Annotated in this window: 53 protein-coding genes (1 of these 53 running past the window's edge); 21 read left to right on the top strand and 32 right to left on the bottom strand. The window is 72.2% G+C overall.

All coding sequences use genetic code 11. The annotated features are described in order from the left end of the window. Positions 1-739 carry the 3' portion of an aldo/keto reductase gene (locus AB0C03_RS12470; RefSeq protein ID WP_030337992.1) on the top strand. Its footprint begins 260 nt before the window's first position, so 739 of the gene's 999 nt are visible here — the last part of the coding sequence; its start codon lies beyond the left edge, outside the window; the stop codon is at positions 737-739. Positions 740-769: 30 nt separating this feature from the next. Here the strand turns inward: AB0C03_RS12470 and AB0C03_RS12475 are convergent, their stop codons facing one another. Further along, positions 770-1621 (bottom strand): NmrA family NAD(P)-binding protein, encoded by an 852-nt coding sequence (locus AB0C03_RS12475; protein ID WP_030337993.1) that lies wholly within the window; start codon positions 1619-1621, stop codon positions 770-772. A gap of 320 nt (positions 1622-1941) precedes the next feature. On the opposite strand from AB0C03_RS12475, the gene AB0C03_RS12480 reads away from it, so the two are divergent. Both AB0C03_RS12480 and AB0C03_RS12485 read left to right on the top strand, forming a co-directional pair. Continuing rightward, the gene (locus AB0C03_RS12480) at positions 1942-2847 is read left to right on the top strand and encodes a TIGR01777 family oxidoreductase (protein ID WP_030337994.1); all 906 of its coding nucleotides are present in this window, start codon (positions 1942-1944) and stop codon (positions 2845-2847) included. A 193-nt stretch (positions 2848-3040) separates the two neighbouring features. Beyond that, positions 3041-3955 carry an LLM class flavin-dependent oxidoreductase gene (locus AB0C03_RS12485; protein ID WP_030330064.1) on the top strand — a complete coding sequence of 305 codons (915 nt, stop codon included), beginning with the start codon at positions 3041-3043 and terminating at the stop codon, positions 3953-3955. 108 nt (positions 3956-4063) lie between these two features. Here the strand turns inward: AB0C03_RS12485 and AB0C03_RS12490 are convergent, their stop codons facing one another. Continuing rightward, positions 4064-5305, bottom strand: coding sequence for an extracellular catalytic domain type 1 short-chain-length polyhydroxyalkanoate depolymerase (locus AB0C03_RS12490; protein WP_030330066.1), 1242 nt, complete (start codon positions 5303-5305; stop codon positions 4064-4066). A gap of 218 nt (positions 5306-5523) precedes the next feature. Between AB0C03_RS12490 and AB0C03_RS12495 the strand changes: the two genes are divergently transcribed. The 3 genes from AB0C03_RS12495 to AB0C03_RS12505 all read left to right on the top strand — a co-directional run bounded on the left by AB0C03_RS12495 (position 5524) and on the right by AB0C03_RS12505 (position 8523). After that, entirely contained in the window at positions 5524-7356 is a 1833-nt protein-coding gene (locus tag AB0C03_RS12495; protein WP_210865456.1) for a DUF6311 domain-containing protein, read from the top strand. Between the two features lie 80 nt (positions 7357-7436). Next, a complete protein-coding gene (gene lipB / locus AB0C03_RS12500) occupies positions 7437-8078 on the top strand; it encodes a lipoyl(octanoyl) transferase LipB (protein WP_210865455.1) in 642 nt (213 codons plus the stop codon). A 52-nt stretch (positions 8079-8130) separates the two neighbouring features. Beyond that, on the top strand, positions 8131-8523 hold the full coding sequence (locus AB0C03_RS12505; protein ID WP_030330073.1) for a VOC family protein: 393 nt from the start codon (positions 8131-8133) through the stop codon (positions 8521-8523). A 45-nt stretch (positions 8524-8568) separates the two neighbouring features. On the opposite strand, the gene aspS is transcribed toward AB0C03_RS12505, so the two are convergent. Next, the gene (gene aspS, locus AB0C03_RS12510) at positions 8569-9855 is read right to left on the bottom strand and encodes an aspartate--tRNA(Asn) ligase (RefSeq protein ID WP_030330075.1); all 1287 of its coding nucleotides are present in this window, start codon (positions 9853-9855) and stop codon (positions 8569-8571) included. Between the two features lie 444 nt (positions 9856-10299). On the opposite strand from aspS, the gene lipA reads away from it, so the two are divergent. Next, complete coding sequence (lipA, locus tag AB0C03_RS12515) at positions 10300-11295, top strand: lipoyl synthase (protein ID WP_081883748.1); 996 nt, start codon at positions 10300-10302, stop codon at positions 11293-11295. A 53-nt stretch (positions 11296-11348) separates the two neighbouring features. Then, the gene (locus AB0C03_RS12520; protein ID WP_357636527.1) at positions 11349-13049 is read left to right on the top strand and encodes a hypothetical protein; all 1701 of its coding nucleotides are present in this window, start codon (positions 11349-11351) and stop codon (positions 13047-13049) included. A 14-nt stretch (positions 13050-13063) separates the two neighbouring features. Here the strand turns inward: AB0C03_RS12520 and AB0C03_RS12525 are convergent, their stop codons facing one another. Then, entirely contained in the window at positions 13064-16114 is a 3051-nt protein-coding gene (locus AB0C03_RS12525) for a helix-turn-helix transcriptional regulator (RefSeq protein WP_357636529.1), read from the bottom strand. Continuing rightward, entirely contained in the window at positions 16111-16281 is a 171-nt protein-coding gene (locus tag AB0C03_RS12530) for a hypothetical protein (protein ID WP_167337283.1), read from the bottom strand. The genes AB0C03_RS12525 and AB0C03_RS12530 overlap by 4 nt, the downstream gene beginning before the upstream one ends. A gap of 206 nt (positions 16282-16487) precedes the next feature. On the opposite strand from AB0C03_RS12530, the gene AB0C03_RS12535 reads away from it, so the two are divergent. After that, entirely contained in the window at positions 16488-17174 is a 687-nt protein-coding gene (locus tag AB0C03_RS12535) for a DUF4191 domain-containing protein (protein WP_030330083.1), read from the top strand. A 260-nt stretch (positions 17175-17434) separates the two neighbouring features. On the opposite strand, the gene AB0C03_RS12540 is transcribed toward AB0C03_RS12535, so the two are convergent. Next, positions 17435-17833, bottom strand: a complete 399-nt coding sequence (locus tag AB0C03_RS12540) for an RDD family protein (RefSeq protein WP_030330085.1) — start codon at positions 17831-17833, stop codon at positions 17435-17437. 263 nt (positions 17834-18096) lie between these two features. On the opposite strand from AB0C03_RS12540, the gene glnA (AB0C03_RS12545) reads away from it, so the two are divergent. Continuing rightward, positions 18097-19521, top strand: a complete 1425-nt coding sequence (gene glnA, locus AB0C03_RS12545; RefSeq protein ID WP_030330087.1) for a type I glutamate--ammonia ligase — start codon at positions 18097-18099, stop codon at positions 19519-19521. Between the two features lie 81 nt (positions 19522-19602). Here the strand turns inward: glnA (AB0C03_RS12545) and AB0C03_RS12550 are convergent, their stop codons facing one another. From AB0C03_RS12550 to AB0C03_RS12560, 3 genes are all read right to left on the bottom strand, one after another. Next, a complete protein-coding gene (locus AB0C03_RS12550; RefSeq protein ID WP_357636534.1) occupies positions 19603-20058 on the bottom strand; it encodes a tyrosine-type recombinase/integrase in 456 nt (151 codons plus the stop codon). Beyond that, positions 20024-20671, bottom strand: a complete 648-nt coding sequence (locus AB0C03_RS12555) for a hypothetical protein (protein ID WP_357636537.1) — start codon at positions 20669-20671, stop codon at positions 20024-20026. Before AB0C03_RS12555 ends, AB0C03_RS12550 begins: the two co-directional genes overlap by 35 nt. Positions 20672-21241: 570 nt before the next feature. Continuing rightward, positions 21242-21532: a barstar family protein gene (locus tag AB0C03_RS12560; protein WP_357636540.1), complete on the bottom strand. Its 291-nt coding sequence runs from the start codon at positions 21530-21532 to the stop codon at positions 21242-21244. A 547-nt stretch (positions 21533-22079) separates the two neighbouring features. Here AB0C03_RS12560 and AB0C03_RS12565 point away from each other — a divergent pair. Further along, positions 22080-22445, top strand: coding sequence for a PadR family transcriptional regulator (locus AB0C03_RS12565; protein ID WP_030330089.1), 366 nt, complete (start codon positions 22080-22082; stop codon positions 22443-22445). After that, on the top strand, positions 22442-23425 hold the full coding sequence (locus AB0C03_RS12570) for a hypothetical protein (RefSeq protein ID WP_357636543.1): 984 nt from the start codon (positions 22442-22444) through the stop codon (positions 23423-23425). The genes AB0C03_RS12565 and AB0C03_RS12570 overlap by 4 nt, the downstream gene beginning before the upstream one ends. 57 nt (positions 23426-23482) lie before the next feature. On the opposite strand, the gene mptB (AB0C03_RS12575) is transcribed toward AB0C03_RS12570, so the two are convergent. The 6 genes from mptB (AB0C03_RS12575) to AB0C03_RS12600 all read right to left on the bottom strand — a co-directional run bounded on the left by mptB (AB0C03_RS12575) (position 23483) and on the right by AB0C03_RS12600 (position 32498). After that, a complete protein-coding gene (mptB, locus tag AB0C03_RS12575) occupies positions 23483-24946 on the bottom strand; it encodes a polyprenol phosphomannose-dependent alpha 1,6 mannosyltransferase MptB (protein WP_357636546.1) in 1464 nt (487 codons plus the stop codon). A 14-nt stretch (positions 24947-24960) separates the two neighbouring features. After that, positions 24961-26361: a polyprenol phosphomannose-dependent alpha 1,6 mannosyltransferase MptB gene (gene mptB / locus AB0C03_RS12580; protein WP_357636549.1), complete on the bottom strand. Its 1401-nt coding sequence runs from the start codon at positions 26359-26361 to the stop codon at positions 24961-24963. Between the two features lie 48 nt (positions 26362-26409). Beyond that, positions 26410-28026 (bottom strand): hypothetical protein, encoded by a 1617-nt coding sequence (locus AB0C03_RS12585; RefSeq protein WP_357636552.1) that lies wholly within the window; start codon positions 28024-28026, stop codon positions 26410-26412. Continuing rightward, the gene (locus AB0C03_RS12590) at positions 28019-31066 is read right to left on the bottom strand and encodes a bifunctional [glutamine synthetase] adenylyltransferase/[glutamine synthetase]-adenylyl-L-tyrosine phosphorylase (protein WP_030330098.1); all 3048 of its coding nucleotides are present in this window, start codon (positions 31064-31066) and stop codon (positions 28019-28021) included. Before AB0C03_RS12590 ends, AB0C03_RS12585 begins: the two co-directional genes overlap by 8 nt. Further along, positions 31066-31833, bottom strand: a complete 768-nt coding sequence (locus tag AB0C03_RS12595; RefSeq protein WP_030330100.1) for a type 1 glutamine amidotransferase — start codon at positions 31831-31833, stop codon at positions 31066-31068. The genes AB0C03_RS12590 and AB0C03_RS12595 overlap by 1 nt, the downstream gene beginning before the upstream one ends. A 74-nt stretch (positions 31834-31907) precedes the next feature. Next, positions 31908-32498 (bottom strand): TetR/AcrR family transcriptional regulator, encoded by a 591-nt coding sequence (locus AB0C03_RS12600; RefSeq protein WP_030330102.1) that lies wholly within the window; start codon positions 32496-32498, stop codon positions 31908-31910. Between the two features lie 76 nt (positions 32499-32574). On the opposite strand from AB0C03_RS12600, the gene AB0C03_RS12605 reads away from it, so the two are divergent. After that, positions 32575-32991 (top strand): VOC family protein, encoded by a 417-nt coding sequence (locus AB0C03_RS12605; RefSeq protein ID WP_030330104.1) that lies wholly within the window; start codon positions 32575-32577, stop codon positions 32989-32991. 28 nt (positions 32992-33019) lie between these two features. Continuing rightward, entirely contained in the window at positions 33020-33982 is a 963-nt protein-coding gene (locus tag AB0C03_RS12610; protein ID WP_357636558.1) for a S66 peptidase family protein, read from the top strand. Positions 33983-34119: 137 nt separating this feature from the next. Here AB0C03_RS12610 and AB0C03_RS12615 read toward each other — a convergent pair whose 3' ends face one another. Beyond that, complete coding sequence (locus AB0C03_RS12615) at positions 34120-34998, bottom strand: Vgb family protein (RefSeq protein WP_357636561.1); 879 nt, start codon at positions 34996-34998, stop codon at positions 34120-34122. Between the two features lie 180 nt (positions 34999-35178). Between AB0C03_RS12615 and AB0C03_RS12620 the strand changes: the two genes are divergently transcribed. Continuing rightward, the gene (locus AB0C03_RS12620) at positions 35179-35655 is read left to right on the top strand and encodes a hypothetical protein (RefSeq protein WP_357636564.1); all 477 of its coding nucleotides are present in this window, start codon (positions 35179-35181) and stop codon (positions 35653-35655) included. A 575-nt stretch (positions 35656-36230) separates the two neighbouring features. On the opposite strand, the gene AB0C03_RS12625 is transcribed toward AB0C03_RS12620, so the two are convergent. The 4 genes from AB0C03_RS12625 to glnA (AB0C03_RS12640) all read right to left on the bottom strand — a co-directional run bounded on the left by AB0C03_RS12625 (position 36231) and on the right by glnA (AB0C03_RS12640) (position 39573). Then, on the bottom strand, positions 36231-36614 hold the full coding sequence (locus tag AB0C03_RS12625; RefSeq protein ID WP_357636567.1) for a VOC family protein: 384 nt from the start codon (positions 36612-36614) through the stop codon (positions 36231-36233). Positions 36615-36803: 189 nt separating this feature from the next. Further along, positions 36804-37496 (bottom strand): helix-turn-helix transcriptional regulator, encoded by a 693-nt coding sequence (locus tag AB0C03_RS12630; protein WP_030330114.1) that lies wholly within the window; start codon positions 37494-37496, stop codon positions 36804-36806. A 213-nt stretch (positions 37497-37709) separates the two neighbouring features. Beyond that, positions 37710-38135, bottom strand: coding sequence for a DUF350 domain-containing protein (locus tag AB0C03_RS12635; RefSeq protein ID WP_030330115.1), 426 nt, complete (start codon positions 38133-38135; stop codon positions 37710-37712). A gap of 88 nt (positions 38136-38223) precedes the next feature. After that, a complete protein-coding gene (glnA, locus tag AB0C03_RS12640) occupies positions 38224-39573 on the bottom strand; it encodes a type I glutamate--ammonia ligase (RefSeq protein ID WP_030330117.1) in 1350 nt (449 codons plus the stop codon). Positions 39574-39856: 283 nt separating this feature from the next. On the opposite strand from glnA (AB0C03_RS12640), the gene AB0C03_RS12645 reads away from it, so the two are divergent. Together AB0C03_RS12645 and panB are read left to right on the top strand one after the other, a co-directional pair. Further along, on the top strand, positions 39857-41614 hold the full coding sequence (locus AB0C03_RS12645) for an NAD+ synthase (protein ID WP_210862815.1): 1758 nt from the start codon (positions 39857-39859) through the stop codon (positions 41612-41614). A 196-nt stretch (positions 41615-41810) separates the two neighbouring features. Beyond that, complete coding sequence (panB, locus tag AB0C03_RS12650; protein ID WP_210865449.1) at positions 41811-42656, top strand: 3-methyl-2-oxobutanoate hydroxymethyltransferase; 846 nt, start codon at positions 41811-41813, stop codon at positions 42654-42656. A 52-nt stretch (positions 42657-42708) separates the two neighbouring features. On the opposite strand, the gene npdG is transcribed toward panB, so the two are convergent. From npdG to AB0C03_RS12670, 4 genes are all read right to left on the bottom strand, one after another. Continuing rightward, entirely contained in the window at positions 42709-43407 is a 699-nt protein-coding gene (gene npdG / locus AB0C03_RS12655; protein ID WP_030330123.1) for an NADPH-dependent F420 reductase, read from the bottom strand. A 101-nt stretch (positions 43408-43508) separates the two neighbouring features. After that, entirely contained in the window at positions 43509-44939 is a 1431-nt protein-coding gene (locus AB0C03_RS12660) for an RNB domain-containing ribonuclease (RefSeq protein WP_210865448.1), read from the bottom strand. Between the two features lie 80 nt (positions 44940-45019). Beyond that, positions 45020-45832, bottom strand: a complete 813-nt coding sequence (locus tag AB0C03_RS12665; RefSeq protein WP_081883751.1) for a hypothetical protein — start codon at positions 45830-45832, stop codon at positions 45020-45022. A gap of 83 nt (positions 45833-45915) precedes the next feature. Then, positions 45916-46119 (bottom strand): hypothetical protein, encoded by a 204-nt coding sequence (locus AB0C03_RS12670; protein WP_030330129.1) that lies wholly within the window; start codon positions 46117-46119, stop codon positions 45916-45918. A 176-nt stretch (positions 46120-46295) separates the two neighbouring features. Between AB0C03_RS12670 and AB0C03_RS12675 the strand changes: the two genes are divergently transcribed. Next, positions 46296-46793, top strand: a complete 498-nt coding sequence (locus tag AB0C03_RS12675; RefSeq protein WP_030330131.1) for an NUDIX hydrolase — start codon at positions 46296-46298, stop codon at positions 46791-46793. A 3-nt stretch (positions 46794-46796) separates the two neighbouring features. On the opposite strand, the gene AB0C03_RS12680 is transcribed toward AB0C03_RS12675, so the two are convergent. Genes AB0C03_RS12680 through AB0C03_RS12690 form a run of 3 tightly spaced genes read right to left on the bottom strand, consistent with a single transcriptional unit; the run spans position 46797 to position 49121 of the window. Then, entirely contained in the window at positions 46797-47753 is a 957-nt protein-coding gene (locus tag AB0C03_RS12680) for a hypothetical protein (protein ID WP_245233570.1), read from the bottom strand. Positions 47754-47784: 31 nt separating this feature from the next. Beyond that, the gene (locus AB0C03_RS12685) at positions 47785-48795 is read right to left on the bottom strand and encodes a hypothetical protein (RefSeq protein ID WP_209444513.1); all 1011 of its coding nucleotides are present in this window, start codon (positions 48793-48795) and stop codon (positions 47785-47787) included. Then, positions 48789-49121, bottom strand: coding sequence for a PadR family transcriptional regulator (locus AB0C03_RS12690; RefSeq protein WP_030330137.1), 333 nt, complete (start codon positions 49119-49121; stop codon positions 48789-48791). Before AB0C03_RS12690 ends, AB0C03_RS12685 begins: the two co-directional genes overlap by 7 nt. A 165-nt stretch (positions 49122-49286) precedes the next feature. Here AB0C03_RS12690 and AB0C03_RS12695 point away from each other — a divergent pair, with 165 nt between their 5' ends. Continuing rightward, positions 49287-49877 carry a GrpB family protein gene (locus tag AB0C03_RS12695; protein WP_081883752.1) on the top strand — a complete coding sequence of 197 codons (591 nt, stop codon included), beginning with the start codon at positions 49287-49289 and terminating at the stop codon, positions 49875-49877. Between the two features lie 142 nt (positions 49878-50019). On the opposite strand, the gene AB0C03_RS12700 is transcribed toward AB0C03_RS12695, so the two are convergent. Then, complete coding sequence (locus tag AB0C03_RS12700; protein ID WP_030330141.1) at positions 50020-50610, bottom strand: GNAT family N-acetyltransferase; 591 nt, start codon at positions 50608-50610, stop codon at positions 50020-50022. Between the two features lie 65 nt (positions 50611-50675). On the opposite strand from AB0C03_RS12700, the gene AB0C03_RS12705 reads away from it, so the two are divergent. Continuing rightward, positions 50676-51560 (top strand): transglutaminase domain-containing protein, encoded by an 885-nt coding sequence (locus tag AB0C03_RS12705; protein ID WP_030330143.1) that lies wholly within the window; start codon positions 50676-50678, stop codon positions 51558-51560. Here the strand turns inward: AB0C03_RS12705 and AB0C03_RS12710 are convergent. From AB0C03_RS12710 to AB0C03_RS12720, 3 genes are all read right to left on the bottom strand, one after another. After that, entirely contained in the window at positions 51547-52488 is a 942-nt protein-coding gene (locus tag AB0C03_RS12710; protein WP_051708256.1) for a redoxin domain-containing protein, read from the bottom strand. The genes AB0C03_RS12705 and AB0C03_RS12710 overlap by 14 nt on opposite strands. After that, positions 52489-53712 (bottom strand): epoxide hydrolase family protein, encoded by a 1224-nt coding sequence (locus AB0C03_RS12715; protein WP_030330146.1) that lies wholly within the window; start codon positions 53710-53712, stop codon positions 52489-52491. Between the two features lie 198 nt (positions 53713-53910). Beyond that, on the bottom strand, positions 53911-54690 hold the full coding sequence (locus tag AB0C03_RS12720; RefSeq protein ID WP_030330148.1) for an SDR family oxidoreductase: 780 nt from the start codon (positions 54688-54690) through the stop codon (positions 53911-53913). A gap of 141 nt (positions 54691-54831) precedes the next feature. Here AB0C03_RS12720 and AB0C03_RS12725 point away from each other — a divergent pair, with 141 nt between their 5' ends. Further along, a complete protein-coding gene (locus AB0C03_RS12725; RefSeq protein WP_030330150.1) occupies positions 54832-55452 on the top strand; it encodes a TetR/AcrR family transcriptional regulator in 621 nt (206 codons plus the stop codon). A 42-nt stretch (positions 55453-55494) separates the two neighbouring features. Here the strand turns inward: AB0C03_RS12725 and AB0C03_RS12730 are convergent, their stop codons facing one another. Then, a complete protein-coding gene (locus AB0C03_RS12730) occupies positions 55495-56343 on the bottom strand; it encodes an SDR family oxidoreductase (protein ID WP_030330152.1) in 849 nt (282 codons plus the stop codon). Positions 56344-56410 lie beyond the last annotated feature (67 nt).

The raw sequence follows: 56410 nt of genomic DNA on the forward strand, positions 1-56410 counted from the left end.
GGTGATCGCCACCAAGTTCGGCAACGTCAGCGAGGAGAGCACCCGGCGGGCGCTCGGCACCGACGCCAGCCCGGCCTTCGCGGTGCGCAGCCTGGACGACTCGCTGCGCCGGCTCGGCACCGACTACGTGGACCTCTACCAACTGCACCTCAACGACCTGCCGGTGCCCGCCGCGCTCGATCTGGTCGACACCCTGGAGGGCCTGGTCGACCAGGGCAAGATCCGGGCGTACGGCTGGAGCACCGACGACCCCGCCTCGGCGGAGGCGTTCGCGGCTGCCGGCCCGCACTGCGCCGCGATCCAGCACGACGAGTCGGTGCTGCGCGACAACGCGGCGGTGCTGGCGGTCTGCGACACACACGACCTGGCCAGCCTCAACCGTGGGCCGTTGGCGATGGGGCTGCTCACCGGATCGACCCGGGCGGTCGGGACGGACGACGTGCGCGGACGGGCACCGGAATGGCTGGAGTGGTTCACCGACGGCCGGCCGACGCCGCGCTGGGCGGCCCGGGTCGACGAGGTCCGCGCGGCGCTCACCGCCGACGGGCGCACCCTCGCGCAGGGCGCGCTCGGTTGGCTGCTGGCGCGCAGCCCCCGTACCGTGCCGATCCCCGGCCTACGCACGGTGGCCCAGGCCGACGAGAACCTGGCCACCCTGGAACTGGGCCCGCTGAGCTCCGAGTCGTACGCCGAGGTGGAGCGACTGCTCGCCGACCTGCGCCCGGCCCCCGCGGCCTGACCACCGGGCCGGTCCACGCCCCGGGTGCCGTCACCGGAAGTCGTCCGCGTGCTCGGCGGCCCACTGCCGGAACGTGCGCCCGGGGCGGCCGGTCACCTGCTCGACGTCCGGGGCGACCCAGGCGTTGCCGTCAACGTACCGGCCCATCTCCAGGAACCACTCGATGACCTCCGCGGGATAGGTGTCCTTCCAGTAGTCCCGGGCCTGCTCCGGGGTCAGCTCGTCGAACCGCACCGGACGGCCGATCGCCTCGCCGATCATCTGGACCGCGTCCCGGCGGCGGACCGGCTCCGGCCCGGTCGGCTGGTACACCCGGCCGGCGTGGCCGTCCTCGGTGAGCGCGGCCATGATGACCGCGGCGATGTCCGCCTCGTGGACCAGGGCGCTGTTCCAGTCACCGAAGGGCGCCCGAACCACCCCCTCGGCCCGGATGGTGTGCGCCCACTCCCTGGTGTTCGCCATGAACTCGCCGGGAAACACGTGTGTCCACTCCAGACCCGAGGTCTCGACCGCCCGGTGCAGCGGCCGGTGCGGTGCCTCCAGCGGGTCGTCGTCGGCCCGGCTCGGATCGTTGTGCCCGAGGTGGGTGACCCGACGGACGCCAGCCTTCCGGGCCAGCTCCAGGATCTCCGCGCCGGTGGTCAGCGGCCCGTACCCATCCATCGCGACCAGGTGCATACGCGTCACGCCGCGCAGCGCCGGTGCCAGCGTGTCGGGCCTGGCGAAGTCGCCGGCCACCACCTCCACCCCGCTGGGCAGCGCGGCGGCCGCCGGTGACGCCGGGTCGCGGGTCAGTGCGCGTACGTCGTGGCCGGCGGCCACCAGTTGCCGGACCAGGCTGCCTCCGACGGTCCCGGTCGCTCCGCTCACCAGGATCGGCATGGTTCCTCCTCAGGGATCGCCCGACGGTGGGCACGGTGAGCCGACCCCGCCTTTCGGGGGTGCTACCGGATGGCTCATGGTCAGCCATATCGATGCGGGAAGCAATCGCGAACACCACGTTCACGTTTGCTCTGACCTGCGGAAACGCGGCAATCACCGAATACGCGCGGTAGCCTTTTTCGGCCGCTGGGAGGCCCGTTGACCTGCGTACTCCGCGCCGTATGGCGGGTCCCGCAAATTTCCTCGCCGGTCCGTCCCACAGCCGGTGACGTCGGCCGCCCCGCGCATCCGTCGGCGGCGTTCTGGACGAAGATGGGGGTATGCGGATCCTTCTGGCCGGCGCGTCCGGCTTCCTCGGCACCCGGCTGGCCGACCGGCTCACCGCCGACGGGCACCAGATCACCCGGCTGGTCCGTCGGTCGCCGCGCGACTCGCAGCAGCGTCAGTGGGACCCCGCCGCCGGGCAGCTCGACCCGGCAGTCGTCGCCGAGGCCGACGCGGTCGTCAACCTGGCCGGGGCGGGCGTCGGCGACAAGCGCTGGAACGACGACTACCGCCGGTTGATCCGCACCAGCCGGGTGGACAGCACCACCACGCTGGCGACCACCATCGCCGGGCTGCCCACCGCGGACCGGCCCCGGGTGCTGCTCAACTCATCGGCCGTGGGCTGGTACGGCAACACCGGCGACCGGGCGGTCGAGGAGGACGCGCCGGCCGGCGAGGGCTTCCTGGCCGACGTCTGCCGGGTGTGGGAGGCCGCGACCCGGCCGGCCGAGGACGCCGGGGTACGCGTGGTGCGGCTGCGGACCGGCCTGCCACTGGACCGCGAGGGCGGGCTGCTCAAGCCGCAACTGCTGCCGTTCAAGCTGGGTATCGCCGGCCGGCTGGGCAGCGGTCGGCAGTGGCTGCCGTGGATCTCGATGGCCGACTGGCTGGACGCGACCCGCTTCCTGCTCGACCACGACGACATCGCCGGCCCGGTGAACGTGGTGGGGCCGAACCCGGTGACGAACGCCGAGTTCACCCGTGAACTGGCCCGGCAGCTGCACCGCCCGGCGATCATCCCGATCCCCGCGCTGGCGCTCAAGGTGGTCCTCGGCGGTTTCGCCCACGAGGCCCTCACCAGCACCCGCGTCCTGCCCGGCGTCCTAGCCCGAGCCGCCTACCCCTACCAGCACCCCACGCTCCCCCAAGCCCTAAAAGCAGCCCTAAACCCCACCCCCTAACCCCCACCCACCCACCCACCCACCACCATTGGCGTTGATCAAGAGGTTTGCGTCAGATTCCGGCTTCCGGATGACGCAAACCTCTTGATCAACAGGGGCGGGGGGGTGGGGCTTCGCCCGGCCCCACCCTGGGTGGTTCGGCCCTCGGCAGAAATCGGCGGTCAGGGGGCCGGCGTGGGCCGAAGCTGGACCGATGGCGACTTTCTCCCTCCAGGCCACCCCGACCGACGCGGCGAGCTGGGCCGAGCTGGCCCGCCGGGCCGAGACCGCCGGCTTCGACGCCCTGCTCGCCGCCGACCACCCTGGCGACGTGACGTCACCGTTCGTGGCGCTGGCCGCTGCCGCCCCGGTCACCTCGACGATCGGGCTCGGCTCGTACGTGTCAAACCTCGGCGTACGGGAACCGATGCTGCTCGCGGCCGACGTGGCCACCCTCGATCTGATCTCCGGTGGACGGGCCCGGCTCGGTGTCGGCGCCGGTCACACCCCGGCGGAGTGGCGCGCCGTGGGCCGGGAACGCCCCGACGTGGCCGGGCGGGTCCGTCGTTGCGTGGCCGTCGCCGAGGCGGTCCGCGCCCTGCTCGACGGCGCCCCGGTCACCGTCGACACGGCCGAGCTGACGATGCGCGAGGCGGTGCTGCGCGAACCCCGGCCGGTGCAGGAACGGATCCCGCTCACGATGGGTACGGCGAACTCGGCCCTGCTGCGGTGGGCCGGCGCGCACGCCGACGTGGTCGGGCTGACCGGGTTCGGACGTACCCTCGCCGACGGCCACCAGCATGAGGCTCGCTGGCGGACCAACCAGATCGAGGCGCAGCTGGCCTGCGTGGCCGACGGCGCAGCCGGCCGGGCCGACCCGCCGGCGCTGGAGGCGCTGGTGCAGACGGTGATGGTCACCGACGACGCGGAGGCTGCCGCCGCGGAACAGGCCCGGCGCAACGGCATGACCGTCGCCGAGCTGTTGACCACTCCGTTCGTGCTGATCGGCACGGTGGACGAGATCATCACGGCGGTCGCGGAGCATGAACGGCGCTGGGGGGTGACCCGGTTCGTGGTTCGCGAGGCCGCGCTGGAGCCTCTCGCGCCGGTCCTGGCCCGGCTGACCTGATCCCACGCTGACGCCCCCGTTGATCAAGAGGATTGCGTCAGATTCCGGCTTCCGGATGACGCAAACCTCTTGATCAACAGGGGCAGGGGTGGGGGTGGGGGTGGGGGGTCAGCAGCCGATCACCCAGTGGTTGGGGGCGGTTTGCTTGAGGGCGGTGGTGTAGAAGGTGTTGTAGAGGCCCATCCGCTGGTTGGAGCCGTTGGCGTAGGCGTAGCCGCCGGACTGGTACGCCCGACCGGCCGTCACGTGCGCGTAGTTGCTGGCCGTCACGCAGACCGGCGCGGTGGTCGGCGTGGGGGTCGGGGTAACGGTCGGGGTCGGCGTGGGGGTGGGGGTGGCCGTCGGGGTCGGGGTCGGGGTCGGGTTGGTGCCGCCACCGTTCAGACCGAAGAAGAGCGCGTCACGGTACGTCGAGCAGATGGTGTCCAGGAAGTACGCGGTGGCGGTGCCGCACTGTTCGGCTGCGGAGCCCGGGTCGACCGGGGTGCCGTGGCCCATCCCGGAGATCCGGTAGAGCCGCACGTCGTCGTTGCCGTACACCTCGAGGCTGGTGTTGCCGGGCAGCGACGAGGTGCTGGTCGGGGTCTGCGACACGCCCCGGACGTTGGTCCACTGGTCGCGGGACTCGGTGCCGTTGAGCGGGGTGACGGTGGTGTCCGAGGTGCCGTGCCAGATCGCCACCCGGGGGCGCGGGCCGGTGTAGCCGGAGTACGCGCCACGGACCAGGTCGCCCCAGGCGGCCGGGGTCTTGTCCGCACCCGGGTTCATGCAGCTGAACGCGTTGACCATGCTGGTGGCGCAGCGGTACGGGATACCCGCGATGATCGACCCGGCGGCGAAGACGTCCGGGTAGGTGGCGAGCATGACCGCGCTCATCGCCCCGCCCGCGGAGAGCCCGCTGACGTACACCCGGGAGCCGTTCACCCCGAAGTTCGCCTTGGCGTGGTCGACCATCTGCTTGATCGACAGCGCCTCGCCCTGGCCTCGGGTGGTGTCGCCCGCCTCGAAGAAGTTGAAGCAGGAGTTGGCGTTGTTGCCGGACGGCTGCTGGGCGACGATCAGGGCGAACTTCCACTGGTCGGCGTACTTCTGCCAGCCGGAGTTGGCGAAGTAGCCGGAGGCGTTCTGGACGCACCCGTGCAGCAGGACGACGGCCGGGGAGTTGGCCGGCAGGTTGTCCGGCCGGTAGGCGTACATGGCGAGGTTGCCGGGGTTGGAGCCGAAACCGGTGACCTGGGTGAGGGTTGCGGCCTGGGCGGGTGCGGCGATGGCGACCACGCCCGCGGCGGCGAGGGCGACCCCGGCGACCGCACCGAGCAGCCGGGTGAGGATGGACGAGGAGCGGCGCACGGCGGCCTCCTGAGGGGGCGGACTGTGAACTGGGTCACGGTCGAGTTGCCGAGACGTTACGACGGTGTGTCGCCGCCATGACATGGCGCACACTCACACATTCACGACGGACGCTGTGTACGCCGAACCATCGACGAGGCGGACCTAATCCGTCCCCAACGGTCCCGTCCTTGCAGGTCTGACCGGCCCGTCCAGGTCCGGTTGGTAACGTCCGCTGCGTGCCGTCCTCCCCGTCGCTGGCCACCGGGCCCGCACCCGCGTCACCGCCGCGCGCCGTCCGGAACCGCCGGGCCGACCTGATCGTCGTGCTGGTGGCGCTCGCGCTCGCCGTTTGGGTGACCAGTGGGCTGTGGCGGGACCCGAACGTGCGGACCATCACCGTCAACTCCAGTGACCAGGCGCTGTTCGAGTGGCTGCTCGCCTTCGGCGGGCACGCGGTCACCCACGGGGAGAACCCGCTCTTCACCTACCTGATCAACGTCCCGGACGGCGTGAACCTCGCGGTCAACACGACGGTCACCGTGTACGCGGTGGTCTTCGCCCCGCTCACGTACCTCATCGGGCCGCCGGCCACGTTCCTGGTGATCCTCACCCTGAACCTGCTCGCCACGGCGTTGGCCTGGTACTGGCTGCTGTCGCGGCACCTGGTCCGCAGCCACCTGGCCGCCGGGGTGGGCGCGCTGTTCATCGCCTACTCCCCCGGCATGGTGTCGCACGCCAACGCGCACCTGAACTGGACCGCCGGTTGGCTGGTGCCGCTGCTGATCTGGCGGCTGTTCGCGCTGCGCCGCCCGGGGCACTGGCTCCGCGACGGGGTGATCCTCGGCGTGCTGGTCGCGGTGGCCTTCTCGATCGCCGCCGAAGGGCTCTTCTTCACCGCGCTGGCGCTGGGCGTGTTCGTCGCCATCTGGGCGCTGCACCCGGCCAACCGGGCCGAGGCGCGCGCCGCACTGCCCAATTTCCTGCGCGGGCTCGGGGTGACCGCGGTGGTCGCCGGGGTGCTGTTGTCGTACCCGCTGTGGTTGCACTTCGCCGGGCCACAACGGTTCCACGGCACCGGCTTCGACCCGGTGATCCACTCCGAGGACATCGCGGCGTTCGCCGCCTTCCCGCGCCGCTCGCTGGCCGGCGAGGTCGGGTTGGGCACCTCGCTGGCACCCAACCCGACCGAGGAGAACTCGTTCTTCGGCATCCCGCTGCTGGTGCTCACAGTGGTCTGCTTCATCGCGCTCTGGCGTCGGGCCGACGCGCACCGCCGGGCCACCCTCTGGGCGTTGGGCGTCGTCGCCCTGATCTTCACGGTGCTCTCCTTCGGTCCGGTCGCCAAGGTCGACGGCCGACGCACCGACCTCCCCATGCCGTTCGACCTGCTCGGACAACTGCCGGTGGTGAATGCCGCGCTACCGGCCCGGCTGGCGCTGGTGGTCGCGCCGGTGGTGGGGCTGTTGCTGGCGTACACGATCGACCAGTTGCGCGCCGCTCCACTGCGGCACCGCTCCACGGAGCTGGCCTGGCTGGTCGGTTTCGTGGTGGCCCTGGCGCCGCTGCTGCCCACCCCGCTGCTGACCGACGAGCGGGAGCCGATCCCGGAGTTCATCACCTCCGGCACCTGGCGGGAGTACGTGTCACCCGACGGGGTGCTGACCCCGCTGCCGCTGACCGTGGACATCTACCCGGACGGCCAGCGGTGGCAGGCGTACGCGTTGTCGCACCGGCAGGGCGAGTTCGCCATTCCGGGAGGCTTCTTCCTCGGCCCCGGTGGGCCGGACGGCCGGGGCCGGATCGGTCCGGTGCCGCGCACCCTGAGCGCCCTGATGGACCAGGCCGGCCGGACCGGGCTGGTTCCCATCATCACCGACGGGTCGATCCGGGAGGTCCAGTCGGACCTGCGGCACTGGCGCATCGAGACGGTGGTGCTCGCCGACCAGGTGCACGGCGCGAAGTTCGAGGTGGACGAGGAGGCTCTGCGGCGTACCGCCACCGCCCTGTTCGGCGAACCGCAGCGGGTCGACGACGTCTGGCTCTGGCGGATCCCACCGGCTGACCGGTAGCCCCCGACCCCCTTGGTGATCTTCGCCGGTGAGGCGGCTCACCAGGGAAGATCACCCATGGCGGGACTAGGCTTGATGCCGTGACAACGACTACCCCCGGCCTGACGGCCGTTCGTGCCGGCCTGCTCGACTACCAGGCCGCCTGGGACGAGCAGCGACGCCTGCACGAGTCGGTGGTGGCTGGCGAGCGCGGCGACACCGTGCTGCTGCTGGAGCACCCCAGCGTCTACACCGCCGGCAAGCGCACCGAACCGTGGGACCGGCCGATGGACGGCACTCCGGTCGTCGACGTGGACCGCGGCGGCAAGATCACCTGGCATGGGCCGGGGCAGCTCGTCGGTTACCCGATCCTGCGCCTGCCCGACCCGGTGGACGTGGTGGCCTACGTGCGCCGGACCGAAGAGCTGCTCATCGACGTGTGCGCCGAGTTCGGGCTGAGCGCCGGCCGGGTCGAGGGGCGCAGCGGGGTCTGGGTGCCCGCCGACGACCGGGGGCCGGCCCGCAAGGTGGCCGCCATCGGCATCCGGGTGGCCCGGGGCGTCACCCTGCACGGCTTCTCGATCAACTGTGACTGCGACCTGACGTACTTCGACCGCATCGTGCCGTGCGGCATCCGGGACGCCGGCGTCACCTCGCTCACCGCCGAGCTGGGCCGCCCGATCGGCGTCGCCGACGTGCTCCCGGTGGTCGAGCGTCGGCTCTCCACCCTCGTCACGCTCTGAGCAGGCCCGGCCGCGCGCCGGGGTGACCGAGGGTCGGCCTATCCTCGGGCCAATGCAGATCGACCTCGTCACCGTTGTCGTCACCGAGTACGACCCCGCCATCGCCTTCTTCACCGGGGCACTCGGCTTCGAGTTGGCCGAGGACTCCCCGTCGCTGACCAACGACGGGCGACCGAAGCGCTGGGTGGTGGTCCGCCCGCCGGGCGGCGGCACCGGGTTGCTGCTGGCCCGCGCCGACGGCGAGCGGCAGGAGGCCGCGGTGGGCGACCAGACCCACGGCCGGGTCGGGTTCTTCCTCCAGGTCGACGACTTCGACGCCACGTACCGCCGGATGGTCGAGATGCACGTCGAGTTCGTCAAGCCGCCGCGCACCGAGCCGTACGGCAAGGTCGCTGTCTTCCGCGACATCGCCGGCAACCTCTGGGACCTGCTCGGCCCCGCCTGAGCCCCGCTGCCGGCCCACCCGATCGGATGGGCCGGCAGGGCAGCCCTACGGAGTCAGGCGGTGCAGGTCACGCGGGAACGCGGTGACCTCCCGGATGTTGGCCGCGCCGACCAGCCGGGCCACGAACCGTTCCAGGCCGATGGCGAAGCCGCCGTGCGGCGGCATGCCGTGCCGGAACGCGTCCAGATAGCCGGCGTACGGCTCGACCGGCTCACCCCGGGCCGCCAACGCCGCCAGGTAGTCGGCGTGCCGGTGCAGCCGCTGCCCGCCGGTGACCAGTTCCAGACCCCGAAAGAGCAGGTCAAAACCGTTCGAGTACGCGGGCCGCTCCGGGTCCGGGTGGGTGTAGAAGGGCCGCTTCGCCATCGGGTAGCCGGTGACGTAGAGGAAGTCCGACCCGTGTTCGCGGCGGGCCCACTCGCCCAGCGCCCGTTCGTGGGCGGGCGCGAGGTCCGGCTCGTCGGCGGGCGCGCCGGCGATCGCCAACGCCTCGGTGAAGTGCACCGCCGGGATCTCCGCCGGCACCTGCGGCGCGGTGACGCCGAGCGTCGCCAGGGCCCCGCCGGCCCGCTCGTCCACCGCGCCCAGCATGCCGGCCAGTGTGTCGCGCAGCACCCGCATCACGTCGGAGTGGTCGGCAACGAAGCCCAGCTCCGCGTCGAGCGACGTGTACTGCGCGAGGTGCCGGACGGTGTCGTGCGGCTCGGCCCGGAAGACCGGCCCCACCTCGTAGACACGTTCGAAGACGCCGACCATGAGCTGCTTGTAGAACTGCGGCGACTGGGCCAGGTACGCGGGCCGGCCGAACCAGTCCAGCGCGAACACGTTCGCGCCGCTCTCGGTGCTGGAGCTGACCACCTTCGGCGTGTGGATCTCCACGAAGTCGCGGGCGTCGAGCGCGGTCCGGAACCCGGCCACCGCGGCCGCCGAGATCCGCAGCGCGGCCGAGCGGGTGGGGTGCCGCAGCGCGGTGGGCGCGTGGTCCAGCTGGGTGGGCAGGCTCGCGGTGAGCGCCGGCCGGTACAGGTCGAACGGTGGCGGCGCGGCGGGCGGCCCCAGCGGACGTACCGTCGGGTCGGTCAGCTCGACCCCGGCGGGCGCGGTGCCGTTCGCGGTGGCCGTGGCGGTGACCTCGACAACCGTCTCCTCGGTGAGTTTCTCCAGTTCGGCGCGGACGGCCGGGTCGGTGACGACCACCTGGGCCAGGCCGGCGGCGTCCCGCACGATCAGGAAGGCCACCGACTTGAGCAGTCGGCGGCGGTGCACCCAGCCGGCGATCCGCACTGTCGTGCCGATGCTGGCGGGCAGGTGATGGGACAGGGTTCGTTGCATGGCGCGCTGCTCCTCGGTCGATCGCGACGCCGTCGCCGCCCGGGGGAAGCGATGCGTCGCATCAGCCCCAGGCAGGTGTGGGCGAGCGGGAACCTCGCGGTGCCACCACACCTTCACCCCCGCCGAAGCGGAGGCCTCGTTCGTCGCCTGATGACCGGGGCCAGCCGGGCGGGCTCTACTAGGCGTTTCGCCGTTCTGCCCGCAGCTCGGGAGGGTCTTCGCGCCCCGGCGCCAGACCGCCTCTCAGCACCGGCGGCTCTCTGCACTGGCGGGTCGGGACGCTACTTGGCTCCGTCATCGCTGTTGGCGGTGACCGTAGCAGCCGAATCCCGCTCGTGTGACGCACATTTTCGACACCCCGGTGTCCGGCGTCACAAGGTTTGGGGCGTGACGCCGGTCGCCTGACGCACATAGACACCTGCCGTCGGGCGTAGGCTCGTTTTCGTGACGATCGAGCACTCCGCGCCGACGACCGGCCAGGCAGCGCGCACCGCAACGGCGGCCCCCGAGGGGCGGCGCCTGCTGCGGATCGAGGCGCGCAACGCCGAGACGCCGATCGAGCGCAAACCGCCATGGATCAAGGTCAAGGCCAAGATGGGCCCGGAGTACACCCAGCTGCGCGGGCTCGTCTCGCGCGAGGGGCTGCACACCGTCTGCCAGGAGGCCGGCTGCCCCAACATCTACGAGTGTTGGGAAGACCGGGAGGCCACCTTCCTCATCGGTGGTGACCAGTGCACCCGGCGCTGCGACTTCTGCCAGATCGACACCGGAAAGCCGGCCGAGTTCGACGCCGACGAGCCGCGCCGGGTCGCCGAGTCGGTGGTCTCGATGGGGCTGCGCTACGCCACCATCACCGGTGTCGCCCGCGACGACCTGCCCGACGGCGGCGCGTGGCTGTACGCCGAGACCGTCCGGCAGATCCACGCCCTGCAGCCGGGTTGCGGCGTCGAGCTGCTGATCCCCGACTTCAACGCCGTCCCCGAGCAGTTGGCCGAGGTTTTCGGCTCCCGCCCGGAGGTGTTGGCGCACAACGTGGAGACCGTGCCGCGCATCTTCAAGCGCATCCGCCCGGCGTTCCGCTACGACCGTTCGCTGGACGTGATCCGGCAGGCCCGCGCCGACGGCCTGGTCACCAAGAGCAACCTCATCCTGGGCATGGGCGAGGAGCGGGCCGAGGTCTCGCAGGCGCTGCGCGACCTGCACGAGGCCGGCTGCGAGCTGATCACCATCACCCAGTACCTGCGCCCCTCCCCCCGCCACCACCCGGTGACCCGCTGGGTCAAGCCGGAGGAGTTCGTGGAGCTGCGGGAGGAGGCCGAGGAGATCGGCTTCGCCGGGGTGATGAGCGGGCCGCTGGTGCGTTCGTCGTACCGGGCCGGCCGGCTGTACCAGCAGGCCATCGACGCCCGCGCCGCCGCCTCGGTCGTCACCGTCAGCTGACTCCGCCGGCAACGCCGCGCGGCCGTTCGACGTCCGGGTGTCATGATCCTGTGATGACCGTCGGCGTACGCGAGCAGCCGCGCGGCGCGGGCGCGCCCCGCCCGCGTCCCGGCGCACGTGCCCGCCTGGTCGGTTGGCTCACCGGGTTGGCAGTGCTCGCCGGCGTGGGTTACCGGCTCTGGCTGCTGCGGCAGGCCGCGCCGCCGACGAACAGCGACGAGGCCACCATGGGGCTGGCCGCGCTGCACATCGCCCGGGGCGAGGGTTTCCCGATCTGGTTCTACGGCCAGCAGTACATGGGCACGCTGGAGGCGTACCTGGCCGCGCCGGTGTTCGCCGTGGCCGGTGGGCCGTCGCTGCTCGGGCTGCGGTTGCCCACGCTGGCCCTGTACGCGCTGTTCCTGCTGCTGGCCTGGCGGTTGACGCTGCGGCTGACCGGGGACCGGTGGTTCGGGCTGCTGATGGTCGTGCTGCTGGCCCTCGGCTCCGACCGGATCGTCAAGAACCAGCTGATCGCCGGCGGCGGCTACCCCGAGATGAACGTGGCCGCGGCGGCGCTGGCCCTGCTCGCCGTGGACCTGGCCACCGACCGCCCCGGGCCGTCGGCCGACACCGGGCGACCTGACGGCCCGTCCGCCGGGCGACAGGGCTGGCGGCTGGCGCGCTGGGCCACCTGGGGGTTCCTGGCCGGTCTGATGCTCTGGGTCGACCCGCTCGTGCTGCCGTACGTCGCGGCGACCGGGGCGGTCCTCGTCGCGTTCCGCCGCCGGGAACTGTGGGGTGCCGCCGGGGCGCTGCTCGGGGTGGCGGCCGTGCTGGGGGCGGCCCCGCTGCTGCTGCACAGCCTGCTGACCGGGCGCAACCCGCTGCACGCCGTGCTCGTGGCCAGCGGCGCGAACGCCAGCGCGGGCTGGGCGGACCGGCTGCACGGCGGTCTGGTGCTCGGCCCGCCGCTGGGCATGGGCTTCTGCGCTCCCGGCCAGTGCGCCACCTGGCAGCTGTGGTGGGCACTCGTCCTGCCGCTGCTGCTGGCCGTCGCCGCCGGCACCGCCTGGCGGGTCCTGCGCACCCCCGACACTGGCCCTGCCGAGGTCGGCCCCGGCGCGGTGTCGCCCCGGGTGGCGGCGGCGGTCCGGCTGGCGCTCGTGCTGGCCGCGCTGGCCACCCTCGGCGCGTACACCGTCAGCAGCGCCGCCGGGCTCACGCCGGTGGAGAGTTCCCGCTACCTGTCCTGCCTGCTCGTCTCCCTGCCGGCGCTGCTCTGGCCGGTGTGGACGGTGGCCCGGCGTGGGCTGCGACCGGCGGCGACCGGCCGGCACGGCGTCCGGTCGACGGTGGCCCGCTCGGTCGCGGTGCTGCTGCTCGCCACCACCGTGGGTACCGCCGCTCACGCCACCTGGCGGGCGACGCAGACCGTCGGGGCGACCCGGGCCGCCGAAGCCCGGCACGCCGAGTTGGTGAGCACCCTGCGTCAGCTCGGCGTACGGCACGTGCGCGCCGGTTACTGGACCTGCAACCGGCTCACCTTCGCCACCGCGGAGCGGGTGGTCTGCGCGGTCGTCGACGACAGCCTCCGCCCCGGGTTCGACCGCTACCCCGCGTACCGGCGGGAGGTGGACAGCGCGACGGCGCCGGCCTGGGTCGCGCCGGCCGGCTCGCCGCTGGCCGGGGTGCTCGACGAGCGGCAGCGGGTCGCGCCGGGCAGCCTCGACCTGGTCACGATCGAGGGCTGGCGCATCTACCTGCCGCGCTGATCCCGCAGCCGCTGTCAGCGCGGCGCGGCGGCCTCGGTGAGCAGGCCCAGGCGGTGGGCCAGGGCGGCGGCCTCCACCCGATTGGACACGCCCAGCTTCGCGATGATCCGGGAGACGTGCACGCTTGCCGTCTTCGGCGAGATGAACAACCGCTCGGCGATCCGGCTGTTGCTGTGCCCCTCGGCGACCAACCGCAGCACCTCCCGCTCCCGGGCGGTCAGCAGGTCCGCGCCGGCCCCGCCCCCGGCCGCACCGCGCAGGCCGACCCGCCGCGCCAGGGTGGTTGCCGCCTCGACCAGCGGCGCCGCGCCCAACCGCCGGCCGATCTCGGTGGCCTCGGTGACCGCAGCCGCCGTCTCGTCGCGTTCCCCGGCGGCGGCGGTCACCTCGGCCAGCGCGAGCAGTGCCCGGCCCAGCGGGTACGGCTGCCCGTCGGCCCGCCACGCGTCGACCGCCGCGCGCCACGCCGGCAGCGCCTGGTCGCCGACCGCGAGCAGCGCGCCGACCTGGGCGGCGTGCGCCCGGGCCGCCGGGTGCCGCGCCGGCAGGTCGGCGGCGAGCGTCGCCACGGCGGCGGCCAGCTCCCGGTCACCCACCCGGGCCGCGGTACGCGCGGCGGCGCTGAGCACCGGCCAACCCTCGCGGGGCAGCTGCGGCAGGCTCTCGTCGGTCACCGCGACGCGGGCCGCCCGGACCGCCTCGACCTTGTCGTCAGCGGCCAGCGCCGCCTCGATCGCCAGCTCGTGCAGGGGCAGCCGGTGGTTCGGCCACAGGTACGGCCGGTTGAGGAAGGTGAGCGCCCGGTCGACCAGTTCGTCGGCGCCCGGATGGGCGCGGGCCAGCCGCAGCCCGGCGCCCAGCTGGAGCCAGTGCAGCCCGGTCACACCTGACAGGTCGATCCGGGCGGCCTCCGCGCAGACCGCCTCGGCCTCGTCCCACCGGCCCAGCGCGATGAGCGCCTCGGCCCGGTTGGAGAGCAGGTACGCCCCGGTGGAGCGGCTGATCCCCACCCGACGCGCCTCGGTCGCCCCGGCCTCGGCGGCCTGCGCGGACTCGGCGTAGCGGCCCAACTCGCAGAGCATGTCCGACTCGAAGACCATGGCGAGCACCAGGGTGGGCGCGTCGCCGGCGGCACGGGCTGCGGCCGCCGCCTGGCTCAGCTCGGCCAGCCCTCCGGTGAGGTCCCGCTCGCCGTGGCAGAGCAGCGCGATCCGCGTCGACAGCAGGGCCACCTGCTCGCCGAGCGCCTCGGCGTCGGCGGCGGCCTCGGCTGCCACCCGGGCCGCCTTCTTCGGGTCGATCTTGACCAGGTGGGTGGCGATGTCGGCCAGCAGCCGAACCCGCTCCACGCCGGGCGGGCCACCGGCCGCCAGCCGGTACGCCTCGTCCAGCTCCCGGCTGCCGTCGCTCTTGCCGAGCAGGGCCATCAGTCGACCGCGCTGGTCCAGCAGGCGGGCGGCGCGCAGCGGCGCGGCGTCGGCGTCCACCTCGGCCAGTCCCGCCCGGGTCAGGGTGATGGCCCGACTGAAGTCGCCGGCGGTGACCGCCGCGTCCAGGGTCTGCTCCAGCAGCGCCAGGTGATCCATGCCGAGCAGGTCGGCGGCGTCCGGCACCAGCTCCCACAACTCCAGCGCCCGCTCCAGCAGTCGGCGCTGCTCGGCGTACGCGTACCGGTCGGCGGCGGCGCACGCGGCGGCTCGGGCGGCGACGAGGGCACGCGGGTGGTCGTGCGCGGCGTACCAGTGGTGGGCGATCTCGGCCGGGGCCCGGCCGGCGGCGACCAGGTGCGGCTGGGCCTCGATGGCGGCGGCGAAGCGGGCGTGCAGCCGGGCGTGCTCACCGGGCAGCAACTCGTCGTGCACGGCCTCGCGGACCAGCGCGTGGCGGAACTCGTAGTCACCGTCCGGGTCGGCCACCACCAGTTGGGCGGCGACGGCGGCGCGCAGCGCGTCCTCCAACTCGGCCTCGGGCAGCCCGGCGACCTCGGCGAGCAGGTCGTGGGCGAACCGGGTGCCGCCGGCGGCGGCGATCCGCAACACCCGCTGGGCCGGCTCGGGAAGCCGGTCCACCCGGGCCAGCAGCAGGTCACGCAGCGTCTCGGGGAGCGCCGCGCAGCCGATCGGGTCACCGGCGACGGCCAGTTCCTCGATGAAGAAGGGGTTGCCCTGGGTACGGTCGTGGACGTCGTCGACGGCACGGGCCAGCGGTTCGGCGCCGAGCAGGTCGGCGAGGATCGCGGCGGTGCCGTCGCGGTCCAGGCGGCCCAGCTCGACCCGCTCCACACCCCGGGCCCGGTCCAGCTCGGCGAGGAACGGCCGCAGCGGGTGCCCGCGCTGCAACTCGTCGGTGCGGTAGGTGCAGACCAGCAACAGCCGGCCCGGCCTCGCCGCCCGGACGAGGAACCCGATGAGGTCGCGGGTGGAGCGGTCGGCCCAGTGCAGGTCCTCGATGATCAGGACCAGCGGGCGAGCGTCGGCCAGCCGCTGGAACAACTCGGCGACCAGGTCGAACAGGTAGCCGCGCGGGGCGTCGCTGAGTGCGGCGGCACGCGGTGCGGCCAGCGCCACTGAGGTGCGGCCCAGCTCCGGCAGGAGCGGGGCGAACTCCGCCTCGTAGCCGGCGAAGACCTCGGGGCCGTCGGCGCGCAGCACCGCGCGCAACGCGGCGGCGAACGGGGCGAACGGCAGACCCGCCTCGCCCAGCTCCAGGCACTGGCCGACGAGGACCCGGGCCGCGCCGTCGGTGGCCCAGCCGGCGAACTCCTCCAGCAGCCGGGTCTTGCCCACGCCGGCCTCGCCGCCGACCAGCACCGTGGTCGGCTCCCCGGCCCGCGCCCGGCCCAGCGCGTGGCGCAGGGCCGCGGTCTCGCGGTGACGCCCGACGAGGACGGAACTGGCGGCGCGCACTGTCACGTGTTCGAGCATGCCATGGCGGGCGACCGGGCCGACCCCGCCGATCGGCCGGTGGCCGGGCGGCGGGGTCGGATCGGGTCGAGCGGGCACCCCATCAGGTGCCGTGAACGTGGCGGCCGCGGTGGAGGTGGCCGCCGCGCTGGGCGCGGTCACCGGCGGGCGTCGTCGGTGCGACCGGCCTGCCTGCGCCGGCCCAACCACCCTCGGCTTACCGGACGTGACAGCGACCGGGCGAGCCGGTCGGCGGCCGCGTCGGCGCGCAGCTCGGCGGCGTGGGTACGGTGCAGGGTGAGCAGGAAATCGCTGTCGTTGCCGAACATCTCGGGCTCCTTCGGGCGTCGTCGTCTTCTGCTGACGACTCTCCGCGCGAAGGCCCCACCCGGGCATGGGCACGGCGCCTCATCTTCCCCGCCCACAGCCTCCTTACCCGGCCCGTCCGGGCGCGTACGGCGACGTAAGGTACTCAGCTGCCCGGGCACCCGGACGCGGATCAACCGGGCCGGCGGCGACCACTAGACTCTGCGGCATGGCAAAGCCCCAGGAGAAGGTCTCGTTCGGCCAGCGGCTGAAGCAGATCGGGATGGTGTTCCAGTTCACCGCCAAGCAGGACCGGTGGTTCGCGCCGTTGGTCGCCGCGGCGGTGCTGATCCCGCTCGCGCTCACCGTGGTCGCGGTCATCCTCTGGGGCTGGATCTGGCTGCCGCTGGGCATCCTGTTCATCCTGCTCGCGGTGCTGATCGTGCTCAACCTGCGGTCCAACAAGGCGATGATGAACGCCGCCGAGGGGCAACCCGGCGCGGCGGCGCAGATCATGGAGAACATGCGCGGCGACTGGCGGGTGACCCCGGCGGTCAGCTCGACCACCCAGATGGACATGGTCCACCTGGTGATCGGCCGTCCGGGCGTGATCCTGCTGGCCGAGGGCAACCCGCAGCGGGTGCGCGGCCTGCTCGGCCAGGAGAAGCGGCGGCTGTCCAAGGTGATCGGCTCCGCTCCCCTGCACGACTACGTGATCGGGCAGGAGGAGGGCGAGCTGCCGATCCGCAAGCTCCGCACGACGCTGCTGCGCCTGCCCCGCGCCCTCTCCGGCAAGGACGTCAACTCGCTGGACAAGCGACTCAAGGCGCTCACCGCCCGGCCGCAGATGCCCAAGGGCGCGATCCCGAAGAACATGCGGCCGCCAGGCGCCTTCCGCCAGTCGCGGGGCCGCTGACCCCTCAGTCGTACGCGCAAAGAGCCGGACCCGTACGGGTCCGGCTCTTTCGTCGTACACCCGCATCGCGCCCGCCCCGACGCGCCACCCACCCTTGCCGTCCCCATGCTCGATCTTGATCGTCAACCCACACCGCCTCGTCGATCATGGAATTGTGGTGGGTGACAAAGTGCCCGTACAGCACCAAGCCAGGCACCACAACTCCATGATCGACCGAGTTCGGCGGCGCGGGGGGGTGGGTGGGGGGTGGGTCGGTTGGGTCAGCCGCGGGGAGCGTCGACGATGACCGAGTCGGCGAGGCGGTCGTGCAGGCCCCGGCGGTGCTCGTCCATGATCAGCGCGGGGACGACCAGGGCCAGCAGCAGGCCCCGGATCAGCCCCCGGAGCACGCCGATCCGGCCGCCGTCGTGCCAGTTCACGCAGCGGATCTTGGTGATGTACATACCTGGCGTCTGGGCGAACAGGCCGAGGAAGATGCCGTACACCAGGACCAGTACCAGCACCGGGGCCCAGCCGTCGCGTACCGGGTCGGCGAAGAGGTTGGACGCCAGCAGGCAGAGCACCCAGTCGATGATCAGCGCCCCGAACCGCCGGCCGAGGCTCGGCGCGGTGAAGGTGGGGTCGGTGGCCGGCGCTGCCGGGAGGTGCGGATTGGTCACAGCGCTCAAGGGTATCCGCGCCGGTATGAGGGTCTGCCGGGTGCCGCCGCCACTGTGTGCCGATTCCGGCCAAAGGCATCAGATGTCACTACACTGGCACAGTCGGTACGGCGTTCCTGGCGGGCCGCAGGCGTGGACACGGGCGTCGCTGACCCTCCGCGAGGGACGTAACACGGCAGAAACAACGGAGACACGGCCGGGCAACCCCCCGGCCCTAGCGTCGCCAGAAGCCTAGCCACCCCGTGGACGTGCCAGGAGGATGTGTGTTCGCCAATCCCGAGGAACTGCTGCGATACCTCAAGAACGAGGACGTGAAGTTCGTCGACGTTCGTTTCTGTGACCTGCCCGGCGTGATGCAGCACTTCAACCTGCCGGTCGAGTCCGTCAACGACGACCTCTTCACCGACGGCCTCGCGTTCGACGGTTCGTCGATCCGCGGTTTCCAGGCGATCCACGAGTCGGACATGCTCCTGCTCCCGGATGTCGCCACCGCGTTCATCGACCCGTTCCGCGCGCAGAAGACGCTCGCGCTCAACTTCTTCATTCACGACCCGTTCACCCGCGAGGCCTACAGCCGCGACCCGCGCAACGTCGCGAAGAAGGCCGAGGCGTACCTGGCGGCGAGCGGCATCGCCGACACCGCGTACTTCGGCGCGGAGGCGGAGTTCTACATCTTCGACTCGATCCGCCACGAGACCTCGGCGCACCAGTCGTTCTACTACATCGACTCGGTCGAGGGCGCGTGGAACACCGGCCGCGAGGAGCCGGGCGGCAACCGCGGCTACAAGACCGCGTACAAGGGCGGCTACTTCCCGGTGCCGCCGGTCGACCACTACGCCGACCTGCGGGACTCGATCGTGCGCCGGCTGGTCGACACCGGTTTCACCGTGGAGCGTTCGCACCACGAGGTGGGCACCGCCGGTCAGTCCGAGATCAACTACAAGTTCTCGACGCTGCTGCACGCCGCCGACCAGCTCCAGCTCTTCAAGTACATCGTGAAGAACGAGGCGTGGGCCAACGGCAAGACCGCGACGTTCATGCCCAAGCCGCTCTTCGGTGACAACGGCTCCGGCATGCACACCCACCAGAGCCTCTGGCTCAACGGTGAGCCGCTGTTCTACGACGAGACCGGCTACGCGGGTCTGTCCGACATGGCCCGCTGGTACATCGGCGGTCTGCTGCACCACGCGCCGTCGCTGCTGGCCTTCACCAACCCGACGGTCAACTCGTACCGTCGCCTGGTGCCGGGCTTCGAGGCGCCGGTCAACCTGGTCTACTCGCAGCGCAACCGGTCCGCCTGCACCCGCATCCCGGTGACCGGCAGCAACCCGAAGGCCAAGCGCGTCGAGTTCCGCGTTCCGGACCCGTCGGCCAACGTCTACCTGGCCTTCTCGGCCATGATGATGGCCGGCCTCGACGGCATCAAGAGCAAGATCGAGCCGCCGACGCCGATCGACAAGGACCTCTACGACCTCCCGCCGGAGGAGTGGGGCGACGTCAAGCAGGTGCCGGGCTCGCTGCCGGCAGTGCTCGACTCGCTGGAGGCCGACCACGACTACCTGCTCGACGGTGGCGTCTTCACCCCCGACCTGATCTCCACCTGGGTCGACTGGAAGCGCGCCAACGAGGTCGACCCGGTGCGCCTGCGCCCGACCCCGCACGAGTTCGCCATGTACTACGACTGCTGAGCCTGCTCAAGGCTCTGAACTGCACCAACAGGATCGATACTGATCTTGGGTACAGGTTGGGTACAACCTCACGGACGGCGGTCATGCCCGGCTCACAGCCGGCGTGGTCGCCGTTTCGTGTTGGCCGAGCGCACCGTCGATGAGCAGCCGGGTCCGGTCGAGCACGTCCGGCCACTCGTGGACGTAGGTGTTGAGCGTGATGGTCGGCGTGCTGTGCCCCAACGCGAGCTGCACCGTCTTCACCGACGCGCCCGCGTGGATCAGCACCGTCGCGTAGTAGTGCCGTAGTCCGTGAATCCCCCACCGCGCCGGCAGGCCGACCGCTTCCCGCGCGCTCGCCCACGCCCGCGAGAAGGTCGCCGCGTTGACGGGCTCGCCGCCGACACCCTTGAACAGCAGGCGTGCGGCCCGGCGGACCGGCCGGCGACGGTCCGTGTCGTCGTCGACCTCGACCGCGTCGCACCCGTCGGCCAGGTGCTGACGCGTTACTAGTTGGGAGGATTCACGAAGGGGTAGCGCCGGAAGCCCAGCGTCCAATCTCCTTTACCGTCGGCAGGCCATCAAGGTGGCCAAACTGAACGCGGTATGTGGTTCCATGTACGTCTCGTAAAACGATTGTCCAAGCGCCCAGCTCGGTGTCGTGGCTGTGCCCAATCGGAGTCAGTTCGTCATCGCTCTTGGGTAGGGGATCAAGTCCATCAAAGTCTCGGGCATAGTGGCTGACGACCGTCCATCTAGCTAGGTCCTCGGCCTCTGTCCGGCTAAGCGTCTTGCGACTCTCATACTCGGGCATCCCTCGTTTGCTGGCGCGGCTCGCGAGGAGCTTCAGAAAGGCCATCACCGCAGCACCGATCAGGGCTTCGCCGCCGGAGTCGGCGACGAAAAGAGCGAGCCGGACCACTTCACCGCTGTCCGCACCCCAGCTGGTACGACCGCGTTCCTCCCGCACTTGGTACGGCAGCTCGGCAGCCTGCGCGATCTCCTCAGCCTCACGTCGAAGATTCGCTAGTTCAGCCTCGGGGACGAGGAACTGTCCGACCCATGCCTGTGAGGGCGCGGCACCAGGCCAGTCCTTCAGGCCGATGCACACCATCACCTCCGCCGTTGGTCGATCGGGCAGGAGAAGGCTCCCTAGTTCGTCCGTGGTCACTCCTCAAGTCACTCCGCGCCTCAACGTAAGGCATGAGTGCACCTACAGGTGCGCTCAGATCTCCTCAGCGGGCAGAGTCGCCAGACCCGTCCAGCCTCCCCGGACGCTGGTAGCCGTTGTGGTGCCCGGCGCAGGGGTGGCCTACTGAGCTTTAAGGAGGGCCCGGGTTCGGGGCGGAGCCCCGAGGAATTCGGACCTGGTCGCCCCCCTCAATCGCCCTGCCAGCCCGGCTGATGCCGGCCGGAGGCCGGCAGCAACGCGGAGTCTGGCCGGTGCGGCCCGCTTTGGGGGATGCCTTGATCTGGAAAGGCCCGCTTCAGCACCGCGCGGCCCCTCGCCTCCCTGTCGATTCAGTCCATCCGATCACGTGGTTCTGCCCGGATTCTCGCCGTGAGAACTTTCCATACGTCTTCAAGGCGGCCCTGCGGGCCGCTGCGCGCCGCTCGGGGCACGCCGCGCCTTGCCGCTTCGCTACCGGCGCGGCGACCCCGGCTGCGCGCGACCACCGGCGGACACGCCGAAGCCCCGGAGCTCCATCGCTGGAGTTCCGAGGCATGAAGTCGCTGGCTGCTATCGAAGCTCGTAGGTGAACCGGTCGCTCCAGCCGAACCGTTCGTCCTGCTCGACGACGCGGTCCAGCACCTCACAGATGCGGTCGAACTGCGCCGCGCCGAGCTGACGTCGGCTGACACTCGCGTCGTGCCAGACGAGCTGCACCGGTCGTTCGATGTCGGTGGAGAGCCGATCCCAGAGGGCATCCAGGTTGCGTCCGTAGTAGGGGCCGAAGTCGAGCTGGCTCTCCAAGATTCGGTGGAAGTCCTGTTCCGACCGCACATCCGCCCCACGAACGTCGACTAGCATCCCGCCCCCATCGCCTTCGCAATGTGCCTCATTATCGGGGCAACGACACTCGCCGAGCGGTGCTCCCATGCGTGCTGCGGTCGGGTTCCTGCCGTGAATGCCTCCGGCGGGTAGGGCCTCCGGCCCTACGACCCGGGGATGGCCTCCGGCGACCGGGGCTACTCGCCCCGGACCCTCGGCGACTCTGGGATGCCCCGGCCCGGACCGGGTACCCGTCGCACACCGGAGGCCACCAGACCGCGCCGACCTGGTCCACCTCGGAACCGCTCGCACACACCACCACCCCAAGATCGTTAGGTACACGAGGGATACAGATGCCGCCTGGAAACACTGGACAACGATGGAAGTTGATATACGACGTCCGCCCTGCTCAACGGCTCGATCGACGCCACTCCCCCAGGTCAGCCACCATGCGCGGTTAGTTCGCCATGTACTACGACTGCTGAGCAGTCACCGCACCACCGGCCGGGCCGGCTCCGCGTCAGCGGGGCCGGCCCGGCCCGTTTCGACCCCCCCGCTATGCCTTCGCGTCCGATATATTGCGACGGTGGACACACCGCTACGCGAACCCACCTTCCTGATCCTCACCGCGCTCGCCGCCGAGCCGATGCACGGCTACGGGCTGATCCACGAGGTCGCCGCCCTCTCCGACAACCGCGTGTCGCTTCGCCCCGGGACGCTCTACGGGGCCCTCGACCGGCTCGTCGACGCCGGCCTCGTCGAGGTCGACCGGGAGGAGGTGGTGGACGGTCGGCTGCGTCGCTACTACCGCCTCTCCCCCGGCGGCGAGACCACGTTGAGCGCCGAGACCGAGCGGCTGCGTCGCAACGTCGAAGCCGCAACCACCCAACTCTCCAAGCGGGCTCGCGCCGCCCGCCCCGTCACCCCGCGTACGGTCGGAGGGCTGGCGTGAACGACCTGGAACGGCGTTACCTCCGGCTGTTGCGCGCGTACCCCGCCGAGTACCGGCGCGCCCGCGGCGCCGAAATCGTCGGCACCTACCTCGACCTGGCCGCCAGTGACCAACGCTGGCCCACACCGGCGGACGCCGCGGACCTGGTGCGCGGCGGCCTCCGCCAGCGGCTGCGGGCCGCGGGCGTCACCGGTCTGGTTGCCGGGGTACGCCTCGCGGCGCTGCTGTCCCTCGTCACCGCTAGCGCTCTCGCTGGTGTGTGGGGTGTGGCAGAGCAACATCCGCCGCCCGCGGAGTGGGGAGTCCCGCACGTCGGCCCCTTCGTCTCGCTCGGTGTCGTCGCGTGGGCGGCATGGTTGCTGGTGGCGGTGGTGACGGCCGTCGCGCCGAGTCGGGTCGCCCGGCTGGCCACCACCGTCGCGCTCCTGCTCACTCTGGCGCTGCCGCCGGTGGCCGCTGTGCTCGACGCCCCCCGACCACCGCTGTTCGTGCTTCTGCCGCAGGTGGTCCTGGGCCTGCTCGGGCTCGCCCTGCCCGACCGACTTCCGACGGCGATCCGGCTCACGCCACTGCTGTCCGCACTGTTGACGCTGGTGGCGACGGAGTTGCTGGTCGGCTTGGACGCAGTCGACAGCTACTACGGCATCACCATGACGATCTTCCTGCCCTCCGTCGGCGGACTGCTGCTTGTCGTCGGGGCGCTGCTGGCGACGGGTTTGGCTGCGGGCGGGGACACCCGCGGCGGCTGGGCGCTCGTCACACTGCTCACCCCCGCCGGCTTCCTGACGGTGCCCGGCCTGGCTGACAGCCTCAACTCGGCACACGGTGGTGTCACCTTCACGGACCTGGCCGCGAGCGCGGTCGCCGTCGCGGTCGTCGGTCCGGCCGTACTGCTCCTGACAGTCCTCGTTCGCGCCCGCCGGCCTGCCACCACCCCGACCCCGAGCCGACAGTGCCCCACCTGTGGAACGCGGGCCTGACCGCTCATGATCGTGCTCGATCCTGGATGTAGTGGCATCCGACGCTGCCCGACACCACTACATCCGGGATCGAGCGCGATCTTCGCGGGGGCGCTGGAGGGTGATTGCCAGCGCGGTCAGGAGCAGGGCGGTCATCGCCACCGCGCCGGGGGCCTTGGTGAACCGGGCCAGATTGGTGCCGTCGGGCAGGGTGAGGAAGGCCGCCGCCGAGGCCGGCAGCACGAACCATGTCGTCCGCCCGGCGGTGAGTGCGAGCAGCGCCAGGGGCCAGGTCGCGTACCAGGGGTGGAAGACCGGGGACAGCACGACGGTGGCGACCAGCGCCAGCGCCGCGCCGCGCAGCGCCACCCCGGGGCCGCTCCCCTCGACCTGCGCCACCCGTGGGACGTCGTCGGCACCGCGCAGCGCCCGCCAGGCCCGCCACCACAGCACTGCCAGCACCCCGGCGAGCAGCAGCAGGGCGACAGCGCGGAGCACCGGCACCGCCTGCGGGTCCCGGCCGACCAGCGCGCCGGCGTAGTCAACGACGAAGCCGACGGCGGTGGGTGGTGACGTCCACTGCTCGGAGTCGCCGCTGTGCGTCAGCCCGCCCACCCAGCCGAACCCGAGACCGGACGCCGCCGAGGTGACCAGCACCGCGCCGACGAGCCCTCCGGCCAGCCAGCCGCCGTCGCGCAACAGCGCCCGCCAGGTGTACCGGCCGCGCACCCCGGCCAACACGGCGAACGGCACCACCACCACGGCGGTGGCCTTCGCCGTGACCGCCAGGCCGAGCAGCGCCCCGGCCAGCAGCAGCGCCGCCGGCCTACCCGGTCGCCGGATCGCCATCAGCAGCCCGCTGAGCAGCAGACCCAGCATCACCGCGTCGTTGTGCGCCCCGGCCACCAGGTGCACCCCGACCAACGGCCCGGCCAGCGCAAGCCAGGCGGCCCGCCGGATCGGCACCCCGGCGGCGCGGGCCAGACCGGGCAGGCAGTACGCAGCCAGCAGAACGCCCGCCACGGCGATGACCCGCAGTGTCACGACCGTGCCGGTCAACCCGCCACCGACACCCACCGCGAGCGCGGCGAGCAGGACGAAGACCGGCCCGTACGGTGCCGGGGTGTCCCGCCAGATCGGGGCGACAGTGTCCAGCCAGGGGCAGCCGGCCGCCGCCACCCCCACCGCGTACGGGTCGACGCCGTGCGCGTACGTCCAGCCCTGGCAGGCGTACGAGTAGACGTCCCGGCTGCCCAGCGGTGGCGCGACGAGCAGCGGCAGCGCCCACAGTCCGGCGGTGACGTACGCCCATCGGGTCGACGGGGCACCGTCGCGCAGCGACCACCACGCGCCGACCAGCAGCACGGTGCCGACCAGCCAGCAGGTCAGCGTGGCGGGGCCGTCCGGGGCACGCCAGATCGACGCGGGTGTGACGCCCAGCGGGGCGTCGGGCAGCGCTCCGCCGAGGTGTGCGGCCACGGCGAGCAGAACGGCGCCGAGCAGGCCGGCGTACCGGGAGAGAGCGGCACCGGGAGCGGTCACCGGCGCACCTTCCCTCAGTCGGCGGCGACCGGCTGACGGGCCGCCCGAGCCGACCGTACCAACCGGACGACCACCACGATCACCAACAGCGTCATCAGCGGCGCCCCGACCGTCTTGGTGTACCGGGGCAGCCCGGTGCCGTCCGGAAGGATCAGGAACGAGGCGACCAGGGCGACCACGACGAACCATCCGGTCCGCCGGGCGGTGGCGGCCAGCACGAACAACGGCCACGTCCAGTACCAGGGGTGCACCACCGGCGAGAGCGCGACCGTCACGGCGAGCGCGAGGCCGGCGTAGAACAGCGGGTCACGGGTGCGGGAACGCCACCAGAGCCAGACGAGCAGGACGGCCAGCACCACCACGGCGATCGCGCGGGTCGCCGGCAACGCGTCGATGTGAGCGCCGAACGGCACCGCGAGATAGTTGATGGTCTGCCCGATGGCGGTGGGTGGGGAGGTCCAGGCGATGGCGGCGCCGCCCTGGGAGAGTCCGCCGATCCAGCCGAAGTCCAGCCCACCGACGACTGTCACGCCGACCACTGTAGCGACCGCGCCGCCGACCACCCAGCCGCCGTCGCGGATCAGCGTCCGGATCCGGAACGGCCCGGCGGTGGCCGCCAGCGCGGCGAACGGCACCACCACCACGGCGGTGACCTTGATCGCCACGGCGACACCGAGGAGCAACCCGCCGACCAGCAGCAGCCCGCGTCGGCCCGGGTGGGAGGCCACCACGGCCAGCCCACCGACCAGTGCGGCGAGCATCAGCACGTCGTTGTGGGGGCCACCGATCAGGTGCGTCGCGACCAGCGGGCAGCCCAGCGCCAACCACACCGCCCGGCCGGCCGGAACCCCGGCTCGGCGGGCCAGCACCGGCAGCGCCCACGCGGTCAGCGCCACGCCGACCAGCGACAGGGCCCGGAACAGCACGATGCTGGCGGTCAGCGAACCGGTGACCTCGACCACCGCGCCCGCGATGAGCACGAACAGCGGCCCGTACGGCGCCGGGGTGTCCCGCCAGATGACCGAAACCGTGTCCAGCCAGGGGCAGGGCAGTGCGGACACACCCTGCTCGTACGGGCTGATGCCGGCGGCGAAGCTGGCGCCCTGGCACGCGTACGCGTAGACGTCCCGGCTGCCGAAGGGGGGTGCGACGAGCAGCGGCAGCAGCCACAGGCCCACGGTGACCAGCGCCCAACGGGTCGACGGCACGCCGTCACGCAGCGCCCACCAGGCGTACGCCAGCAGGCCGGTGCCGACTGCCCAGGCGGCGAGAATCAGCGGGCCGTTGGGGCCCTGCCAGATGCTGACCGGGGTGCTGCGCAGCGGGCCGCTGGGGAACGCTCCCCCGAGGAACGCGGACAGCGCGATCAGCGTCGAGCCGGCCAGGCCGGTCCAGCGCGCGAGGTGGGAAGGCACGCCCGACATGCTGCCAGCACTCCGGTCGGGCAGCGACGGCAGGCACCGTCAGCAGTGCTGGGCCGGGGCCAGGCTGCTGGAGATCGTGTAGTCGCCGGCCGAGCGGACCCGTACCTCGGTGAACCCGTCCGCGCCCTGTCGCACGCAGCCGTCCGGGCCGTCCAGCGACAGCCAGCGGGACCAGCGCACCCGCACCGGCACGTCGCCGGGCGCGGCGGTCAGCCGCACCGAGCCCCGGTCGGCGGCGACGAGCTGGCCGGGTGCGCCGACCAGCGGCGTCGGGTCGGCGACCGCGTACAGCCGCCAGGTCGGATCACGCCAGACCTCCCGCAGGTACGGCAGGCCGGCGCGGATCAACGCGGCCTCGTCGCGGCCCCACCGGTCGGCCGGGGCGTCCGGTGCGATCGCCACGTACGTCACCGCCTCGCCGTGGAGCCACCGCTGGTAGGTCTGCGCGTTCAGGGTGCCGTCGTAGAACAGCGCGTTGCGGTCACTGTCGACCTGGCGTTCCCAGCCCCGGGCCAACGGCACTGTCGGTGGCAGGTACGCGGACTCCCAGTGGTCGCGCAGTGGCACCACCTCGACCCGTCCGGCGGGCTGGAGACGTTGCAGTTCCTCGACGAGCGGGCGGTGGAACGCCGGGGCGCTCTCCGGGGCACCGGCCCGGGTGACGTCGCTCGTCATCACCGGCGACTGCCACCACACCGTCGCGGCGAGCAGCCCGGCCAGCCACGGCGTCGGCAGCGGCGCGTACCCGGCCAGCACGGGCAGCGCGAAGAGCATCGGCAGCCGCAGCGCGTTGGAACCGATCGGGCTGGGCACGTAGTACGCCCCGATCAGGAGCAGCACGGTGAGCACCGCGCCGATGCGCAGCACCCGGCGGCGGCGCGGCAGCAGGACCGCCACCAGCACGGCGAGGGCGACGTTGATCCGCATCGACTCGGCCGAGTACGGCTGGGTGCCGCCGTTGCCGAACAGGACCGCGATCGGCGCCACGGTGACGATCGGCGCCAGGGCCAGGACGAGTCCCTCGGCCAGTGGAGCCTCGGCCCGCCATCCACCCGCCAGCGCCCGCCCCGGCCCGTCGCCGCGCCGCACTGCCGCCAGCAGCAGCGCGGCCCCGGCCAGCCCGGTGAACAGGCCGGCGACCGGGCTCGCCGCCGTCGCCACCGCGGCGCAGGCGGCGGCGAGGGCCAACCGGACCGGACGCGGCGGGCGTTCGGTGCTGATCGCGCAGAGCGCCAGCAGGCCGAACGTCAGCCCGACGGCGAAGGTGACCCGCCCGCTCGCCAGGTTGCCGACCAGGACCACGGCACCGAGGACGCCGGCCAACAGCGGGCGTCGGGCCCGGTTGCGGGCGAACAGCCAGGCCAGCGCGAACGCGCCGAGCACGGCGGCGACCGCCCCCAGTGGACGCACCCCGACCAACGCGCCCAACCGGGCGGTGAACAGGCTGTAGCCGTACTGGTTGACGCCGCCGTACCAACCGAGGTCGAGGGGCGTCGCACCGTACCGGTCGGCGAAGTCGGCGCGGGCCACCTGCGCCGCGAGGTCGGTGCCCATCCGGGGCGCGAGCAGGAACGCGACGGCGAGCAGCACCGCCACCCCGGTCGCCGCCACCCAGCCGGTGCGCCGCCCGAGCGGGCGTGGCGACACCTCAGGCATCGAGGACCCGTTCGGCCGCGGCGCGGGAGCGACGGCCGGTGCGCAGGTACTCGTCGAGGAACTCCCCCGGGTCGTCGCGGCCGAGCAGCCGGGCCACCCCGGCCAACTCCACCCCGTGCCGGGGCAGTTGGTCGCCGGCCCGGCCCCGGACCAGCATCAACGCGTTGCGGACCTGGGCGGCCAGGGTCCAACCGGCGGCCATCTCCGCGGCGTCGGCCGGGTCGATCAGGCCGGCCCGCTCGGCCGCCGCGAGGACGTCGAGGGTACGCGTGCCGCGCAGCGCCGGGTTCGCGCCGGCGTGCCGGAGCTGGACGAGTTGCACCGCCCACTCCACGTCGGCGAGCCCACCGCGACCCAGCTTGGTGTGGGTGGCCGGGTCGGCACCCCGGGGCAGCCGTTCGGTCTCCACCCGGGCCTTGATCCGCCGGATCTCGACGACCTGCTCGCGGGTCAGCCCGTCGGCCGGGTACCGCACCGGCTCGATCATCGCCTCGAACTCGGCGCCCAGGCCCGCGTCGCCGCAGACGAACCGGGCGCGCAGCAGCGCCTGCGCCTCCCACACCCGCGACCAGCGGGCGTAGTACGCCGCGTACGCGGCGAGGCTGCGGACCAGCGGACCCTGCCGACCCTCCGGGCGCAGGTCGGCGTCGACCCCCAGCGGCGGGTCGGGGGCGGGCACGCCGAGCAGTCGACGAAGTTCCTCGGCGATCGCGTGCGCGGCGGCGCTGGCGGCGCTCTCGCCGACCCCGGCGGGCGGGTCGTAGACGAAGAGCACGTCGGCGTCGGAGAGGTAGTTCGACTCGTACCCGCCGAGCCGGCCCATGCCGATCACCGCGAACCGCAACCCTTCCGGCGCGGGTTGGCTGGCCTGGGCGGCCCGCAGCGCGGCGGCCAGGGTGGCGTCGGTGACGTCCGCGAGCGCCGTACCGACCTGGGTGATGTCGGACAGGCCGGGAGCCGGCCGGTTCGCGCCGTCCGGTCGGGTGGGTGTGGGTGCGAGCGAACCCGCCCGGCAGAGCACGTCGGCGCAGGCCACCCGGACCAGTTCCCGACGGCGCAGCGCGCGCACCGCGCTGGTCGCCTCCACCGGGTCGGCGTGCCGGGCCGCCGCCGCCAGGAACCCCTCCCGCAGCACCTCCGGCGGGCGCGGGGCCAGCTCGTTCTCCTCGGCCAACAGCCGCAGCGCCTCCGGATCACGGGCCAGCAGGTCGGCCACGTACCGGGACAGGGCGAGGACCCGGGCGAGCCGGCGGGCGACCGGGCCCCCGTCGCGCAACAGCCGCAAATACCAGGGGGTGCTGCCCAGCTTGTCGGAGACCTTGCGGTAGTTGAGCAGCCCCCGGTCCGGCTCCGGCGCGTCGGCGAACTCGCTGAGCAGCACCGGCAACAGCGTGCGCTGGATGGCGGCTGTGCGGCTCACCCCTCCGGTGAGCGCCTGGAGGTGACGCAGCGCCCCGGCCGGGTCGGCGAAGCCGAGGATCTCCAGGCGGTTGCGGGCCGCCTCCGGGGTAAGTCGCAACCCGTCGGCCGGCACCCGGGCCACCGACTCCAGCAGCGGCCGGTACAGCAGTTTGGCGTGCAGTCGGCGTACCTCGGTGGCGTGGGTGACCCACTCGGCCCGGAAGCTCTCCACCGCGCTGCGCCCCGGCGCGGCCGTGAAACCCAGCGCGGCGGCGAGCCAGCGCAACGCGCCCGGCTCGGCGGGCACCGTGTGCGTACGACGTAGCCCTTGGAGTTGCAGTCGGTGCTCGACGCTGCGCAGGAAACGGTAGCCGCGCAGCAGGGCCTCGCCGTCGGCCCGACCGACGTAGCCGCCGGCGACCAAGGCGCGCAACGCCGGGATGGTGCCCGGCTCGCGGAGCGTCTCGTCGCCGCGACCGTGCACGAGTTGCAGCAACTGGACGGCGAACTCGATGTCGCGCAGCCCGCCGGGACCGCGCTTGATCTCGCGTTCCAGCTCCTTCGGCGGGATGTTGTCGATGATCCGGCGACGCATGGCGCGGACGTCCTCGACCGCCTCGGGTCGTTCGGCGGCCCGCCAGACCAGCGGCGCGAGCTGGTCGATCCACTCCTGGGCCAGCGGCAGGTCACCGGCGGCCGGGCGGGCCTTCAGCAGCGCCTGGAACTCCCAGGTGCGTGCCCACCGCCGGTAGTAGGCCAGGTGGCTGGCGAGGGTCCGCACCAGCGGGCCCCGGCTGCCCTCGGGGCGCAGCGCGGCGTCGACCGGCCAGGCGACCAGCCCACAGATGGAGATCAACCGGGTCGCCACCTGGGTCGCGGCGGACAGGTCGGCGTCCTCGGCGGCGACGAAGATGACGTCCACGTCGGAGACGTAGTTCAGCTCGCCGCCGCCGCACTTGCCCATCGCCACGACCGCCAGCCGGGGCCGCTCGGTGCCGTCGGCCAGCTCGGCGACAGCGATCTCGTACGCCGCTGACAGCGTCGCGTCGGCCAGCGCGGAGAGCGCGGCCATCGTCTGCTCCAGGCCGCGACCGCCGGTGAGGTCGGCCGCCGCGATTCGCAACAACGCCAGGCGGTACGCGGTCCGCAGCGCCGCCACCGGGTGGCCGCCGTCGGCCGGCTCCAGCCGCCCCTCGGCGATCGGGGCGAGCCCATCCGGGGCGGTCCGCAGCGCCTGGTAGTGCTCGGGGTGGGCCACCAGGTGGTCGCCGAGCGCCGACGAGGCACCGAGCACCGCCACCAGCCGCCGCCGCAGCCCGGGGTCGTTGTGCAGGTCCGCGAGCAGCGGCGACTCGACACCGCCATCGGTGGCGCGGCTCCCGGCGGTGCCGTCGGCGCTGCGGCTCTCCGCTTCCACGATGCGGTGCAGCTGCCGCAGCGCCAGGTCCGGGTCGGCGGCCCGGGACAGCGCGGCGAGCAACTCCGCGGCGGCCTCGTCGACCGGCTCCTGCTCGGCCGGCTGCCACAGCCGCAGCCCCTGCGGGCCGAGCAGGTCCGCGGCGCGCGCGCCGCCGTCGCCCTCGGCGGTGCCGAAGCCGTACCGGGCGAGCCGGCCCGGTGCCCTGGTCGGCCGGCTCATCAGTGCCCGAGCAGCGGCAGGCCGCGCCGCGTCGTGCTGTCGTCCAACTCGCCGAGGGCCAGCGCGGCGAACCGGGCGGCGAACGGTTGCCAGACCTCCTCGATGTCGGCCAGCACCGAGGCGCAGGCCGCTACCACCAGCTCCGGGTCGTAGCCCAGCTCGGCGAGTTGGGTCGAGTCGGTGGCCCAGTCGGCGATCATCGCGGCGTCGCACTCGATGTGGAACTGCAACCCCCACGCCCGGTCACCGAGGCGGAACGCCTGATGCGGGTAGCGGGTGGACGCGGCCAGCAGGGTGGCACCCCGGGGCAGCTCGGTGATCTCGTCGGAGTGCCACTGGAGCACGTCCGGGATCAACGGCACGTACCGGAACAGCGGATCGTTCTCGGCGGCGTCGCGCCGGCCGACCACGCCGGGACCGATCTCCGGCCCGGACGGGCTGCGCTCCACCAGGCCGGCGTGCGCGGTGGCGAGCAGCTGCGCGCCCAGGCAGACCGCCAGGGTCGGCACCCGGTACCGGACCGCCTTGCGCAGCAGGCCCTCCACTGCGGGAAACCACTGTGCGCCGGGCGAGCCGTCCGGCAACGGGTACGCCTGTTGGTCGCCGCCGAGCACCACCAGCGCCGCGTACCCCTCCAGGTCGGCGGGGAGCTCGTCGCCGGCGTGCGGGCGAACCACCCACAGCTCCAGCCCAGCCTCGGTCAGCCACTCACCCAGCCGGCGCGCGTCGTCCGTCGGGTCGTTCTCGATCACCAGCGCGGTTGCCACCCGTCGAGGCTAGCCGGTACGCCGCACGGCGCCACGCCCCGGCACAGGGTGGCGGTGAGCGGGCCCGCTACGGCTCAGCTGACCCGCAGCGCGTCGATCAATCGGGACAGCGCCGCCTGGGTGGCGGCCAGGTCGGCCGGGTCTGTCGATCCGGCCAGCCAGAGCGCCGCCTCGTTCATCGCGCCGGAGAGCAGGTGGGACAGTGGCGCCACCGGCTGCGGGGCAATCATGCCCGCCGCGATGAGGTCGGCGAGCGCGTCGGCCAGGTGGCGACCCGAGGCGGCCTCGTCCAGGGCCCGCCACTCGTGCCAGCCGAGCACGGCGGGCCCGTCGATCAGCATGATCCGCTGGAATTCGGGATCGGCGCTGGCCGTGAGGAACGCCTGGCAGCCGGCGGTGAGGCGGGACCATGGGTCCGGTTGGGCATCGGCGATGGCGGCGACCCGGTCCCCCACCTCCTGCTGCACCTGGGTCAGCACCGCCTGGAACAGCTCGACCTTGCTCGCGAAGTGGTGGTAGAGCGCACCCTTGGTGACCCCGGCCGCGCTCACGATCTCGGCGAGACCGACCGCCTGATAGCCACGGGTGGCGAAGAGCTGCCGACTCTGCAGCAACAGGGACCGCCGGGTCTGGTCCCGCCGCTCCTCGCGCACTCCCTGGCCCATCATGCCTCCCAATTGACATACCAACGGTATGCGAAATACGGTAGTTGACATACCGACGGTACGCGAAGGAGTCCCAGTGAATCTCACCAGCTTCTACCCGGTCATCTGCACGACCCGGCTGGCCGAGTGCCACGACTTCTACCGGCACTTCCTGGGATTCGAGACGACCTTCGAGGCCAACTGGTACGTGAGCCTGCGCCGCCCCGGCCCTCCGGCGTACGAACTGGCACTGCTCGACCACCGGCATCCGACAGTCCCGGCGGCCTACCGGAAGCCGGTGCGGGGGCTGCTGCTGAACCTCGAGGTCACCGACGTCGACGCGGAGTGGGAAAGGCTTGTCGTCCACGGCGGGCTCCACCCGGAACTGACGCTGCGCGACGAGGACTTCGGGCAACGGCACTTCATCCTCGCCGACCCCGCGGGCGTGCTGATCGACGTGATCACACCCATCCCGCCGGCACCGGACTGGGCCGAGCGGTACACCGACAATTGAGTCACCAGCGAGGCTAAGCTGTGCCGCTGTGCCCGTAAGCCCTGCCGCTGTGCCCAACCACCACGAGGTAACCGCCGCCGTACGCCCGCCCGTGCTGCGCCCGGGTGACACGGTGCTGCTGGTGTCGCCGTCCGGGCCGACCTCGCCGGAGCGGGTGGCCCGGGGCATGGAGCTGCTCACCGGCTGGGGCCTTCGCCCGGTGCCGGCACCGAACGCGTACGCCCGCCACGGCTACCTCGCCGGCACCGACGACCTGCGCGCCGCCGACCTGAACGCGGCCTTCGCCGACCCGCAGGTGCGCGGAGTGATCTGCACCCGCGGCGGTTACGGCGCCCAACGGATCGTGGACGCCATCGACATGGACGTCGTCCGCCGTGACCCGAAGGTGGTGGCCGGCTTCTCGGACATCACCGCGTTGCAGTTCGCGCTGTGGCGGGGCGCCCGCCTCGCCGGCGTGCACGGCCCGGGGGCGGCCTGGCGCGACGAGCGGACGCCGCTGCGCTCCGCCGAGTCCCTGCACGCGGCGCTGATGACGACCGAACCGGTGTCGATCACCGCGGTCCCCACCGAGGAGACCTTCGGCGTACGCGTCCCGGGTCGCGCCACCGGCACCCTGCTCGGCGGCAACCTGTGCATGATCGCCGCGTCGATCGGCACCCCGGACCTGCCCGACCTGACCGGTGCGGTGCTGTTGATCGAGGACGTGCAGGAACCCCCGTACAAGGTCGACCGGATGCTCACCCACCTGCGCCGGGCCGGCGCACTGGACGGGCTGGCCGGGGTGGCGGTCGGGCAGTTCACCGACTGCGGCGACGGCTGGGACACCACGATCGTCGACGTCCTCTCCGAACGCCTCGGGGACCTGGGCGTACCGGTCCTCGGCGGCCTTCCGATCGGCCACGGACCCAACCAACTCACCGTCCCAGTAGGCACCCAGGCCACCCTCGACACCACCACCGCAACCCTCACCACAACCCCCGCGGTCCAATAACCCCCGGCCCCCTTCCCCCTCCCCCGCCTCGGCACCGTTGATCATGAAGTTGTTGTCACTTCCACGGCGTGTCGCGGCAATAACTTCATGATCACCGCAGGGCCGGGGTGAGGGGGCGGCGGTGGGGGTGGGATGGGTTAGGGGGTTAAGTGGGCTATTGCTCCTGTTTCCAGGGCTGACCAGATGCCCTTCGGGGTGCGGGTGATGCCGTGGGGTTCGGAGTTGGGGGTGAGTAGCGGGTAGCTCTCGATCCGCCCGGTGGGATCGAGGTGACCGATCCGGTTGGCGCCCCACTCGGTGAACCACGCGCCGCCGTCCGCGTCGGCCACTATCGCGTGCGGACGGGCCGCCCGGTCCGGCAAAGGGACCTCGACGATCTCGCCATCCGGGTCGATCCGGCCGAGTTGGCCGGCCGCGATCTCCACGAACCAGATGGTGCCGTCGTCGCCGCAGGTGATGCCGACCGGCCCGGCGTTCACTGTGGGTAGCGGATACAGCGTCACGGTGCCGTCGAGGTCGATCCGGCCGACCGCGTTCGCCTGGTTGAGGGTGAACCACAGCGCCCGGTCCGCGCCGGCAGTGATCATCGAAGCGAACCCGCCGGTCACCGGCAGCGGGAACGCGTTGTGGGTGCCGTCGGTCTCCACCCGGCCGATCGTGTCGGAGGTCATCCCGGTGTACCAGAGCGCGCCATCGGGTCCGGCCGCGATGCCGCACGGCCCGGTGCCGTCGGGCAGGGCGATGGTGCGCTGCTCGCCGTCGACGGTGATCCGGCCGATCCGGTCGTCGCCCGAGCGGGTGAACCAGAGCGCCCCGTCCGGCCCGGTCGTGATGATCAGCGGGCGGCTGCCCGCCGGCTCCAGCGGGTAGGTCCGGACCGCGCCGTCGGGCGAGAACCGGGCGATCCCGCCGGCCTGGGCCAGCGTCAGCCACAACGCGCCGTCCGGGCCAGGCGTGATGCCGTACGGCCCAGAATCCGGCCCGGTGAGTGGAATCTCCCGAATTTCGACGGTCATGTCGCGTCCTTCCGTCGGTGATCGTCCACCCTGACCCTCAGCCAGCGACGACACAACCGATTTCGGCTACCGCCGGCCAGGATTGTCAGCTCGCTGACAGGGTCGCCATGGCTTCCGCCCAGGCTGCCCGGTCACTGTCGGTCACGACAGCGCACGTAGACCGAACCTCTGGAGGACAGCATGTCCCGCACCATCCGTAGGAAGCACCTGCTGGCCGGCCTGGCCACCGCCGGCGTCCTCGGCGTCGGGATCGCGGCCCCGACGATCGCGTTCGCCGCCGACGCGCCCACGCCGGCTCCGAGCAGCAGCACCGCCCCGGCTCCGGGTGCCAAGGCCGACCGGCAGGGTGAGTTCGCCGAGGCCCTCGCCAAGGAACTGGGCGTGCCCACCGACAAGGTGACCGCCGCCCTGGAGAAGATCCGCGAGCAGCACCGGCCGGCCGACCGGCCCCAGCGGCCGTCCGCCGAGGACCGGCAGGCCGCGCTCAAGCAGCGCCTGGAGCAGGCGGTCAAGGACGGCAAGCTCACCCAGGAGCAGGCCGACGCCATCACCAAGGCCGTCGAGGCCGGCGTCTTCCCCGGCCCGGGCGGCCACCGTGGCCCGGGCGGCCCGCACGGTCCCGGTGGCCAGCACGGCGACGGTACGCCCGGCAAGTGATCCGACGGTCCGGCCCCGGCAGGCACTGACCGACCGGGGCCGGCCTTCGTACACCACCGGCGACCCCGGCACGCGCCGACCCGGCCCGGGCCGGCCTCGGCAGACCACCGGCGACCCCGGCACGCGCCGACCCGGCCCGGGCCGGCCTTGGCACACCACCGGCGACCCCGGCACGCGCCGACCTGGCCCGGGCCGGCCTTCGTACACCACGCGCGACCCCGGCACGCGCCGACCCGGCCCGGGCCGGCCTCGGCAGACCACCGGCGACCCCGGTCCGTCTGCCGGAACGGACCCCACCCGACCCGTTGCGGCTTGATCCACTCGGTTTTCGTGAAGTCGGGGCATCCGAGTGCGTCGGATACCCCGACTTCCTGAAAACGGAGTTGATCACCGGCTCCGGCTCAGCCACGCCACGCCACGCCAGGCCAGAGCAGGACCGGCCAGGCCAGGCCAGGCCGGAGCAGGGCCGGCCGAAGCAGGGCAGGCCGGAGCAGGGCCGGGCGAAGCAGGGCAGGCCGGAGCAGGGCCGGCCGAAGCAGGGCCGGCCGAAGCAGGGCCGGCCCTGGAACGGGTGGTCAGCTCTGCTGGGGCGGGGGCGAGAACACGCCTACGCGATTGCCGGTCGGGTCGAGCAGGTGGGCCGACGTGAGACCGCTCGGCGCCGTACGCGCCGGCACCAGCACCCGACCGCCGGCCGCTTCGGCCCGCTTGCAGGTCTCCTCGACGTCGGCGACCTCGGCGTAGAACACCGCGTAGTTCGGCGAACTCCCGTCGGTCGCGCGGATCGCCCCGCTGATCCCGGTGTCGCCACTGGCTCCGGTCACCCGGTAGGACGCGCCGTTGGCCGGCCCCTGCTCCTCGAAGGTCCAGCCGAACAGCTCTCCGTAGAACTTCTCCGCGGCCTCGGGCCGGTCGGCGCCGAATTCGAACCAGGTGATGGGCGTGGTGGACCTGGACATCTGTTGCCTCCAGAAATTTCCGGGCCGGCCGTTCGGCCGCCGTCCCCAGCAGTCTCGAGGCCGTTCGCGACAGCGTCCTGTCGGTGTTTCCGGATCATCCGGCCGAGTTGTCGTCGACGCGGCCCACCCCGGCCGGGTGGTCGTCGACGCGGCCCACCCCGGCCTGGTGGTCGTCGACGTCGATCCGTTTCAGACCAGGCTCAGCGGGCGGAGCCGTTCGTGCGGGATGTCGAGATCGGTCAGGTGCAGCTCCCGGGCCACCACGTCGGGCAGCGCCCGGACCGTCCGGATCCGGTCGGTGCGGAAGCAGCGCAGCTCGTCGCGCAGCCGGCACCAGGCCACCAGGTACCAGTGCCGGGAGTTGCCGAGGTAGCCGAGTGGCTCGACGTCACGGGTCGAGTCTGCGCCGGCGCGGTCGGCGTACCGGATGCGCAGCACCCGCCGCGCGGTGACCGCCTCGGCGACGGTGGCCGGGACGGGCGTGGCCGGCCCGTCGCCGATCAGGTGCACCCGGCCGGCGAGGCGGTGTGCCTCGGCGGCGTCGGCGGCCGGCAGCACCGCCACCAGCTTGCGCAGCGCGGTGCCGGCCGGCCCGGCGAACGGCGAGTCGGCGAGCCGGTGCAGCGCCACCGCCATCGCCACCGCCTCGGCGGCGGTCAGGTTGACCGGCGGCAGGGTGCGGGCGCGGTCCAGGACGTAGCCGCCGGTGCGCCCGGGCTCGGCCCAGATCGGCACCCCGGCCTCCTGCAACGCGCCGAGATCCCGTTCGATGGTCCGGCTGCTCACCTCGAAGCGGGCGGCCAGCCAGCGGGCGCTGCGCGGGCGTGGTGACACCGCCCGCAGCTCCTCGACCAGCGCGTACAGGCGATCCGTGCGGTTCATGCCCGGCACGCTACGGCCGGGGTACGACGCCCTCCGGCGACCGCCCGGTGACGTGCGCGCCTCGACCGTCGGAGATCTTGGACAGTTTCCGTCAGCGACTGACGGAAACTGTCCAAGATCTCCATGCGCGAAGACGCGCGCCCGAAGACGCGCGCCCGAAGACGCGCGCCCGCAGACGCACGGCCTCACGCGCACGGCCACACGCGCACGACCTCAGGCGATGCAGGCGCAGACGATCAGCGCAGCCCCGAAGTGGGTGGCGGCGCTGACCCGGGCGGCCGGGTGCGGCTCCGGGGAGCAGATGACCTCGCCGAGCTTGCCGGGGGTGAGCAGGTCCAGCACCACGAAGGCCAACGCCATGATCGCCAACCCGACCAGCCCGAAGAGCAACGTGGAGGCGAGCCCCTTGCCGAAGTCGCTGTAGCTGGTCAGGATCGCGGTGAAGACGATCCCGGCGATGCCGAGCTGGTTGGCGGCGAGCAGCAACCCCGCGTTGGCGTTGCGCTCGACCCAGATCAGGTCCCGTAGCCGGCCCGGGGTGAGCAGGTCGACGAGCCCGAACCCGGCGGCCATCAGCCCGACGCCGACGATCCCGAACACGACGCTCTGCCAGGCACCGCTGAGCAGATCCTCCAGCACCGACTTGCCTCCCGACTCTCCGCCCGGAGGGGTACCGGCGCGGTGATCGAGACGATAGCGGCAGCGCGCAATCGCGTCAGCCCCGCGCCTACAGCGCCAGGTAGCGCTGCCGCTCGTACGGGGTGACCTCGCGGCGGTACTGCTCCCACTCGGCCCGCTTGTTGCGCAGGAAGAAGTCGAAGACGTGCTCGCCGAGCACCTCCGCCACCAGTTCGGAGCCGGCCATCACGTCGATCGCCTCGGCGAGGTTCTCCGGCAGCGCCTCGTAGCCCATGGCGCGCCGTTCCGCGCTGGTCAGTGACCAGACGTCGTCCTCGGCGCCCGGCGGCAGCTCGTACCCCTCCTCGATGCCCTTGAGGCCGGCGCCGAGCAGCACCGCGAAGGCGAGGTACGGGTTGGTGGCCGAGTCCAGTGAGCGGACCTCGACCCGGGCCGAGTTGGGCTTGCCGTACGCGGGAACCCGGACCAGCGCGGACCGGTTGAGGTGCCCCCAGCAGACGTACGCCGGGCTCTCGGTGATCCGGTCGGGCAGGTGCTGCGGGAAGAGCCGCTTGTACGAGTTGACCCACTGGTTGGTGACGGCCGTGTACTCCCGGGCGTGCACCAGCAGGCCGGCGATGAACGACTTCGCCACCTTGGACAGCTTCATCGGGTCGCCGCTGTCGTGGAAGGCGTTGCGCTCCCCCTCGAACAGCGACAGGTGGGTGTGCATGCCGCTGCCCGGCTGGTCGGTGAACGGCTTCGGCATGAAGCTGGCCTGCACACCGGTGGAGAGCGCGACCTCCTTGACCACGTGCCGGAAGGTCATGATGTTGTCGGCGGTGGTCAGCGCGTCGGCGTAGCGCAGGTCGATCTCCTGCTGGCCGGGCGCGACCTCGTGGTGGCTGAACTCCACCGAGATGCCGATCCGTTCCAGCGCCAGCACGCCCTGGCGGCGGAAGTCCCGGGCCACGGCGTGGGTGGTGTGCTCGAAGTAGCCGCCGGTGTCGACCGGGGTGGGCACCGAGCCGTCCTGGGGGCCGTTCTCCAGCAGGAAGAACTCGATCTCGGGGTGGGTGTAGAAGGTGAAGCCCTTCTCGGCCGCCTTGGACAGGGCGCGGCGCAGCACGTGCCGGGGGTCCGCCCAGGACGGACTGCCGTCGGGCAGCAGGATGTCGCAGAACATCCGGGCGCTCTCGCCGCTGACCCCGCCCTCGAAGGGGAAGACCTGGAAGGTGGTCGGGTCGGGCATGGCCACCATGTCCGATTCGAAGACCCGGGCGAAGCCCTCGATCGCCGAGCCGTCGAAGCCGATGCCTTCCTCGAAGGCCGCCTCCAGCTCGGCGGGCGCCACCGAAACGCTCTTGAGCGTGCCCAGAACGTCGGTGAACCACAGCCGGACGAACCGGATGTCCCGCTCTTCCAGCGTCCGGAGGACGAACTCCTGCTGACGGTCCACTTCCCCAACCCCTCGCGACACTGTTTTGTCCGCCTTGGCCGGGCTGCGCCCGACCTGATCGCCCAGTCTTCCCGGGCCTGGTTACGCAGACGTTACGCGAACTGCCGCCGCCCGTCCCCTCGTGTCCCGCCCGGCGAGCGGGGGCCCCGGCCGGACCCGCGAGGTCCGCCGCCGGCCGGGCCGGGCTCCTGCCGTCGCGGCCCGGCCGGCCCGTGGCGGCAGGTGGCGGCAATCTCGTCCGAGGGTACGGATTGTCGCCACGAGGCTGGGGCAAGATGAAGGCATGCCCACCCTGCGTCTCGCCCTGTCCCAGGTCAACCCGACCGTCGGAGACATCGCCGGAAACGCCGACCTGGTCCGCAGCTGGACCCGCCAGGCCGCCGATGCCGGTGCCCAACTGGTGCTCTTCCCGGAGATGATGCTCACCGGTTACCCGGTCGAGGACCTGGTCTTCCGGCGGTCCTTCGTCGCCGCGTCCCGGGCGGCCGTCGAGCGGCTGGCCGCCGACCTGGCCGCCGACGGTCTCGGCGAGTTGCCGGTGGTGGTCGGCTACCTGGACGCCGACGGGCCGCCGCAGGTCAGCGGGGACGCCGAGGCGGGCCGGGGTGCCCGTAACGCCGCGGCGCTGCTGCACCGGGGCGTGGTGGCCGCCCGCTACTTCAAGCACCACCTGCCCAACTACGGGGTCTTCGACGAGGACCGGTACTTCGTCTCCGGTGACGAGCTGACCGTGGTGCGGATCGGCGGTGTGGACGTCGCGCTGACCATCTGCGAGGACCTGTGGCAGGCCGGCGGTCCGTTCGCCGCCGCCCGGCGGGCCGGCGTCGGGCTGGTCGTCAACATCAACGGCTCGCCGTACGAGCTGAACAAGGACGACATCCGGTTGCCGCTGGTCCGCCGCCGGGCCGCCGAGGCGGGTGCCGCCATCGCGTACGTCAACATGACCGGCGGCCAGGACGAGCTGGTCTTCGAGGGCGACTCGATGATCGTCACCGCGGACGGTGAGCTGCTGACCCGGGCCCCGCAGTTCGTCGAGCACCTGCTCGTACACGATGTCGAGCTGCCGGCCGCCGGCACCGCGCCGACCACCGAGACGGTGGCGGACGGCATGCGGATCGTGCACAGCATCCTGGACGGCGTTCCGCCCCTGCCGGCCGGCCCGGCCGTCACCGGCGGGCTGATCGAGCCGGTGGCCGACGAGGCCGAGGTGTGGCAGGCGCTGGTGCTGGGCCTGCGCGACTACGTCAACAAGAACCGGTTCCCCTCGGTGGTGCTCGGCCTCTCCGGCGGCATCGACTCGGCGGTGGTGGCCGCCCTCGCCGTCGACGCGCTCGGGCCGGACCGGGTGGTCGGGGTGTCGCTGCCCAGCCAGCACTCCTCGGAGCACTCCCGGGAGGACGCCGCCGACCTGGCCAAGCGCACCGGCCTGGACTACCGCGTCGAGCCGATCCAGCCGATGGTCGACGGTTTCCTGGCCAACCTGTCGCTGTCCGGGGTGGCAGTGGAGAACCTGCAGGCCCGGGTCCGTGGCGTGATCCTGATGGCGCTGTCGAACCAGGAGGGCCACCTGGTGCTGACCACCGGCAACAAGAGCGAGCTGGCGGTCGGCTACTCCACCCTGTACGGCGACTCGGTGGGCGGCTTCAACCCGGTCAAGGACGTCTGGAAGACGCTGATCTGGCGGCTGGCCAAGTGGCGGAACATGGACGCGGCGCGGCGCGGTGAGACCGCACCGATTCCGGAGAACTCGATCGGGAAGCCGCCCAGCGCCGAGCTGAGCCCGGGCCAGCTCGACAGCGACAGCCTGCCCGACTACGACGTCCTGGACCCGATCCTGATCGGTTACGTCGACGGCGACCTCGGCCGTGACGGGCTGGTCGAGTCGGGTCACGACCCGGCGATCGTGGACAAGGTGCTGCGGCTGGTGGATACCGCCGAGTACAAGCGACGGCAGTCGGCGCCAGGCACGAAGATCTCCATGAAGGCGTTCGGTCGGGACCGCCGTCTGCCGATCACGAACCGGTGGCGCGAGCACGGCTGAGCCGTACCCCTGGGGGTGCCGGGTCGGTGACGCGGCCCGGCGCCGCCGCACGGTGACCTGGCGGTCACGTCGCCGCCTTCTCGCCCCGGCCGGAGTGACATCTTGCACTGGGCCCTGCCGTCAGCCCGTCGCGCGGTGCGACGATCGCGACGGAACCCGGGGACCGCGCAGGCGGCCTCGAGGAAGGGAGACAGAGATGGTGGAGTCCACTCCGAACGAGGTGACCGCGTTGTACGGCGGCCCGGCCACCCGACGGGTCCGCACCCGCGACCTGATGGCCGCCAAGGAGCGCGGCGAACGGTGGCCGATGCTCACCTCGTACGACCAGTACACGGCGTCGATCTTCGATCAGGCGGGAGTCCCGGTACTGCTGGTCGGCGACTCGGCAGCGAACAACGTGTTCGGCTACGAGACGACCCTGCCGATCACCGTCGACGAGCTGCTCCCGTTGGTACGGGCGGTGGTGCGGGCGACCCGGCAGGCGCTGATCGTCGGTGACCTGCCGTTCGGCTCGTACGAGGAGGGCCCGGCCCAGGCGCTGCGGACCGCCGTCCGGTTCATGAAGGAGGGTGGCTGCCACGCGGTGAAGTTGGAGGGTGGCCGCCGTAACGCCGCGCAGATCGCCGCGATCGTCGGGGCCGGCATTCCGGTGATGGCGCACATCGGTTTCACCCCGCAGAGCGAGCACACCCTGGGCGGCTACCGGGTGCAGGGCCGGGGCGACACCGCCGACGAGGTGCTGGCCGACGCGCGGGCGGTGGCGGAGGCGGGCGCGTTCGCTGTGGTGCTGGAGATGGTGCCCGGCGAGGTGGCCAAGCGGATCACCCACGAGCTGCCGATTCCCACAGTGGGCATCGGTGCGGGCCCGGACACCGACGCGCAGGTGCTGGTCTGGCAGGACATGGCCGGGCTGCGGACCGGCAAGGCCCCCCGGTTCGTCAAGCGGTACGCGGACCTGGCCGGCGCGCTCACCGACGCCACCCGCCGGTTCGCCGACGAGGTCCGCGGCGGCGAGTTCCCCGCCGCCGAGCACACCTTCTAGCCAGCGGTGTCGGGGTGTCCCCCGCACGGGTGGGACACCCCGACACCGAGGCTCAGAGGTCGGTGACGCGGATGCCGGCGTGGGCCTTGTAGCGCTTGTTGATGGCGATCAGGTTGGCGGTGAACGCCTCGATCTGGTGGGCGTTGCGCAACCGGCCAGCGTAGATGCCCCGCATGCCGGGGATCCGGGCGGCGAGCGCGCCGACGATGTCGACCAGCTCACGGTCCTCGGTGCAGATCAGCACGTCCAGATCGATCCGGTCGACCTCGGGGTCGGCGAGCAGCGGTGCGCTGACGTGGTTGAACGCGGCGCAGACCCGGGAGTTGGGCAGCAGCGCGGCGGCCTGCTGCACGGCGCTGCCCTCGTCGACCGTCAACGCGTACGGGCCCTGCTTGTCGAAGCCGAGCGGGTTGACGCAGTCGACGACGATCCGGCCGGCGAGCGGCTCGGCGAGGGCGGCGACGGTGGCGGCGTGCCCGTCCCACGGCACCGCGATGATCACCACGTCGCTGCGTCGGGCCACCTCGTCGTTGGCGGCACCGGTGACGCTGCCGCTGGCCGGCACCCCGGGCAGGGCGGCGATCTCGGCCGCGGACTCGGCGGCCCGCTCGGCCGACCTCGATCCGATCAGCACCGTCTGACCGGCCCGCGCGAACCGGTAGGCGAGGCCCCGCCCCTGGTCGCCGGTGCCACCGATGATGCCGACCGTCAGCCCGGACACGTCGGGCAGCGTGCTCGCGTCGTATGCCATGGCCTCATCCTCGCAAACCGCCCGGTGGGTCAGCAGCGCCGAGCGTTGTGAGAATCCCCGCTGCCCCGGACTCCCCCGGCGCTCACGAACACCGGCAGCGCTCAGGCCAGCTCGAACAGGACGCTCCGGGCCGCCGGGTCGGCGGTGACCAGCCGGACCCGCACGCGTTCGCCGAGCGGCAGTTGGCCGAGGCAGCGGGCGCGTACGGGCGGGGCGTCCAGCGCGACGGTGCCACCGGGCGGGCGGGGCCGGGACTTGCCGTTGGGCGGGGCGTCGACGTCGAGGACGGCCGCGTCGAAGGTTTCGCCGACCCGGTGTTCCAGCACCGCCGCCTCGGCCAGCTCGACGGCGCCACGAGCGGCCGACGAGGCGATCCGGTCGGTGCTCGCCATCGCCTCGGGCAGCCGGGGCAGGGCGGCGCGGGCCCAGTCGGGCACCGGCTGGCCGGTGTGCAGGGCCAGGCAGACCTCGGTGGCGTACCGGTCGGCAAGCCGCCGCAACGGGGCCGTCACGTGGGCGTACGCGGCTGCCACACCGCCGTGTTCCGGCTGCTCCGGCACTTCCCCGTCGAAGGCGGTGTACGCGGCACCGCGCATCAGCTCGGCCGCCTGGTCGATGAACGCCGCGGCGCGCGGCTGGGCCGGGTCCAGAGCGGCGATGACCTGTCCCGGGCCCACGTCGTCGGGCCAGTGCACGCCCAGCGGGGCGGCGGCGGCCCGGAGCCGCTGCACCGCCTCCGGTTTGGGCGCCGGCATGGTCCGCAGCAGGCCGACCCGGCCGGCCAGCATGATGTCGGCGGCGGCCATCCCGGTCAGCAGGGAGATCTGCGCGTTGTGCTCCTCCATCGGCACCGGCGCGCGCAGCACCAGCCGCCAGCCCTCACCATCGGGCTCCAGATCCTGCTCGGGCAGCGGCAGGTTGATGGCGCCGCGCCGCAACCCCCGCGCGGTCAGCAGGTCGCCGATCTCCGGCAGCAGGGCGATCGGGTCGGCCAGCCGTCCGGCCTCGGCCGCCGCCTGCACACCTGGGTAGTCGAGTTTGGCGCGACTGCGGACCAGGGCGCGTTCCACCTCGACGGCCACGGTGGCGCCGTCGGCGTCCAGGTCGATGGTCCAGAGCACCGCGGCCCGGTCGACGTCGGGCAGCAGGCTGGCGGCACCCTCGCTGAGGGTGCGCGGGTGCAGCGGCACGTTCCCGTCGGGCAGGTAGATGGTCTGCCCCCGCCGCCAGGTTTCCGCCTCCAACGCCCCACCAGGGGTGACGTGCGCGGCGACGTCGGCGATCGCGTACCGCACCCGGTAGCCGCCACCCGGGCGGCGGGCGAGGTGCATCGCCTGGTCCAGGTCCCGCGAGGTGGCGGGGTCGACGGTGACGAACGGTATGTCGGTGCGGTCGACGGGCGGCTGCGGCGGTGCCGCAGCCGCCTCGTCGGCCTCACGCTGGGCGTCGGCAGGGAAATCCTCGGGCAGGCCGAGTTCCCGGCGCAACGCGCCGAAGTCGATGCGGGGCGCGAGTACGCGTCGGATGACCACGGGTCAATCCTGACAGTGCCACCGGTGATCCGCTTCCGGTGACCGGCCGGGAATTCCACCTGGCAAGAGGTGGTCCGTGCTCAGCCTGTCGCCTTCCGGGCGGCGGAGCGGGCGCCCTTCGGTGCGGTGGCCCGAGCGGCGACCGGCCGGGCCGGCGACTTGCGGGCGGTCACCTTGCGCGCCGGCGCCTTGGCCGCGACGGTCTTCTTCGCCGGGGCCTTCTTCGCCGCCGCCTTGCGGGCGGTGGTCGACGAGGTGCCGGTCGCCTTCGCGGCCGGGGCCTTCTTGGCCGGGGCCTTGCGCGCGCCGCCGCTGGGGCGGGTGGACGCGGTCTTCTTCGCCGCTGTCGTCTTCTTCGCCGCTGTCTTCTTGGCGGCGGACGCCGTGGTCGCGACCTTGCGCGCCGGGGCCTTCGCCGCGGTGGCGGTCTTACGGGCGGGCGCCTTCGCGGCCGTGGTCTTCTTCGCCGCCGAGGCCGTCGTCTTCTTCGCCGCGCTCGCCGTCTTCTTCGTCGCAGCGGTGGTCTTCTTCGCGGCGGTGGTGGTCTTGCGCGCCGCCGACGCCGGAGCGCGCTTGGCGGTGGCGGTCGTCTTGCGGGTGGCGGCAGCGGTCTTCGCCGGCGCCTTCTTGGCCGCGGCGGTGGTCTTGGTCGTGGTCCGCTTCGCCGGTGCCTTCTTCGCGGGGGCCTTCTTCGCCGCCGTGGTGGTTTTCTTGGCCGGCGCGCGGCCTGCCGCACCGGCCGCCTTGCGGGCCGGTGCCTTCGCGGCACCGGCGGTGGACTTGCGCACGGGGGTGGTCCGGCTCGCCGCCGTGTTCCGCTCCGCCGCGGCGGTCTTCTTCGCGGTGGTGCGTCGGGCGGCCGGGCGCTTGGTGGCCTGCTGTGCTTCGGCCATCGTGGTTCCCTCCTCGGGGGACGTGCTCTCGCGTGCGTCCTCGCGGAGCACGAAATGCCTCGGCGCGAGCCGTCCCGCGCCGCCTATCTGTCGTCCCCGGCCCAACGAGCGTCCTCGGCATCCCACGCCTCGTTCCGCTCCTGCACTCGTTGCAGGGCGTTCTCGGCGTCGGCCGCCGAGTCGTACGGCCCGAGAACGTGCTTCGCCGGACACACGTTGGCGTCCGTCTCGACCCGGTGATGTCGGGTGCACCAGTAGAACTGCCCACCACGTTCGCTGTCGCTCATGGGAATCACTGTGCACCGCGAACCGGCCGGCCGCCACCGGATCGCACAAGTCGCCGACGATCTCCACAGTAGATATGCATCGGCTCTGTCGGGCCGAAACGGCGAAACGCGTGGGACTGGAACACCAGAAGATGCGCAGGTGAGCCGCGCGGTGGCGTCGCCTCTATGATCGCCGGATGGCGATTCCGGACTACATCGTGGGCATGCGCAAGCACGTCGGCCACGACCTGCTCTGGCTGCCGAGCGTCAGCGCGGTGGTCCGCAACGACGCCGGTGAGCTGCTGCTCGGACAGCGCGCCGACGACGGGCGCTGGTCGGTGATCAGTGGTTTCGTCGAGCCGGGCGAGCAGCCGGCCACCGCGCTGGTCCGCGAGGTGCGTGAGGAGACGGGGCTGGACGTGGCGCCGGTGCGGATGTCCAGCGCCGTGTCGCACCCGCACACGTACCCGAACGGGGACCGGTGCGAATACCTCAACCTGGGGTTTCTGTGTCGGCTAATGGCCGGCACCGCCCGGGTCAACGACGACGAGTCGCTGGACGTGCGGTGGTTCCCGTTGGACCGGCTGCCCGAACTGGACAAGCACGCCCTGCTGGTCATCGCGTACGCGCTGCGGGAAAACCAGTTGGCCGGTTACCTGGAGCCGGGCACGACGTGGGACGACGTGCCCGACTGAGGTTCACACCGGGGTCGGCGCGAGGGCGACGGGCACGGCGGGCGCGGACCGGGCCGCCCGAATGGTGTACGCGAGCGCGTACGGCATGCAGGCCAGGTAGAACATCGGCTCCAGCAACAGGCGGTCGGTGATCAGGAAGATCTCCCACGACGTGGGGCGGGGCAGGCCGAAGTTCCAGTCGGTCCAGCAGGCGAAGAGCCACAACGGCGCGGAGATCCGGTCGACGCTGTCCGCTGTCATCGCGTCGGCCGCAACGGTGCCAGGCCCCGGAATGGTCTGGATCACGAAGAGGATCACGGCCAGGTCGGCGGCGACGAGCGCGCCGACGAGGCCCACCGACCAGGCGACGCCGACCCGGCCCCGGGCGGCGAGGCTCGCCGCAGCCCAGAGGGCCAGCGTCAGGCCCGCCGACCAGAGCAGCAGACCGGGTACGAAGCTGCCGAGGACACTGCCGTTGATGACGGACATGAGCCCGAGTGCGGCCACACCGACGGGGAGCACCACGCCGAGCGCGATGCGCAGTGGCCCGTGCAGTGCGGTGTGCCGGGCCGACCGTGCCGTGTACTTCGCCAACAGCACCGCGAAGCCGAGGATCAACATCGACCAGAGCGGCAACTGCACCGCGCTCGACCAGCTCACCAGCATCGACAGCCAGTTGTAGACCTGCGCCATGGCCAGCGCGCTGACGACCACGATCGCGGCGCAGGCGAGGGGGGCCAGGAGCAGGGCGGCGGCGGTACGGCGGGCCCGCTGATGCATCAGGCGGCGGTCGAGGAGCGGGGCACCGGCTCGGCTGACGGCGAGGCTCGCCGCGAAGCCGACCATCGTCGTCCGGCGACCGTTCTCGGCGAGCACGTGCAGCTCGGCGGCCCATTCGCGGCGCAGGTCGTCGCGGACGTCGGCCGGCCAGCGGCGCGCGGCCAGCCCCAGCAGCAGCTCGGCGATCCGACGGGTCAGCATGCCGGCGCTCCGGTGGTTGCTCGCGTGGCGTTCACCCGTTCGCCGCTCGGGTGCCCGGGTTGGGCTTTCGGCTCGACGTGGACGTCCAGCCGGTGGCGCTGCGCGTCGCCCCCAGAGCGGCGGGCGCGAACCGGGCCGCCCGGATGGTGTAGGCGAGCGCGTACGGCATGCAGGCCAGGTAGAGCATGGGCTCCACCAGCACCCGGTTGGTGATCAGGAAGATCTCCCACTGGATCGGCCGGGGCAGGCCGAAGTTCCAGTCCGTCCAGCAGGCGAAGAGCCACAGCGGCGCGGAGATCGGGTCGACGCGTTCCCGTGCCTCGATCACCGGACCGGCGCCGATTCCGCCCGGGTAGGTGTCGACGACGGGGAGGATCACCGCGAGGTCGGCGGCGACGAGCGCGCCGAGGACGCCCACCCACCAGGCGGCGCGGAGGCGACCCCGGGCGGCGAGGCTCGCCGCGGCCCAGAGGGCGAGGGTCAGGCCGGCCAACCAGAGCAACAGACCGGGTACGGCGCCGGCCAGGCTCTCGGGACTGGTGACGCGCACGAACAGGATGACGGCCGCGCCGAGCGGGATGACCACGCCGAGCGCTATGCGCAACGGACTGGCGAGGGCGGTGTACCGGGCCCAGCGGGCAGCGAACACCGCCAACACGACCGCCAGCACGATGACGACAGTCGTCCAGATCGGCTTCTGCGCCCGCTCCGCCCAACCTGCCCGGAACATCAACCAGTTGTAGACCGGGAACATCACCAACGCACCGACGGCCACGATCCCGACGCAGGCGATCGGGGACAGCAGTAACGCGGCGACAGTGCGGCCGGTTCGACCACGCATCAGGGTGCGGTCGACGAGCGGGGCACCGGCACGACTGACGGCGAGGCTCGCCGCGAAGCCGACCATCGTCGTCCAACGACCAGTCTCGGCGAGCACGTGCAGCTCGGCGGCCCATTCGCGGCGCAGGTCGTCGCGGACCTCGGCCGGCCAGCGCCGGGCGGCCAACTCCAGCAGCAGCTCGGCGGCCCGGCGGGTCACCACGCTGGCGCCCCGGTGGGTTCGGTGACGCCCCAGGACGGACGACCGTCGGGGATCGCGGCCCGCAGCTCGGCGAGCGTCCGTCGGGCCTGCGCCACGCCTTCGGCGGTCAGCCGGTAGTAGCGGCGAGCCGGTCGGCCGGCCGTGGCGGGGTCGATCGCCTCCCAGTCGGAGGCCAGCCAGCCGGCCCCCTGCAGCCGGTGCAGCACCGGGTAGAGGGTGCCGCTGGGCAGGCCGGTCAGTCGCATCAGGTCCAGCCCGTAGTGCTGCTCGTCGGGCTCGGCGAGCAGCGCCGCGAGCACCTTCGCGACCGGAATCGTGATCCGCATCCGACCACTGTATCGGAACTCTACATAGGGTGGGAGCACCTTCTCCGCGCGTCGGTCGGGTGGGGCCGCATCGATCGTCGTGGCGTCGCCGCCGCACCGCGCGGTCGGCTGGCGGCGCGGCGGTCACGTAGTCTGGCGGACTTTGCTTCTTCCGAGGAGGTTGACGTGGCCGAGTACCCGCAGGACGTCGTGCAGCGCTTCCACGCCACCCCCGAACAAGTCGACGCCGGCCTGGTCGGCGAGCCGCCCCGGACCTGGGCGTCCATCGTCATCGAGGAGTACGACCCGGCCTGGGCGCAGCGATTCGCCGCCGTCCGCACGTCGATCGTCGAAGCGCTGGGCGACGTGGCCCTCGGTGTGGAACACGTGGGGTCCACGGCGGTGCCGGGGCTGGCGGCCAAACCGATCATCGACGTCGACCTCACCGTCGAGGACACCGCGACGGAGCCTGCCTATCTCCCCGCGCTGGAGCGGCTCGGGTACCGGCTCGTCCTGCGCGAGCCCTGGTGGCACGGGCATCGGATGCTCGTCGGCCCGGCCGAGGACGTCAACCTGCATGTCTGGCCGCAGGGCGCGCCCGAGCCGGTCCGGCACCGGCTCTTCCGCGACTGGCTGCGCTCGCATCCGGACGACCGGGAGCGGTACGCCGAGACCAAGCGCCGCCTCGCGCGCGACACGGCGCACCGGCCCCGCGACTACAGCCTGGCGAAGAACGACGTGATCGACGAGATCTACGCCCGCGTCTTCGCCGCCTGACGACCTCGTGTCGCCGCCGTCCACGCGCAGATCTTGGACAGTTTCCGTTACTAGCCAACGGAAACTGTCCAAGATCGGGCGGTGGGCCGCGGGTGCGGACCGCCAGCCGACGGTCCGGGGTTGATCCCCCAACCGTGACGTTTCAGCGCGGCGGCTGCTGCATGATCCAGGTGGGCACCGGCTCGGACAGGGAGCCCACCACCTCCCAGCCGGCCCGGCGGTACAGCTCGACGTTGCCCGGGTTGCTGGTCTCCAGGATCGCCGGCAGGCCGTCGGCGGCGGCACGAGCCAGCCCGGCCCGCATGACGGCCCGACCCCAACCGCGTCCGGCGCTGTCGGGGTGGGTGCCCAGGACACCGAGATACCAGAACGGGTACGTCGGCAGGGCGTCGTGCACGGTGTCGTCGTAGCCCTGCACCCGGGCCAGCACATCGGCCGGGTAGGGATCTTCCTTCGGCGACCCGGACACGACGGCCGGCACGATGCCCGGCTGCTCGGCCGCCGGCGGCTCCCAGATGGCGGCGGACGCGCCGGCACCGATCGTCCAGATCGACGACCAGTGCACCCGCTTGTCGAAGAGGTTCCCGAAGAAGATGGCGGCGTAGCGCGGGTAGGTCTCCTCGTCCGGGAACAGGAACCGCAGCACGGGGTCCTTGACGAACGCGGCGACCAGCGAACCGACCACCGCGTCGCGGTCGGCTGGGGTGGCGATGGTGATCTCGGGCGTTGTCACAGCAGTCGACACTAGCCGGAAATGCGCCTTGACCCTGACACGGTGGCGGGCCGAAGACTGCCGCCATGAACCTCGATGACTACCGAAACCACTCCCCCTACAGCGCTCCCGGCCGGCACGGCGGGCTCCTCGACGCCGTGGCGACCGACATCCCCACCGTGGCGGCGACCGTCCGCAACGTGATCGTCCACTACCGGGCCGGCGGCGTGGAGCTGCCCGACGACCGGCTGGAGGAGGTGAACCACCGTTGGATGGACCGCATCCTCGACACCGACCAGTCCCGTTTTCCCCTGCCGCTCACGAGCGGGCGCCCGGCAGCCGAACGGGTGGCCGGCTGCTGCCGGGACCACACACTGCTGTCGGTCGCGATCCTGCGCCAGCACGGCATTCCCAGCCGCAGCCGGGTCGGCTTCGCCTCCTACTTCACGCCCGGCTGGCATCACGATCACGTCCTGGTCGAGTACTGGAACGGCCACCGCTGGGTCTGGGCGGACCCGGAGCTCGACCCGGCTGGCGACTGGCGGTTCGACGGCTACGACATCGATCCGGGGGCGGGTCTCTTCGATTCGGCGGCGCGGGTGTGGTCGGCGTACCGGGCGGGGGCGACCGATCCCGACGTCTACGGCGTGGCTCCCGACCTGCCGGTCCACGGCGCCTGGTTCATTTACAACTACGTCATGCACGAGCTGGCCCATCGGCAGAAGGATGAGCTGCTGCTGTGGGACAGCTTCGGCGCGATGACCGACGACCTCGCCGACGCCGACCTCACGCTCGCCGACGAGATCGCCGCGCTGCTGCTCCAGGCGGACGACGGCGACGAGGCCGCGGAGAAGGCGCTGGCCGACCGGTACGCCACCGACAGCCGGCTGCGTCCCGGCGCTCGGGTGCGCAGCTTCTCGCCGGTCTCCGGCACGGTGAGCACCGTCGAGCTGCGCGTCAGCCGAAGGTGAAGGCGTACGCCTCGGCCCCGGGCTCGCCGAACGTGATCTCCAGGGTCCGTTCGCGGATCGCGTCGTCCTGGCGGACGAGCTGGTAGAGGCGGCCGTCCTGGAGGACGCCGTTGCCGTCGGCGTCGACGTCGACGCCGTGCGACGGGCCGGGAGCAGCGCCGTCGAGCAGCACCCGGAACGGGATCGACCGTCCCGCCCCGGGGGCGAGCACGAGATGCGCGTCGCGGGAGTGGAACCGGACGGCGACGCCGCCGCCGGCCCGGTCGAGCACGACGTTCTCCGAACCGATCGTCCACTCCCCCGCCAGGGCCCACTGATTGAGGTCGAGGCTCTGCGGCACCTGGTATTCGCGGCGTTCGTCCAGCGCCGGCTCGTTCGGCGACGCGAAGTGTTCACCGCGACTGAAACCGAGGTACGTCTCGGGCGTGCGCAGGTTGGCCCAGTCGGCCTCCGCCTCCGGGCCGACCCCCTCGACGGGTACGGGTGCGCGCTCGATGCCGAGCAGTTGTTGGAGCACCCGCTCGGACTGCTCGTAGCGTCCCTCGCCGAAGTGGTCGTCGCGGATGACGCCGTCGGTGTCCACGAAGTAGAGCGCCGGCCAGTAGTGGTTGCCGAAGGCACGCCAGATCACGTAGTCGTTGTCGACCGCCACCGGGTAGTCGATGGACCGGGCAGCGACCGCCCGCCGCACCCAGTCGACGTCGTGCTCGAAGCCGAACTCGGGCGTGTGCACCCCGACGACGACAAGCCCGTCGTCGCGGTAGGCGTGCGACCAGGCGCGCACGTACGGCTCCTGGCGCAGCCAGTTGATGCAGGTCAGCGTCCAGAAGTTGACCAGGACGACGCGTCCGCGCAGGTCGGCGGGGCCGAGTGGCTCGGAGTTGAGCCACTCGGCCGCCCCGTTGAGCGGGGGCAGGTGCACGGCCATCTAGCGCAGCGACCGGAAGGCGGTGCGAAGCTCTTCGGAGAAGATCTTCGGCTGTTCCCAGGCCGCGAAGTGCCCGCCCACGTCGAGCTTGTTGTAGTAGATGAGGTTGGAGTACGCCTGCTCGGCCCAACTCTGCGGCGCCTCGTACAGCTCGTCGGGGAAGACGCTCACGGCGACCGGGATTTTCACGCCCTTGGCGGCGAAGAACGACAGCTTGTTCTCCGCGTACAGCCGAGCCGAGGAGACCCCGGTGTTCGTCAACCAGTAGAGCGAAATGTTGTCGAGGAGGTCCTCCGGCGTGATGCCTCGGGGCTGCCCGGCGACGGACTCGGAAATGAGCTTCAGGCTGGCGGCGTCATGGTCGAGCATGTAGGTCGCCAAGGCGACGGGCGAGTCAGCCAAACCGGTCAGCGTCTGCGCGCGTCCCATCTCAAGGGCGTAGCTGGAATGCTTCCAGAAGAAGTCCGCCTGCTCACAGGCGCGCCTCTCATCGTCGGAGAGGTTGGACGGGAGCGAGGCGAGGGGATTGTTAGCACCAGTGATACCGGACTGGAGCATCGCATCGATGTCGGGCGGATACACACCCGGCATGTTGGTGTGAATGCCGATCAGTTCCGGAGGTGCCTGCACCCCCATCAGATCCGTGATGAGCGCACCCCAGTCGCCACCCTGCGCCACGAATCGCGTGTAGCCCAGGCGTTTCATCAACTCGATCCAGGCGGTGGCGATGTGTTGCGGGTCCCAGCCGGGCATGCTCGGCTTGCCGGAAAAGCCGTAACCAGGCATCGACGGGATCACCAGATGGAAGGCATCCGAGGCGCTCGCGCCGTGCTCGGTGGGATTGGTGAGCGGGTCGATGATCTTCATCTGTTCGATCACCGAGCCCGGCCACCCGTGCGTGACGATGAGCGGTAGGGCGTCCTCATGCTTCGAACGGATGTGGAGGAAGTGGATGTCGAGGCCGTCGATCTCGGTCATGAACTGTGGTAGGGCGTTCAGCCTCGCCTCGACCTTGCGCCAGTCGTACTCTTTTTCCCAGTAACGCGCGAGGGCCTGCATTGTGGCAAGCTGCACTCCCTGCGACTGGTCGTCCACCGTTTCCTTGTCCGGCCAGCGGGTGGCTTTGATGCGCCTTTTCAGGTCGTCAAGGTCGGCCTGGGGAATGTCGACCGAGAACGGCCGGATCTCCGTGGTGCCCGGACGAGTCTTGGTTTTGACAGCCATGCGTTTTTCCTCTCCGTCTAGGTTTGCGCCTCGCGAGGAGAAAGCATCGGGTGCAGGCTCTGCCCGGACTCAGGTGCCAATGAATGGGCACGCCGCCGCCATATCTCGGAGCCTAGTGTCGGCCGACCGCGATGGTCGGCGAAGTCGACACTTGCTCAACTGCCTTCCGGACGGCGGTCGACACAGCGGACAGCGACCTCATGCGGTCTCGGCCTGGAGGGCGGGGCCGAGGAGGAGTCCGCCGTCGATGACGTACTCCGAGCCCGTGATGAACGACGCGTCCGATGAGGTGAGGAACAGGAGAAGTCGGCTGACATCGGTCGGCTCCCCGAGCCGGGGGATCGCGAACGGCTCGGGTGAGTAGAAGTCGGCGATTGCCGCGACTGCGCCAGCTGCTGGTTCGTGGATGAAGGGGGTCGATATCACGCCGGGGTGGATGGTGTTCACCCGGATGTGGTCGCGGCCGAGCTCGAGTGCCGCCGTTTGGGTGAGGCCTCGCACGGCCCACTTACTGGCGACGTACGGCGCGTAGTGAGCCGTGCCGCCCAGGCCCATTGTCGAGCCGATGGTGACGATGGCTCCCCCTCCCGCCCGGCGCAGCGCGGGGGCCGCGACCTTGATGCCGAGGAAGGTCCCGGTGAGATTGATGTCGAGGATGCGCGACCACGTGGCCTGCTCGGTGTTGTCGATCGTCGCCGGCGGGTTCTGCACGCCGGCGTTGTTGACGAGCACGTTCAGGGCGCCGAAGGCGCTCTCGGCGGCCAGCACAGCGGCGGACCACGAGCTCTCGTCGGTGACGTCGAGGCGGGCGAAACGAGCGCGGGTTCCCAGCTCGTCGGCGAGAGCGGCGCCGCGCTCGGCGTCGATGCCGCCGATCACCACGTTCGCTCCCTCGGCGTGAAAGGCGCGCACGTGGCTCGCGCCCTGGCCGCCGGTTCCACCGGTGACGAGCACGGTCTGGTTGTCGAAGCGGGGCATCAGATGCTCCTTCGGTACGGGGGTGGATGACCGTCGTGGTGATGACCGGGCGGCCAGTGGTGAGCCGGTCGACTCACCGCTGGCCTGACACTAGGCGGACGGCAGAGGCGAGTCAAGCCACTCACCTCGTATGCTCGGCCCATGAGCAGGGCCTTGACCACGTATCACCAGCGCGTCGCCCAGGAGAAGCGGGCGCTGATCGTGACGGCCGCGACCGCGCTGTTTCTCGAGTTGGGCTACGACCGGACGTCGCTGGCGCGGATCGCCGAGCGCTCAGGAGTTTCGCGGGCCACCCTGTTCAAGCAGTTTCCGAGCAAGGCCGCGCTGTTCGACGCCATCGTGACCGAGTCCTGGTCGACGGCCGACGAGGAGGACCCTCCGCCCACGGGCAACGTCGTTGCCGGGCTGAGCATCATCGGCCGCCGTTACGCCGCACTGCTGGGCCGCGCCCAGATGACCGACCTGTTCAGGATCGTCATCGCCGAACTGCCGCGGTTCCCCGAGCTGGCCCATGCGCAGTTCTCGCGCGGGAAGATGCCCTACTTCGAGTCCGTCCGCAGCTACCTCCTGGCTGAGCACGAGGCGGGAACGGTGCGGGTCGAGGACGCCGAACTCGCGGCCACCCAGTTCCTGGGCATGATCTCCAACTACGTCTTCTGGCCGACGCTGCTGGTGCCGGGCTGGGAGGTGAGCGCCGAACGCACCGCCCAGGTGGTCGACGAGGCCGTCCGCACCACCGCCGCCCGATACGCCACGACGTGACCACCGACGTCCGCGCACGGCACCGACGCCCGGCAGGACCGGTCACGGGCGCTCGACGGCTTTTTCGGCGGCGCGACTGACCTGCTCCCAACCCGCCCAGGTGTCCATCCGCTGGCGGGAGATGTCGAACGCCAGGTCGTACACCATGCTGCCGAGCAGGAGTCGCAGCGGCGGGTCGTCGCTGTCGACCAGCCGCAGCAGCGCCTCGGCGGCCAGCCGGGGTTCGCTGTCGATCGAGCCTTCCGCCCACTGGCGTTCCATCTCGGCACGCAGTGGTGCGTAGGCGTCCATCGGAGTGGTGGCGCGCACGCTGGTGTAGAGGTCGGTCCAGTAGCCGCCCGGCTGCACGATGCTGACGGTGACGTCGAAGGCCGCCGCCTCCATCGCCAGCGCCTCACTCATCCCTTCCAGGGCGAACTTGCTCGCGCTGTACAGGCCGGTGCTGGGGAAGCCGCCGAGCGCGGCGATGCTGGAGACCTGCACGATGTGGCCGGACCGCTGGGCGCGCAGGTGTGGCAGCACCGCCTGGCTGACCCAGAGCGCGCCGAAGAGGTTGACCTCGAACTGGGCGCGCGCCTCGGCCTCGGTGAACTCCTCGATCATGCCCATGGACAGGGTGCCGGCGTTGTTGACGACGATGTCGAGCCGACCGAAGTGCTCGACGGCGGTGCCCACGGCCGCGATCACGGCCGCGCGGTCGGTGACGTCGAGGGTCAGGGCCAGCAGCCGGTCGGCGTACTTCTCGTCGAAGTCGCGGTGCGCGATGGTCCGGGCGGCGGCGACCACCCGGTCACCGCGGTCGAGCGCGGCGTCGGCGAAGGCGCGGCCCAGGCCGCGGCTGGCGCCGGTGATGAACCAGGTACGGGGGGCGGCGCCGGAGGGGGTGCGCATGCGAAGCCTCTTTCCTCTTGACGAGACGAAACGAGACGAGACGGTTCGTCTCGTTACGGCTGAAGGC

The organism is Micromonospora parva, assembly GCF_040649675.1.
Taxonomy (GTDB): domain Bacteria; phylum Actinomycetota; class Actinomycetes; order Mycobacteriales; family Micromonosporaceae; genus Micromonospora; species Micromonospora parva.

What these genes read in the sequence shown, in the direction of transcription:
- AB0C03_RS12590 (WP_030330098.1), bottom strand. Translation starts at nt 31,066, where the DNA reads ATGAGCCGGCCGACCAGGGCACCGGGCCGGCTCGCCCGGTACGGCTTC.
- AB0C03_RS12720 (WP_030330148.1), bottom strand. Translation starts at nt 54,690, where the DNA reads ATGCCCCGCTTCGACAACCAGACCGTGCTCGTCACCGGTGGAACCGGC.
- AB0C03_RS12600 (WP_030330102.1), bottom strand. Translation starts at nt 32,498, where the DNA reads ATGGGCCAGGGAGTGCGCGAGGAGCGGCGGGACCAGACCCGGCGGTCC.
- AB0C03_RS12530 (WP_167337283.1), bottom strand. Translation starts at nt 16,281, where the DNA reads ATGTTCGGCAACGACAGCGATTTCCTGCTCACCCTGCACCGTACCCAC.
- AB0C03_RS12615 (WP_357636561.1), bottom strand. Translation starts at nt 34,998, where the DNA reads ATGACCGTCGAAATTCGGGAGATTCCACTCACCGGGCCGGATTCTGGG.
- AB0C03_RS12485 (WP_030330064.1), top strand. Translation starts at nt 3,041, where the DNA reads ATGGCGACTTTCTCCCTCCAGGCCACCCCGACCGACGCGGCGAGCTGG.
- AB0C03_RS12675 (WP_030330131.1), top strand. Translation starts at nt 46,296, where the DNA reads ATGGCGATTCCGGACTACATCGTGGGCATGCGCAAGCACGTCGGCCAC.
- aspS (WP_030330075.1), bottom strand. Translation starts at nt 9,855, where the DNA reads ATGCAACGAACCCTGTCCCATCACCTGCCCGCCAGCATCGGCACGACA.
- panB (WP_210865449.1), top strand. Translation starts at nt 41,811, where the DNA reads ATGGTGGAGTCCACTCCGAACGAGGTGACCGCGTTGTACGGCGGCCCG.
- AB0C03_RS12475 (WP_030337993.1), bottom strand. Translation starts at nt 1,621, where the DNA reads ATGCCGATCCTGGTGAGCGGAGCGACCGGGACCGTCGGAGGCAGCCTG.
- AB0C03_RS12505 (WP_030330073.1), top strand. Translation starts at nt 8,131, where the DNA reads ATGCAGATCGACCTCGTCACCGTTGTCGTCACCGAGTACGACCCCGCC.
- AB0C03_RS12585 (WP_357636552.1), bottom strand. Translation starts at nt 28,026, where the DNA reads ATGCCTGAGGTGTCGCCACGCCCGCTCGGGCGGCGCACCGGCTGGGTG.
- AB0C03_RS12625 (WP_357636567.1), bottom strand. Translation starts at nt 36,614, where the DNA reads ATGTCCAGGTCCACCACGCCCATCACCTGGTTCGAATTCGGCGCCGAC.
- AB0C03_RS12690 (WP_030330137.1), bottom strand. Translation starts at nt 49,121, where the DNA reads ATGCGGATCACGATTCCGGTCGCGAAGGTGCTCGCGGCGCTGCTCGCC.
- AB0C03_RS12705 (WP_030330143.1), top strand. Translation starts at nt 50,676, where the DNA reads ATGAACCTCGATGACTACCGAAACCACTCCCCCTACAGCGCTCCCGGC.
- AB0C03_RS12725 (WP_030330150.1), top strand. Translation starts at nt 54,832, where the DNA reads ATGAGCAGGGCCTTGACCACGTATCACCAGCGCGTCGCCCAGGAGAAG.
- npdG (WP_030330123.1), bottom strand. Translation starts at nt 43,407, where the DNA reads ATGGCATACGACGCGAGCACGCTGCCCGACGTGTCCGGGCTGACGGTC.
- AB0C03_RS12680 (WP_245233570.1), bottom strand. Translation starts at nt 47,753, where the DNA reads ATGCTGACCCGTCGGATCGCCGAGCTGCTGCTGGGGCTGGCCGCGCGC.
- AB0C03_RS12560 (WP_357636540.1), bottom strand. Translation starts at nt 21,532, where the DNA reads ATGCTAGTCGACGTTCGTGGGGCGGATGTGCGGTCGGAACAGGACTTC.
- AB0C03_RS12670 (WP_030330129.1), bottom strand. Translation starts at nt 46,119, where the DNA reads ATGAGCGACAGCGAACGTGGTGGGCAGTTCTACTGGTGCACCCGACAT.
- AB0C03_RS12480 (WP_030337994.1), top strand. Translation starts at nt 1,942, where the DNA reads ATGCGGATCCTTCTGGCCGGCGCGTCCGGCTTCCTCGGCACCCGGCTG.
- AB0C03_RS12665 (WP_081883751.1), bottom strand. Translation starts at nt 45,832, where the DNA reads ATGGCCGAAGCACAGCAGGCCACCAAGCGCCCGGCCGCCCGACGCACC.
- AB0C03_RS12520 (WP_357636527.1), top strand. Translation starts at nt 11,349, where the DNA reads ATGACCGTCGGCGTACGCGAGCAGCCGCGCGGCGCGGGCGCGCCCCGC.
- AB0C03_RS12715 (WP_030330146.1), bottom strand. Translation starts at nt 53,712, where the DNA reads ATGGCTGTCAAAACCAAGACTCGTCCGGGCACCACGGAGATCCGGCCG.
- AB0C03_RS12630 (WP_030330114.1), bottom strand. Translation starts at nt 37,496, where the DNA reads ATGAACCGCACGGATCGCCTGTACGCGCTGGTCGAGGAGCTGCGGGCG.
- AB0C03_RS12710 (WP_051708256.1), bottom strand. Translation starts at nt 52,488, where the DNA reads ATGGCCGTGCACCTGCCCCCGCTCAACGGGGCGGCCGAGTGGCTCAAC.
- AB0C03_RS12645 (WP_210862815.1), top strand. Translation starts at nt 39,857, where the DNA reads ATGCCCACCCTGCGTCTCGCCCTGTCCCAGGTCAACCCGACCGTCGGA.
- AB0C03_RS12620 (WP_357636564.1), top strand. Translation starts at nt 35,179, where the DNA reads ATGTCCCGCACCATCCGTAGGAAGCACCTGCTGGCCGGCCTGGCCACC.
- AB0C03_RS12535 (WP_030330083.1), top strand. Translation starts at nt 16,488, where the DNA reads ATGGCAAAGCCCCAGGAGAAGGTCTCGTTCGGCCAGCGGCTGAAGCAG.
- AB0C03_RS12730 (WP_030330152.1), bottom strand. Translation starts at nt 56,343, where the DNA reads ATGCGCACCCCCTCCGGCGCCGCCCCCCGTACCTGGTTCATCACCGGC.